The organism is Moraxella bovis (assembly GCF_025985205.1).
Lineage (GTDB): Bacteria > Pseudomonadota > Gammaproteobacteria > Pseudomonadales > Moraxellaceae > Moraxella > Moraxella bovis.
In genome coordinates this window covers 235,515-292,654 of sequence record NZ_CP087840.1, presented here as the reverse complement: position 1 = coordinate 292,654, position 57,140 = coordinate 235,515, and the positions used below count along the sequence as shown (strand labels likewise).

Genomic DNA, 57,140 nt, shown 5'->3' with positions numbered 1-57,140 from the left:
ATGCTTGCAATTTTACTGGGCTTTATGCCTTGTGCAAGCATTAATATTATCTTTTCTCGTTCATTTATGCTAAGATGTTTGTAGGTGTTCATGGTTGCTTTTTTATTTGTATGGTAACAATGTTATGAGTAATGATGAATATCTTTTCATTGGTTGTGATTGGACTGTATGTTTAAGGCTCAAAAACTGCAAAAGAAGATCTCAGGTTACCTTTGTTCAAAGAATTAGGTAGGGTCTGGGGGTGTATTAACCTTCACCATAGTGCAAACTTGCATAATTTGTCAGGCAAGATTACAAAAAGAGAAAACCATATACCAACTATTTGAAAACCATCATACCCAAGCCAATATTAAATGCAGTTTTGGTAAATTTATTGATTGATAAATCATCATTCAACCAGCTGTATGGAAATTATATTTGATGAAATCTACTAAACACTTATCCGTCTTGGTATTATTTTCACGCTTATGGGCAACACCCCAGTCAAGCATGGCTAAAATTGCCAATTGCCCTGCCATTGATGAAAACAACATTCGTTATAGAAGTCATGGCAATTTTGTGGAAGCATCTTACTCCACGCACAATCAAACAAACACAATATACCCAAAGCCAATTGAAAATAAGCAAATACTTTGGCATACTAAGTTATTGGAAAATGACAAAGTGCTAGACCCGCATTTAGAAGCCGATGTTTAGTTTAATATCACTTGCATTCAATACACCACTGATAAACATATTATCGCAACTGATAAACGCAACAGACGATTTATTTTGGATAAACAAACAGGCAAACTTTTACAAACCCAAACATGCGAATTATTATACAATCTAAGGGTTAATGAAATCCCTATTTATCATCAAAACGACATCGCAAAATTAGAGCATTTGGGGGATTATTTATTTGCCCTAAAACGCATTGATTATATCAATCAATCATCATTAGCCATTGATAAAAATGATATGCCTGACAATTATGATGTTGTATTAAATATGCCAAATAACGCTTTTTATTTATTGACAAAGCAAACACTCAAAGACACCCTAAATCTTTTAAAAGATTTTGAAAAAGACAAAATCACTAACACCGAGCATTGGGTCAAAATGACAGCCGAGCAAATGACCGACTGGCATCACAAAACCTATGTCCAACCCAAATTATTACAACGAGCCAACTAATATGTGCCAACTACTTGGAATGAACTGCAACACCCCCACCGACATCGGATTTAGCTTTACAGGCTTTCGCCAGCGTGGGGGCTTGACCGACCACCATGAGGACGGTTTTGGCATTGCGTTTTTTGAAAAAAGCGAATCGGGCAACATCGGGCTTCGCCAATTTCACGACAACAAGCCAAGCTACCTATCGCCCGTGGCGGATTTGATAAACCATTACCCCATAAAAGCCATGAACGTCATCGCCCACATCAGACGGGCGACCACAGGAGAAAAAAGCAACCTATCCAACCTACACCCCTTTGTGCGTGAAGTGTGGGGTGAGCAGTGGGTATTTGCCCACAACGGGCAGATGACAGCGAGCTTTATCAGTCGCACCGAACGCCTACACACCAACGGCAATGCCGAGCATTATACGCCCGTAGGCACGACCGACAGCGAGCTTGCGTTTTGTTACCTGCTAAACCGTCTAAAAGCCACCTTTAAGTCCCGTCCGTCCGATGAGGCGTTATTTGCCTTTTTGACCGCACAATGCCGTTATCTGTCCGCCAATGGGCTTTTTAACTGCTTGATTTCTAATGGTAATTGGCAATTTGCCTACGCAGGCAGTCTGCTTTTTTATCTGACTCGCAAAGCCCCTTTTGGCGAGGCTAATTTGTCAGACGGCGAGATGAGTGTCAATTTTGGCGATTTGACCACCGCCAAAGACAAAGTTACCGTCATCGTTACCATACCGCTCACCAACAACGAAAAATGGCAACAGATTGCCGTGGACGAATGTGTGGTATTTAAGGATGGCGACGTGGTATTTAAGGATACACCCAGCAAAAAAACCTATCTGTCTATCGAAGACGGCATTGCCTTGGCAAGAAGTGTGGGGGCAAGTGTTTAGTTTTGGTATTTTAGATGGTATTAAAAAACCAATCCCAAAAATCAGGCATTTTGTCTATAAATCCTCAATTGATGGATGAAATTTTATCAAAAGTGTGTTAAAGTACACCTATCTTGTAACTGATTATCAAATGATAATCAAAAGAGCTGTGATGATTGACAAAATCAATAATCAGCGACCAAGTCCACGATTTAAAAGGTGATGAACATGGCTTTTACCAACAAAGATTTACGCAAGGCAGGTCTAAAAGTAACCTTGCCCCGCATGAAGATTTTAGAGCTATTAGAGAACGCAGAACACCACCACATGAGTGCCGAAGACGTGTATAAGGCACTTGCCGAGCAAGGTGAAGATGTTGGTTTGGCGACGGTGTACCGTGTGCTGACTCAGTTTGAGCAGGCAGGTATCATTGAACGTCATAATTTTGAAAATAACCTATCGGTGTTTGAGATTGCCCAAGAAGAACACCACGACCATTTGGTGTGTGATGTTTGTGGCAAGATTGAAGAGTTTCATAATGCCATCATCGAAGATGAGCAAGAGAAAATCGCCGAGAAGTATAATTTCAAGCTGTCAGGGCATTCGTTGGTCTTGCATGGCGTGTGCGACAACGAAGAGTGTCAAAAGACCCTTGACCCTGCTAACAAAAGCTAAATCAAGCGTTATAAAAAGACTGGTCATGCCAGTCTTTTTTGTGGGTGTGTCAATTATAATCGCCCATGTCAATAGAGAGTTTGGCAGACTCTTCTTCGACCACAGCATTTTTGCTTTCGAGTTTGATTTGTAGACGTAGGTCGTTCGGGCTATCAGCGTGTTTGAGTGCGTCTTGATAGGTGATTTGTCCTGATTCATACAGGTCGAACAACGCTTGGTCAAAGGTCTGCATACCGATGTCACGAGAGCGTTTCATCACAGGTTTAATCTCGTGAATCTCGCCCTTGCGAATGTAGTCAGCGATGAGCTGTGTACCCAATAAAATCTCAATGGCGGCACGGCGACCTTTGCCATCAGGGGTTGGGATAAGCTGTTGGGCGATGATGGCACGCAAGTTAAGTGACAAGTCCATGAATAACTGTCCGTGTCTGTCCGCTTCAAAGAAGTGAATGATACGGTCGATGGCTTGGTTGGCGTTGTTGGCGTGGAGCGTGGCAAACACCAAGTGACCCGTCTCAGCGTACTGGATGGCATAGCTCATGACTTCACGGTTACGAATCTCACCGATAAGGATGACATCAGGGGCTTGACGTAGAGTGTTTTTTAGACCTTCTTCAAACGAGAGCGTGTCAATACCCACCTCACGCTGAGTGACGATACAGCCTTTGTGCTGATGAACGTATTCAATCGGGTCTTCGATAGTGATGATATGACCACGAGAGTTCTCGTTACGATGGCCAATCATGGCAGCCAGCGTGGTGGATTTACCCGTACCTGTCGCACCCACAAGTAGGATAATGCCACGCTTTTTCATGGCAAGCTCTTTTAGGATGGGTGGTAGGTTCAAATCTTCGGTGGTGGGGATTTGTGTCTCAATCTTACGCAGTACCATCGCTGCCTTGTTGCGCTGAATCATCGCCGACACACGAAAACGAGCTGCTTCGGCTTTGTCAGAGATGGCAAATTGGCACTCGTTGGTCTCATGAAACTCTTTTTTCTGAGCTTCGGTCATGATGCTGGTTACCAGTGCCATGGTCTGCTCGGCGGTTAGTGGCGTTCTGGTCATGGGCAAAATGGTGCCATTGACTTTGAGTGATGGGGGAACGCCTTCGGTGATAAAAAGGTCAGAGCCGTTTTTGGCAATCATCACTTGTAGTAGTTTATCAAAATCCATGTTGCTTCCTTATAAGAACGCTTCTGGCTGTTTGGCATAGACACGTGCCGTCTCTTTGGTAATGGTGCGAGATGCGACCAAGTTCTTTAGGGTCTGGTCAAGGGTAATCATGCCTTCGCCTGCCCCTGTTTGGATGGCAGAGTACATTTGGGCGATTTTGTTTTCACGGATAAGGTTACGAATGGCAGGCGTACCAAGCATAATCTCGTGAGCTGCCACACGACCGCCCCCGACTTTTTTGAGTAGGGCTTGCGAGATAACCGCCTGCAAGGACTCGGATAACATCGCACGAATCATGTCTTTTTCGGCGGCAGGGAATACGTCAATCACACGGTCAATGGTCTTGGCAGCAGAGTTGGTGTGGAGTGTCCCAAACACCAAGTGCCCTGTCTCGGCAGCGGTTAGGGCAAGACGGATGGTCTCTAAGTCACGCATCTCACCGACCAAAATGATGTCAGGGTCTTCACGCAGTGCCGAACGCAAGGCAGCATCAAAGCCTAGGGTATCACGGTGTACTTCACGTTGGTTGACGAGCGATTTTTTGGACTCGTGGACAAACTCGATGGGGTCTTCGATGGTTAGGATATGCTCTTTACGGGTCTCATTAATGTAGTTAATCATCGCAGCGAGCGTGGTCGATTTACCCGAACCTGTCGGACCTGTAACCAGTACCACACCACGTTTAAAGTCGGAGACCTTTTTAAAGACAGGACCCATGCCCAAATCTTCCATGGTCAGAACCTTGGATGGAATGGTACGAAATACCGCACCAGCACCACGGTTTTGGTTAAAGGCGTTCACACGAAAACGAGCCAGACCTGGGATTTCAAACGAGAAGTCAGTTTCTAAAAACTCTTCGTAGTCGGCACGTTGTTTATCATTCATGATGTCATAAATGAGCTTATGCACAGTAGAGTGATCCATCTCGGGGGTGTTGATACGCACCACTTCACCGTCCACACGAATCATGGGCGGTAGTCCTGCCGATAAGTGCAAGTCGGACGCTTTATTTTTTACCACAAAACGCAGTAGGTCTTCAATACTAGGAGCTGACATGGGATTGCCTTAAAATGAATAAACCAGATAAATTATGGGCTTATTATACAATATTTTGCGTTGCCATTAAAGCACGTCCCGTCAGATATTACAATCAGTTTATGCCATTTGTGGGGATTTTCTGCTAAAATACAAAGATTTAAGGAAAAACCATGACACAAGCTCCCCACCATCCATCATCCAACGCACTCATCGAAAGGCATACGGCAGTCAAAGAACGCTTAGACGCCATCAATGACACCTATCAGGCCGACTCCAAAGCGGTGCTACTTGCCGTCTCAAAAACCAAGCCATCATCAGACATTGCCACGCTGTATCAGGCAGGACAAAGCCAATTTGGTGAAAATTACTTACAAGAAGCCTTGATAAAAATGAGCGAACTGGCACATCTGCCGATAACATGGCACTACATCGGGCATATTCAGCGGAACAAGACCCGTGACATCGCCATGCATTTTGACTGGGTGCAGACGGTGGAGCGAGCCATCATCGCCGAACGGCTAAACGGTCAACGCCCAGATGACCGCCCACCCCTAAACGTGCTTATCCAAATCAACATCGACGATGAAGCGAGTAAATCAGGCTGTCGCATTGATGAGTTGGATGGGTTGGTACAAACCGTGATGAGCCTGCCAAAGCTGACCTTGCGTGGGCTGATGATTATCCCAAGCAAAGACGGTACGGACGCATTTGTCCGCACCAAAGCGATATTCGATGACATCAAAGGGCGTTTTGATTTGTCCGACTTTGATACGCTATCCATGGGCATGAGTGGCGACATGGAGCAGGCAGTTGCTCACGGCTCAACCATGGTGCGAGTGGGGACGGCGATATTTGGCGAGCGGGATTATGGTTGATTTAAAAGGTTATTTAAAAAGTCTTTAAAAGGTTTTTAAATTTATAAAAAACAAAATGGCGTTTTAACACGCCATTTTTTAATATCATTTTATAAGGATTTTACAACACCGAACGGGCGTCTTTGGTAATTTTCTCAATCAGGGCTTTGGCACGTTCGCTGTCTAGCAGTTGATTTTTGCGGTCGTTTTTTAGGGTTTGGCATTGGTCGTACAGCTCCAAGCAAGTCAGTACCAACAGCTCTTCGTTACTGGGGTTTTTTCCTTTGACGGCACGGCGAAGCTCACGGATTTTGTCATTGATGTATGCTCCTGCTTGCTCCAACTGTGCCACTTCATCGACAGGGCAGGTAATGCGGTGCGACGACCCTGCAATGCTCAAATCAACCGCCTTAAAGCTCGGCTTGTCCGCCTTATCGGCAGGTTTGGTCAGGGCTTTGGGTGTGGTGTTGCCAATATTGTCAAGCGTGCTGTCGCTTGCTTTTAGAGCAGGCGTGGACGTGGTAGATTTGGCAAAGGCTGGATTTTCTGTATTTTGGTTGTTTTGGTTTTGGCTTGGATTTTGGTTTGAGCTTAAACTTGGGTTTGAACTTTGGCTTGAATTTAGGTTTGGGTTTTGTTGTGTTTTTTGCTCGGCGGTCTTGCTCGGCTCGCTTGGGGCAAATGTCTCATGCGATGGGCTGACTTTGATGTTATTTTTGGCACCGAATTTGATGGCAGAATGAATGTTCATGAGTGTGTCCTTGTTGATTTTTATTGGTGATTTTGGTTGTCAATTTTGCTAAGCCATGTTTGGATGACTTCGGCACGGCTGATGGCAAGGGCGTTTTTCTCGGCAAGATCCTTGTTTTGTTTGGCCAGGCGTTCGTTGTCTTGACTTAGCTCATCTAGGCGTTTGTCCAGCTCATCTTGGGCGGACAGTAACTCTTTGATACGGGCGTGCAAGGCGCTATTTTCATCTTTGCTTTGGCTGATTTCAAGCTGTAACTGGCTGATTTGACGGGGGCTGTCATCATGTGCCAATTTGTGTTTGAGATTGGCAAGTTCGGTGGCGGTGATGTTATAGCGCGCTTTTAGCTCGGTGATGGTCTGCTCTAAGAGTTGTAATTGGGTTAGCATGGGTGTTCCTAGGATAATGGGCGATAAGCGATTGTTAGCGATGATTGGTGTGTTATTGTAGCATGAGATTTTAAAAACACAAAACGCCCTTGACTTTTGCCAAAATGACGGCATTTATAGGGCAATTTAACCAACAGCGAGAGCCTTATGAGTGACGATTTATCGGGATTTAATGACTGGACAGAAGCATTTAGCACATGGACAGATGTCTCTATCAGCGAGCTACATGGTCTCATGAGTGCTTTGATGACCGCCTGTCATCCCACGGACGTGGCAGGATGGTCGGCGATATTGACCGAGCTTAGCTTTGCCCTGCCCGATGAGAGGGCGTTGGAGCTGTTGGCGGAGTATGGCGAAGACGTGAGTTTTGCCCTAAAAGACAAAGATGACGCCTATGGCTATGAGCCACTGGTGCCTGATGATGAGCATGAGCTGTCTGAGCGGTTTTTGGCACTAAAAGACTGGGCGGGGGGCTTTATCACAGGACTTGGCGTGGCAGAAGTGGCTCTGACGGCGGATGAGCGTGAGCAGGTGGCTGACCTTGCCAAAATCGCCAGTATCCGCCCTGATGAAGAAGATGAGTTTGATGGCGATGAAGAAGAGTATTTGTACTTATTTGAATTTGCCCGTATGGTGCCAGTGAGCCTATCTAACCGCAAACGCAAAAACGTGACGGATTTGTCCATCATCAAAGGCTTATCCCCCGACCGTCTTACCGCCAGCGAAATCCAAAAAGAACACGAAGCCCAAAAGGAGCTGCCCCCTGTGTTTAATGCGATGGATAAAAAGCAATGATATTTCTCTTAAATTTTTAACGCAAAAATCATTCAAGGCGAGTTTGCTAAAAAATAACAGTTTTGTATTGTTTTGTGATAATTTAGCATGATAAAAAGATTGGCTTTGCAAAAATTTGATAAATGCTTTTAGAAGGGTAGTAATACCCTTTTTTATTGTCTTAATAATTATCATATAAATAATTCATCATAAAAATATCTTATCAAAAAATAAAAATTTAAATAAAAAAATTTTTATTAAAAATCAATTATTTATTTATAAAAATTTAATTCTACTTTTAAAATAAAATATTATAACATATCAATTAATTCGCCAATCAATGCTAATCAATTTTTTATTGGGATTAATTTGGAAATTTGTCATTAAAATTTTATTAGCAATCGGCGTTATTTTCTGTTATATTAAATAAAAGCCCACTCATTTGTTCATCAGGAGTATATCATGACCACCATGAAAGCAATGACCTACTATGGCGAAAACGACATTCGTTTTGAAGACCGTCCAAAGCCTACCATCATTGACCCAACCGATGCCATCATCAAAATGACCAAAACCACCATCTGTGGTACTGACCTTGGCATTTGGAAAGGCAAAAACCCAGAAATCGAAGCCACTGCTCGTGAAAAAACGGGCGAGTGGAACGGGCGAATCCTAGGACACGAAGGCATTGGTATCGTTGAAGAAGTCGGTTCTGCCGTCAAAAACTTCAAAAAAGGCGACCGTGTCATTGTATCGTGCATTAGCCGTTGCGGTTCGTGCGAAAACTGCCAAAAACAGCTGTACTCTCATTGCCAACAAAATGGCGGTTGGATTATGGGTTATATGATTGACGGCACGCAAGCTGAATATGTGCGTACGCCTTTTGCCGACAACTCGCTATACATTTTGCCCGACAACCTAAACACCGATGTGGCGGTATTCTTGTCTGACGCACTGCCAACAGGTCACGAAATCGGCGTACAATACGGAGATGTCAAACCAGGCGACACCGTTGCCATCGTAGGGGCGGGTCCTGTGGGTATGGGCTGTCTATTGACAGGTCAGCTGTACTCACCATCTACCATCATCGTGATTGACATGGATGAAAACCGCCTAGCCATGGCAAAAGAAATGGGTGCGACCCACACCATCAACCCAAATAAAGAAGATGCAGTTGCCCGTGTGCTTGAAATCACTGGTGGTCGTGGCGTGGACTGTGCGATGGAAGCCGTTGGTTATCCAGCGACTTGGGATATTTGCCAAAAAATCGTCAAAGAAGGCGGTAACATCGCCAACGTGGGCGTACACGGCCAGCCTGTGAGCTTTGAGCTGAACAAACTGTGGATTAAAAACCTAAAAATCACCACAGGGCTAGTCAACGCCAACACCACAGGCATGCTACTTAAAGCTTGCGAGTGCAGTAAATTGCCAATGGAAAAGCTTGCCACGCACCACTTTAAGTTTAGCGACATCGAAAAAGCCTACGATGTGTTCAAACACGCCAGTGAGACTAAGGCAATGAAAGTGATTATTGAATATTGATTAGTATCTTGCATCAAAAAACCACAAGCTTTAAAGTTTGTGGTTTTTTGATGGATGGGTTAAGACTTTAGTTGATGTTAGCCTGCAAGTTGGGCTTTTGTGCCAAACCCAACGGTTGAGATTTTTACATCCAAAATAGCATAAAACGAGTGCCAGCAACCAGCTTACTGACCCTTTTGACTGTTTTGTACTTGGCGAATAAATACAACCGCTTAGGCGATAATACCCCAAACTTTGCAGACATTCATCGTCATTTATGACAAGCCCACGCTGTTTGAGTAAATGTTATTTAAATAAAGCGTGTCGATCCATATTTTGGGTTTTGCTGACATTACACTCGTCTCCAATGAAAACTCGCCAACCGTTTCATCAAATCAGGATTTTTGACCATAATGTCATCGCCCGTACGACCCTGTTCACGGTTATAATAAATCACGTTTAGGCGTAGTAGCCAAAAGATGGTGGCGGAGTAGGCAAGCATGACAGGCAGGGCGGTTTTTTCGTTAGCGGTCAATGGGCGAACGCTTTCATAGCCGTCTATAAAGGCACTCATTTTGTCGGTGTTAAAATTCACGCTCTCGCCGTCTCTTGCATTGCCCCAAGTGGTACAAAAATCGTTAATGGTAATGGCAATGTCCATCAAATAATGCTCCACCGATACTTCGGTAAAGTCAAGAAGTCCCGTAAGTGTGGCCGTATCGCCTGCAAAATCCCACAAGGTATTGTCAGTAAACATATCCAAATGACACAAACCCTTAGGCAAATCGGCGGGCAGATTGGCGTAAGCCTCCCAAATGTCGTTCATCAGGCGAGCTTCATCGGTCGGCATATAGGCGGTTTCACGCTCTTTGACCCTTGTCCAGTCGTACAGTGGCACGCCATAGTTTTCGGCAGGCTCTAAGGTTTGTAGGGTATTGTGCAAGGTGGCAAGTGCTTTGCCCATCTCAAAGCACATTGGCTCATCGGTGGTTTTTGGGTGTGAACCTGAGAGTTTTGGCACAACTAGGATTGCTTTGTTTTCGTATCGCATGACGCAGTCGGTGCCGATGTCATCGCCTTTGGCGGTGAGCTTGACAAGCGGTGGAGCGATTGGTAATTTGTCTTTTAGGGCGTGCATGACGGTTGCCATTTTGATAATATCAGCAGGCACACGCTCTTCAAATAGGGTAAATACATAGCTAAACTCATCGCCCACGTCGCTGTCGGTTTGGATAAACCAGTTGGAATTTTTGATGCCTTGGGTGATTGGAATGGCTTTTTTAAATTTTACGCCAAACAAACCACAAAACGCAAAAAATTCATCATCAGATAGGTGGGTATAGACGGACATGGGTTGGCCTTTTTTGTCAAATAAAAAACTTTATTTTAAAACTTTTTGCAAAAATTTACGACTACTTTTTGACTTTTTAAGCATTGGACTTATTGTAAACTTAAAATTAAAGAAAACTGTTCATGGTGAGCTGTGCCTGCCTATAATGGTTTTCCGACCCGCAAGCATGGCTCGGGACGAAAGCAAAGCCTAGTATCGCAAGAAGTTATTATTGATTTCACAAAAGCCAGTCTCAACTTCACCAAATTAATCTTACAAATTTAGTATGAATTTGAAGGGCGAATTTTGATATAATAACAAGTTTAACAAATTTAGCCAAAACGAGCCAAACCATGACAACCGATACGCTAAACACAACAAAGCCAAGCCAAAAACAAGCCGAACTTCTCTGCCCTGCTGGCACTTTTAAAAATATGCAATACGCCTTTGCTTATGGGGCGGATGCGGTGTATGCAGGGCAAGCCCGTTATTCTCTACGAGTGCGTAATAATGATTTTGATGAAGAAAACCTTGCCAAGGGCATTGCCTACGCCCATTCGCTTGGCAAAAAGTTTTATGTGGTGGTCAATATTCAAGCCCACAACGCCAAATTAAAAACCTTTATTGAAGACATTCGCCCCGTCATTGAAATGAAACCCGATGCCTTAATTATGTCGGACGCTGGCATGATTATGATGGTGCGTGAGCATTTTCCGCACCAAGACATTCATCTATCGGTGCAAGCCAATGCCGTCAACTGGGCAACGGTAAAATTTTGGAAACAAATGGGCGTGTCTCGTGTCATTGTCAGCCGTGAGCTGTCCTTAAAAGAAATTAACGAGATTATCAAAGAAGTGCCTGATATGGAGATTGAAGTCTTTGTGCACGGTGCATTGTGTATGGCGTATTCTGGGCGTTGTTTGTTATCAGGCTATATCAATAAACGAGATGCCAATCAAGGCACTTGCACGAATGCCTGCCGATGGAGTTATAATACTTATAAAGCCACAGAAAACGAAACAGGCGATATTGTCCCTGCCAGTCCAGAAGTATTTATCCCCAGTCAAGGCGAGATCAAAAACGTCAATCTAAATGGCGATGTCGTCATGGGTGATGATTATGTAGAAAAGCCGTCCGATGAGGTTGTACTCATTGAAGAACAAGGTCGTAAAGGCGAGCTTATGGCGATGTACGAAGACGAGCACGGCACTTATATTATGAATTCCAAAGATTTGCGTGCAGTGGAATTGGTGCCTGATTTGGTAAACATGGGGGTGTATTCACTCAAAATTGAAGGGCGTACCAAATCGCATTATTATGTGGCACGCACCACCCAAGTGTATCGCCGTGCCATTGATGATGCTTATGACGGCAAGCCATTTGATGTAAGTTTGATTACCGCTTTGGACGGTCTTGCCAATCGTGGCTATACCGAAGGGTTTTTAAGGCGGCACATTCATTCGAATTATCAAAATTATGAACACGGCTCATCAAAAACCGACCACCAGCAATTTGTGGCGGAAGTTTTGGATATTAATGACGAGAAATTAACTTTGACCGTCAAAAATAAATTAAGCAGGGGCGATGAAATTGAGATTATGACCCCACAAGGCAATTTGATTTATACCCTTGATAAACTGTGGGATAAAAAAGGCAATGAAATAGGCTCCGCCTTAGGCTCTGGTTGGGTATGCCAAATCATTAATCCTTTTAAAGACATGGATAAAGAAATCTTAAAATTTGCGTTGGTGATGAAAAAGGTAGATGAGCCAATTTTTACTTGATTAATTTTTTAATATTTAAATGAGAGAGACTCCACGATGAATAACAGTAAAGTTTTATTAAAAGTAGAAGATTTTCGTGCCATTGGCAAAGCTGAAATTAAATTGGACGGCATTACTGTTGTCGCAGGTGTGAATGGCTGTGGCAAAAGCACTTTATCCAAACTTTTGTATTGGGTTTATCGTGGGGCAACTGATTTTAAGGTTTTGGCTGACTCATATCTAAAAAACAATTTGCAGATAATTAATAGGCTAATTGTATTTTTCATACAATCTATACACTATGAACTTGCGGATGATGATGCCAATGAGGGTATGGATATTAGGCTAATAAAATTAAAAAATATATCAGAAGTTCATACCACAATGATTCAATGGTCGGAAATATTTAATCAAAAAAATATTGACCGTCAAGAAATTATCGAATTTCTTAATAAAATAAAAAAACAATTCCAATCAATAAAAAAATTAAGTAAAAACGACAGGGAAATCTTTATTGATGTAATCAAAGACGCTCTTAGTGATTATCCAGATTTGGAAAGAGATGTATTGGATTTAACCGAAAGTGGATATTTCTCCGAATATAATATATTAGATTTTTTGATTGGTTTTTCCAATTATATCTTTGATAGTTATAAAAAAGATATAATCTCTAAACCTAGAATTTACTTAGATTCCCAAATAATGGATATTTTTCACACTAAATATCCGCCAACCTTACTAGAAATATCAGAAAATGAACTACCGATATTTAAAACTGATTACGAATTTTTATCAGAACCTTATTGGATAGATAATGTGATTTATATTGATACGCCAATGTTTTTTCAAAACTCTGGTACCGAACATTGGAATGATGTCAATGAAAAACTTAAAAAACGCCCTGAATACTACAACGATAAGGTCAATACAAAAGAAATTGACACTTTGATTAAAAGTGAGATTTTGACAGGGCAAGCAGAGATTAAGTTTAATGAATTAAATAGCAGTTTTACCTTTATTACACCAACAGGGGCAGAAATTGATTTAAGTGATAGTGCTACAGGTATAAAAGCCTTTGCAGTATTGGATTTATTATTAAAAAATAAATCTATCAATGATAAAACTTTGTTGATTTTGGATGAACCAGAAGCTCATTTACACCCACAATGGGTAATTGAGTTTGGGCATTTATTGACCTTAATTCATAAATACATTGGAGCAAAAGTATTTGTGGCAACCCACAGCCCTGATATGGTGCAAGCCTTACGCTACATTCCGAACAAAGAAGGTATCGGCGAGCGTGTAAATTTTTATTTAGCCAAAGCTGATGATGGCAAAAATGGTCAGTTTATCTACCAAGATTTAAAGGGTGAAATAGATGATATTTTTTCATCATTTAATATCTCTTTAGACAAATTGGCAAAATATGGAGAGGATTGATGAAATATTGTCAAGATTACCCATATTATGATTTGCAAGATAACTTTTCTGGAAATTTTTATATTATAAAATCCATTCACGAGTTAATTTGTAAAGATGACGATAGTGGCAAAGAAGCCTATATTGATGATGATACACCCATATTTAGTGATGAATGGCTCGCTTTGGATTTGGACGCATTGGAAAGGGAGCTATCTCAAAAACGAACTGATAAAAATATCAAGAACTCTATGGATATGGGATTTGTAGTTTCTGATGGTAACAATAAGGCATTTGTTTTGGTTGAGATGCGGTATAATTTCTTGAAATTCAACAACATTACAAGAGATGATTTAAACAATAAAGTATATTATTCTACTATTTGTGTAAAAAATACTTTAAATATAAAAATTTATACAAAAAAATATTTTTTATTTGCTAAAAACAAAGTAGAACAAGGCAGAAATAGATTAAATCGTATGAATCCAGAATGTTCGCCAGATTATGAGACGTTAGGAACTCGTGATTTGTACGAGTTGTTTTTTCAATAATTTTTTAAATAAGGCGTTAAAATGAATTTAAATCCCAACATCAACATCAATGCAGGGCGGTTATATACCGCTTTGCAGGACAATAGTGTTTTTGTTAAAAATAAAACTGATGATGACATTATAAAAGTTGCCTTAGAATTAGATTATTCTACTTTTGTGCAACTACAAGAATTATTGTCTGATTTATCGCCAAAAAAACCAACAAAACCAAAAACCTTATATGATGTGTGTATGGAATATAAGGCGATTGGTGATATGGATTTTGATATTCCTGAATTTAAAGATTTACCACCAGATTTTAGCGAATTGGAAACTTTATTTGATGATTGAGAAAGCATAATGATTTTACTTGATGCCAATGTGATTTCCGAAATCAGAAAAATAGAACAAAATAAAGCCAACGCTAATGTAGTGGCTTGGGCAAACACTTTGGATTTTTCAAAAGTCTATTTAAGTGCGATTGTGATTGGGGAATTAAAACTTGGGGTTTTACTAAAACGCCATAATCACGATTTTGTGCAAGCAGATGTTTTGGAAGATTGGCTAAATAACTGGGTTTTGGCAAAATTTGCCAATAGAATTTTGCCAGTTGATGAACAAGTGGCTCAAATTTATGCCAGTTTAAATGTTCCAAGCCCCAAAAGTACCAATGACGCTTATATCGCTTCAACCGCCATCGTCCATAATTTAACCATTGCCACTCGCAATGTTAAAGATTTTGATGGTATGCCCGTTAAGTTAATCAATCCTTTTGAATTTCTAGCATAACCACTTAGGAGACCTTATGAACATCAAATACCCTGCTTTGATACTGTGTGCCATTCTAGCCCAAAGTCCTTTGACCGCTACCGCCTTTACTCACACACCCACCCACAGCACCACATCGGGACTCACCTATCGCATCATCCAAGATGGTCATGGCAAAAAACCCGCCTTGCACGATGAGGTAGAAATTCGTTTTACTTCCTACAATGCCAAAGGTGAAGTCTTAGAAGGCACATTAAACGGCGTGCCTGTGATTTTGCACGTCAGCGAAATGTTTGTAGGATTGCAAGAAAGCCTGCTTTTAATGCCCGTGGGTGCAACTTATGAATTTGACATTCCCGCTCATTTAGGCTACCAAGAAGAAGGCAAAAGCGGTAGGCAAGCCGCCAAATACCGCATTGAGCTTTTGCGTATCAATCCTTAATTTTAGTACATAAACATTATGTGCGATAATGCCTATTATTTTTTAAAAGGAACAGCTATGACCACTCAAACCCGCATTAACGAAATCCAAGCCATTTATAAAGAATGGCTTGCCGTCCACGAACGCCTACAAAGTGCCAAACAAGATTTGGCAAAAAGTGCCGATCTGATGGGCAAATTGGAGCATTTTTATTTTGATGGCGAGTATCGTGAGTTTTTTGAGCAGATTGAAAACGGCTTGGCAGTGGATTTGACGACCGATGGTGAGTACAGCGTGATGAGCGAAGATGCGATTTGGAATGCCATTGCCGACCATGACAGCACGCTGTGGGATTTTATGCGATTTGCCGTGAAACACTTGGACAAAGCTGGCGAATAATGGCACTAAAAATCACCGCCGAGTGCATCAACTGCGACATTTGCGAGCCAGAATGCCCCAACGATGCAATCAGCTACGACCAAAAAGGACAAAAAACCTATGTCATCAACCCCGACCTATGCACCGAGTGCGTGGGTTTTTATGATGAGCCAACTTGCGATAAAGTTTGCCCGATTGACTGTATCATCAAAGACCCCGACCGCCCTGAATCGCCTGACGATTTGATGGCAAAATATAAACGGATTTGGGGGAGGTGACCCCCATTTTACCTTTACCGTTTTAGCTCTCCATGCCCTTTTTGGCGTCCTTAACCGCTTTTTTGCCCCGACCATACCAATGCCAGCCTTTTTTGGCAAGTCTGACCGCTTTGGTGATGTTGCTCTCGGTAAAACTCGCCTCCCCCATTGGCACGACCACACTATTGCCATGCTCATCCACCACTGTTTTGGCATCAGCATTAAAGCCGTCTGTGTCGCTGTTGTGGTCGGCATTTTGGGCAGTCATCCGCACCACAGACTCTTTGGCTCGTAGCGGGGCGGTCTTAAACAGCTCTACCAAACTCATGTCCAGCTCATCTTTGGCAATACCCTCAATCCGCTCCAAGTTACGATACAGCTCCACGCACCATGGGTCATATTCCGCTTTATTTAAGGCACTCATCTCATCTTTGATGGGCAGAGGATAAGGCATGATTTTATAAAACTGCCACAAGCTCACGGTGTTCAAGTCCGTGCGTAGGGTGTATTCATCATTTTCAGTGCGAGTGATGAGTTCGTTGGTCGCCAACTCATCGATGTACAGATTCCATTTTGGCGTCTCTTTACGTCCCAGCACGCCCCGCAGTTCAGCTTCGCTTGCTGTCTCGCCCACTTGATATTTTTTATAAATCAAATTAAGCATGTCAAGCAGGCTAAGCAGTGGATGACGTACCGCCACTTCTTTGCTGTCAAAGATGGTAAGCGTGTAGCTCATCTCCACCCCGAGCAATATCAAGTTCCACGACAGATACAGCCACATCAAAAACACAGGAATGGCAGCGAACGCCCCATAGATGGCTTCATAACTGGTGAAGTTGGTCATGACTGTCCCAAAGACCGTCTTTAAGGTCTCAAAGAGTATCGCCACGACCACGCCTGCAATGGCGGCATTTTTTAGGGGAACTTTAACCTTGGGGATGAACCAGTACATGGCGATAAAGCCACCGACCGTGAACAAGAATGAGATGATTTTTGCCCATATCCCCCAATCAATGCCATAGCCTGCCACTTGCTGATTTAAAAACGATAGCCCCGAGATGGTACTGGACGCACCAAATGCCACGCCCAAAATGATGGGGGCGACCGTAATCATCGTCCAATAACGGACAATGCTTGCCATGCCCCCTGTGCGTTCTGAGACTCGCCAAATTTGGTTAAACGCCGTCTCAATGGTGATGAGCGTCATGATGGTCGTCACAAAAACACCCGCCACCCCGACAATCCCTAGATTGCTGGATTTTTCGGCAAAGTTGTCCATGTGCTGAGAAATCGCCGCCCCCGATGACGGTATAAGATTGCTATAAATGGCTTGCTGTACCTGCCCACGCACTTCCTCTAAGGCAGGCACGCTTGAAAAAACCACGAGTATCACCGTCAGAATCGGCACAAGCGACAACAGCGTGGTATAAGTCAAGCTGGCAGCTTTTTGGGTGCAGTTATCATCCAAAAAGTGACGCACCAGCAGGCGAATATACATAAACCAAGAATGATGGGCAAACGGCAGTTTGTTAAGAAGTTGAATCATGAGCTTTGGGGTGGTTTTCGGTATAAATCAATATTAAAATTTAACGTAGTTTAACAAATATTACCACAAAATTGCTTTATGTTTGTGTAATTTTTTAAAAAAACATCAATGATAACTTTGGCTAAATTTTGGGTATAATAGGATAATTTATCACGCCATCATTATCATGACAAAGCCCACATCAGACAAAGCACCCAAGCCCATTATTCCCATACAGTCCACCCTTCGCCGAGCATGGGTGGTGTGGCTGTTGTATTGCCTTATCATTTATCCTGTGCTTGCCAGCCTAGCGTTTGGTAGTACAGGTCGTGCCAATCTGGGCATGAATGGGGGCGTGGGGACTGGCATGGTGTTTGGCGTGATATGGCAATTTGCCAAACTCATCCCCGCCCTACTACTCACCCCCACCATCAAGCGGGCGGACGCCCCTTATGGGCTGATTGTAGCAAGTTTGGTCATGCTTATTTATTTGGGCTTTGTGGGCGTATATTGGTTTATTCATGTCTTTGAGCATTCGCCCATGTATATCAGCGTGGGGTTTGGCTTTGAGACGTTATTACTGCTTATCATCAATGTCTTATTGTTTATCCTGTTAAGACGCCTACCGCCCATGCACAAAAACAAAATAAGAAAATAGTTGAAAATAGTTGAAAATAGTTGAAAATAGTTGAAAATAGTTGAAAATAATCAGGCAAAATCATGATAACTTATAAAAAATACCTACCCCTACTCATCGGCTTATCACTTATCCCAACCGCCTTTGCCCATGACACACCGCCCGAGAGCAGCACTCGCACATCGCTCATCTATGATAGGCACGCCGAGCAGTTGGGGTATCATGGCACCAGCATGGGGCAGTTTGGCACGTCAGGGCATGACAGACCACGCTCACAGCCCCTAGCTCCGAACATCGTTACTGGCACTCGCTTTAACGAGCAGTACATCAATCGCCAAATCGCCCTGTGGTCATTACGCCAAATCAACAGCTCCATGCCACTCATTGACGACCCATGGACAAATCAAGTCATCAATGACATGACTGCCCAAATGAACGCCATAGTTCGCACCCAGTCGCTCATCGCCACGCCCATCATCAATGACAGCAGTATCAACGCCTTTGCCGTACCAGGGGGCGTCATCGGCATGAACACAGGCACGATACTATCGGCAGGCGAGCTTGATGAAGTGGCAAGCGTCATCGCTCACGAAATCGCCCATTTATCCCAACGCCACTACGAACACAGCCAAGACAACAACAAAAAACTCATCGCCCTACAAATCGGCGGACTACTGGCAGCCCTAGCCGCAAGCTCGGTCAGTGGCGACATGGCAGCAGCTGCCATGATAGGTTCACAAACCGCCACCGCAGAGACGGCAGCCAATCACAGTCGTGAGCATGAGCGAGAAGCGGACAGAATGGGTCAGCAGATTTTGGTGCAGGCAGGCTATGACGCTGCCGCCATGCCCCGCTTTTTTGAACGCCTATATAAACAGCTCTCTCTAACCACCTACAAAAACGCCTTTGTACCGAGCTTTATCCAGTCGCACCCCTTTACTGCCGAACGCCTGAGCGAATCGATAAGCCGTGCCAAAGGCTATCCTGTACCAAGTATGGTCGCCCGTGAACAGCAAGCCCGCCTCTTTGACAAGCTGACATGGCGACTTCGCTATCTGACCAAACAGTCAGGTCTGGATGAGCTGACCATTCACGCCAAACGCAGTGACGGGGCAAGGCTTACTCTTATCATGTATCTGGCGGACAACGCACGCACTGATGAAGCCCTACGCCTATTCACCAACGCTTCTTTTGACCCGTCTGACCCACTTGTCTGCCTAACCCACGCCCATGCACTCACCAAGATGAACGACCACGCCCAAGCCGTGTCGGTGCTGTCATCTTGCCAAGCGATATACCCCGAACGCCGAGATTTACGCCTACATTTGGCGGACGCATATGTCAGTACAGGCGAGACTGCCAAAGCATTGGCACTGCTAAACCCCTTGACCGAGCGTACACCCCACGATAGGCAGGCGTGGCAAGGGATACAGCACGCCTACGAAAAATCACGCATGGACAAAAACATCGCCACCATACACGCCCTACACGCCCGCTCGCAGGTAGAGCTGTGGGGTGGTAAATATGACGGAGCCTTGCAATCCAACGCCCAAGCCACCAAAGTCGCCAAAGCCTACCACCCAAATCTACTACCCATGTTGGAGCAAAGCAAGGTAATGATGATACAGGCTAAGGACTATAAGCCTTGATTTGCGTTGTAATTTGGGTTATGATTGATGTTTTTAAAAATAAGGACTGATAAAAGAGTATGATTTATTAAAGGTGATAAAAAAGCATTGCCAATATAGCAATGCTTTTTGATAGATAAATTAACCTTATAAATACGCCTTAATCTTCTCCACAAGCTCATCCACTTGCTCTTTGGTGGTGTCAAAACTCATCATCAGACGTATCTCCCCCGTTTCATCATTCCAATCATAAAAATGAAAGTCATCGTGTAGTTTTGTAACCACATCGGGTGGCAATATGGCAAATACAGCATTGCTCTGGACTTTTTGGGTGATGACAACGCCGTCTAAGTCTTTGATTTGGCTGTATAAATAGCTTGCCATGTCGTTACTATGTTTAGCAAGCGACAGCCACAGTTCTTGTTCAAACCACGCCACAAATTGAGCTGAGATGAACCGCATTTTTGATGCCAGTTGCATGCTGGATTTGCGTAAGTGCAAAATATCCTTGTCCAGTTTGGGATTTAAAAACACCAAACATTCGCCCATCATCATGCCATTTTTGGTACCACCAAGCGAGAGTACATCAGCAAACTGGGCAATGTCCACCAAACGACAACCTAAGTGGGCAGCCGCATTGGACAGCCTTGCCCCGTCAATGTAGAGATACAGCCCAAACTCATCACAAGCTTGGCGGATATTGGCAAGCTCATCAAGACTATAACAAGTACCAAGCTCAGTGCTTTGACTAACATAGACCGCACGAGCCTGTGGGTGGTGCTCGGATGGGCGAATAAAGTGGCGGATTTTTTGGGGATCTAGCTTGCCATCATCACTATCAATCACCAACAGCTTAATCCCTGCAACATACTGCGGAGCGATACTTTCATCATTGTTGATGTGGGCGTGATTGGTGCAGATAACCGCACCAAATCGTGGTAATATCGCCGACAATCCCAAAACATTCGCCCCTGTGCCGTTAAAAACAGGATAGCCAACTGCCTGCTCGCCAAAGGTTTGTTTGATATGCTCTGCCAGAGCTTGGCTGTGGCTATCGTAACCGTATGCCTTGTCATGTCCGTTATTGGCACTAATAAGTGCGTCCATGATGGCAGGATGTACGCCTGAATAGTTGTCGGAGGCAAAAGCAAAATTATGTTGGGCGTTCGTACTCATGCGGTCAATGCCTTTTTGACAAGTACTGAGATGACAGCAGGGTCAGCTTGCCCTGCGGTCTTGTCTTTGACAGTGTTCATCACACGCCCCATGTCTTTCATGCCAGACGCGCCAAGCTCGCCAATGGTCTCATTGATGATGGCGATGAGCTTGTCATCGGACAACTGCTCGGGCAAAAAGGCAGAGATGACGTCAATCTCAAACTGCTCTTTTTGTGCCAAATCATCACGCCCATTGGCGGTATAAATACCCAAAGACTCTTGACGCTGTTTGATTTGTTTTTGTAAAATCGCCAATACATCTTTGTCGTCAAGCTCGGTTTGTCCATCAATCTCTACTTGTTTGATGACGGCTTGCACGTTACGCAAAACCTTGACTTGCTCCATGTTTTTAGCTTTCATGGCGGTTTTGATGGTGTCGGTTAAGGTAGTTTTTAGGGTCATGAGTGTCTCCTGTTAAATGGTATATTTTAGCAAATTTGGGTTAGATTTGCGATAAAATTAATCATGATTTGGCAACTTGCAAAACAAATATTCATATTATATAATCAAAAACCCCAAAATTTATCATATCATTTAGGAGAAAATGATGAGTATGTTGTCAAAAATCTATGATAAAAGTTTATGTAAAGTTCGTACGGTTACCGCTTTTATTTGTTTGTCTGATGATAAAAATGATTGGGAAAATATTTTAAATGTCGCCAAATTCAATTGCCAGAAAGTCGCCAATCAATTAATGGAGCATGGCTATATTGTACAATCCCTTCGTTTGGTTACAAACCCATTTGGTGAATACATCAATACGGATAATTTTGATTTTGCCAAACAAGATTTGTCTGATTTGACAAATATTTTAAATAAACTCAATCAAGACAATCCTTTACGCCTAAGATTTGCCATCGGTGAGGCTAAAACCGCCAAAGAAATCGCTTTATTACCAGAGCTGATTAAAGATTATGGCGATTTATGCAATGCTTGTGTGAATATTGATATTGATGAGCATGGGTTTTTGGACAATGAAAAAATCAGGAACAGCGTTCACGCCATTAACCACATCGCCAACATTACCCCAAATGGACAAGGTAATTTTAATTTTACTGTCAATTTTAATTGCAATTCTTTCATTCCTTATTTTCCTGCCAGTTATCATCGTAACGAATTAGGCAATGTGTTAGTAGTGGGACTTGAAACGCCTGATTTATTAGTTTCTGCCTTAAATGACATTCAACACGAAAAATCACAATTAAGCCACGCTGATTTTATGCAATTGGCATATCAAACCATGCACCAAGCCCTAAGTCAACATATTTTACCAATCAACGACATTGTCAATAACACCACATTAACGGATAATTATCGTTTTATTGGCATTGACACTTCTGCTGCCCCATCAAAAAATTGCTCATCAATGACAAAACTTTATGAATTATTGGGCGTGCCATTTTTTGGGGCATCTGGTACGGTTGAGATTTCAGCATTATTAACTAAAGTATTTAAAAGTATTGCGGTTACACAGGTGGGATTTAGCGGACTTATGCTTGCTGTTACCGAGGATACAGGATTGGCGATTGGCACACAAAGGGGTGATTTTGATATTCATGGATTGCTGACATTTAGTAGCGTTTGTGGTATTGGACTTGATACTGTGCCAATTGAAGGTAATACGCCATTTGATACAATCGTACATATCATGCGTGATACAGGCACAATGGCATATCGTCTCAATAAACCTTTGACGGTGCGTTTATTTCCCGTGCCCAATCTCACACAAGGACAAATGACAACATTTGATAGTGATGATTTGTGTAATTGTGCGGTGATGGCATTGCCTTAATTTAAAACCCAATAAAAATCACTTTTATTGGGTTTTATTTTGTCTTAATTATTTGGTAGTAGTCCAAAAAGTATGCCAAACTAGGTTTTCCGTTCGCCCTGAGCCTGCCTGCGGGTAGGAAAACCGTTAGGCTTCCCAAGCTTACCACGAACGGTTTTCTTTGTATCATACTTTTTGAACCAGAGCCAATTATTTTTGTGTTAATATGAGTAATCTGTCATAAACCTCACTTTTTTTAATGCCTAATACATCCGCCACGATTGCACTTGCTTTTTTTGGTGGTAATTCTTTGGCAATGGCAAGTAGCCAGTCATCATAATCCGCCTTTTGTTCTTTTTGGGTATTACCTGCCACGACCAGCACAATCTCGCCACGTTGTTGGTTGGAGTCATTTTTTACAAATTCTAATAAATCAGCAAGCGGTAATTTTTTTATCGTCTCAAAGGTTTTGCTAATCTCACGGCACAGCGTGGCTTCTCGCTCACCGCCAAACACGTCCGCCATGTCGGATAGGCAATCTGTAATGCGGTGCGGTGCTTCATAAAAAATAAGCGTCTCAGTATGAGCTTGATATGCCTTTAAAGTCTCTATCCGCCCATGTTGTTTGGCGGGCAAAAACCCCACAAAACTAAACTTATCAGACGGCAAACCCGCCACAGACAACGCCCCGATGACCGCACACGCCCCGACAATCGGCACAACGGTGATGCTCTCATCATGGCACGCCTTCACCAGTCGATAACCAGGGTCAGAGATAAGCGGTGTGCCAGCGTCCGAGATAAGAGCAACCGATTGACCGCTTTGCAATCGCTCTATCAGCCGTGCCGTCTGTGTGTCGGCATTATGCTCATGATAGGCGGTGGTGGGCGTGGATATGTTAAAAAAACTTAATAATTTGGAACTTGTGCGAGTGTCTTCGCAGGCTATCACGTTCACGGATTTTAGGATGTCAATCGCCCTTGCCGTCATGTCGTTTAGATTGCCAATGGGGGTGGCAACGATATATAAAATGCCTGTCATTTTTTGCCTTTTTAATTTAAATAATGAGTGTTAATTTTATTTGGGCGAATGTGATTTTCCCCTACAATAATTCACAAATTTTTAATTATCATTATTTAATTCTGTATTATCCAATTTATCATTTGCCAAATTTTCATTATCAAAATCCGCATTTTCTAAATTTAAGGTTTCGCCCAAATGTAGCCAATTGCCCAATACGTCCGCCAACTCATCAAGCCCTTCTTTATTTAATGCCGAAAACAGCTGAATGGAAAATGGCAAGTCTAAGGCTTGCAGTTGTTTTTTGGTTTGTAGTAGAGCGGTTTTTTGAGCCCCACGTTTTAATTTATCCGCTTTGGTGAGTAACACATGAACGGGCAAGTCGCCGTCCTTTGCCCAATGGAGCATTTGCTCATCAAAATACTTCAACGGGTGGCGAATGTCGGTCAGCAAAATTAAGCCCGTCAAACTTTCACGATGAACAAGGTAATTTTCAAGCTCTTTTTGCCATTTGATTTTCATCGCTTCTGGCACTTGGGCGTAACCATAGCCTGGCAAATCCACGATACGACTATCAGGCGAGCCGACATTAAAAAAGTTAATCATCTGCGTCCGCCCTGGGGTTTTGGACGAGCGGGCGAGCTGTTTTTGGTGGGTGATGGTGTTAATGGCGGACGACTTGCCTGCATTAGACCGCCCTGCAAACGCCACTTCAAAGCCTGTATCAGGCGGACAAAGTTTTAGGGTGGGGGCGGAGAGTGAAAAGGCGGTTTGGCGGATGATTTTCTGGTAGTCGGTGGTGGTCATGATGTCAAATATAACTGCTAAAATGATAAAATAGTGTATCATGAAAGCCATAAAATAGCGATAAAAAACCCAAAGGGTAAATAAGTCGCATTCGGCATAGTTACCAAATATCTCTTGCAACTTGGCAAAAAACTTGCATAATAAAAGCATAAAGAGAAACAACCATTCTCACATTTATCCCAAATTACCCTTAGTGAGAGTTATTATGTCAAAATTATTACAAATCGCCATTGCCAGTCTTACCCTAGTCACCACAGGTGTAAGCCATGCCGATGTCGCCACCACTTACCAGAAAACCTGTGCCACCTGCCACGATAGCGGTGCCTTAAACGCCCCCAAAAAAGGCGACAAAGCCACATGGGATAGGCTAAAAGCCCAAAAAGGCATGGACACCTTAGTCAAAAACACCAAAAAAGGCATGCCCCAAATGCCCGCCAAGGGCTTGTGCCAAACATGTAGCGATGATGAGTTTCGGGCATTGATTGACTACATGGCAAAATAAAAAAACTGGGGCATGTTTACCCAAACAGCAACATCATCTTTGGGTACATGCCCCAGTTTTATGGCTTTTGTCAATCATAAGTTGATGATGGCTTGATTTGATAATTTTTTGTTAAAATCTCATCTTTTTGCAAAAAAATGTTGCCAAAACCACAATTTTTGTAGGAAAATTTAGCGAAGTCTTGCTATAATAAGCAAGATTTACCCATTTGACTTTTAAAAGCCAAATAAAAAGATACAAAACCCAAGACACGGGGATTGCCCCGAAGTTAGTAGGAAATTGTTATGAAAGCCATGAATTTGTCAGCCAAAGCCATGCTAACCAAAACGTTGCTCGCCACAGGTTTTGGTTTTGTCGCCTTGACCGCCACTGCCGCTCCAACTGTTCCTGCCTTTGACATCGAAGCAGGTAAAGCCATCGTAGATGCCAACTGTGCCGCTTGCCACGGTGCCAATGGTGTCTCGGTTGCCCCAGCTCAGCCAAATTTGGGCGGTCAAAACATCAAATACCTATACAAACAACTGGTCGATTTTAAAACAGGTGCCAGAAAAAATGGCATCATGCAGGCACAACTTGCAGGACTTACCCAGCAAGACCTTGCTAACGTAGCAGGATACTATGCCAGTCAAGCCCCGTGGCTACCAGGTTATGGCAACAAAGCCACGAACGCCGCCGCCCAAAAACTCTACCTAGGTGGCGACAAGAGTCGTGGTATCATCCCTTGTGCAGGGTGCCATGACCCCAAAGGAGCAGGCAATGGCTGGGCGGCGTTCCCACGCATTGGCGGTCAGCATGCTACCTATATCTCAACTCAGCTAAAACTGTTCCGTGCCGCAGGTCGTGAAGATGAAGGTCTCATGGCAGAACAGGTTCGTACCAACGACTCTGCCAAAAAAGACGAAAAAGGCATGATGCAAATCGTGGCAGCCAAACTGTCTGATAAAGACATCAAGATGCTTTCTGAATTTATCAGTGCCGTTCACTGATTTGTCAGACTTAGACTTGTGTGTGATAAAACCCCTTGATTGGGGTTTTGTCGTTGCTTGATTTTGCCCCTATTTAGTTTTTGCTTACCCTTATCCATCCTAATCGCCCAACCAGAGCTTGCTATGTTATCTCGTTATACCGTGTTTTTTGTGGCATGTGCCTTACCACTCTTATTTGCCCATCAGATTGCCCCGAGCATGGCTCATGAGCTAGATTTTTGGCTGTTGTGGATGATTGCCATGCTCGTGGTGGGTCTGCCCGTGTTATTTGCCGAGCTTGCCCTATCTGCTCGCAGTGGCGATGGTGTGTGGCTTGGCATGCAAAAGCTTACCCGTGAAGCCGATGCCAAGATGACATGGCGAGCTTTTGCAGGGCTGTCGGTGTTGGTCTCACTACTCATTAGTGCGACCATGACCGCACGCATTGGAACAGGACTTCATCAGCACCTACCCCAGCTCAACCTTAGTGTGCCAAGCGTTGGGCTTAGTGCAGGGGCGATGATAGTAGCACTCATCCTAAGCCTGCTCAAAACTCGCCTACTTGGGGTCGGGGTCATCATCGTCATCATCGGTGGGCTTATCTCGCTCTTTGATGGCGGTCTAGCTAGCGGTGTGAGTGTGCCAACCATCACGTCTGTATCGCTTAGCGAGTGGGCAAAGGCGGTCTCTTTGGCACTACTCTCGGTGGGCGTGGGTACAGGTCTGTACTGGTTCTTGGGCGTGGACATGACCCGACAAGTCATGGATAAGAACAACAAAAAGCCCTTATCGGGATTGATATTGCCCATCTGGCTCACTCAGCTTGTGTTTGGGGCGTTTGCTCTGATGGTCGGCAGTGCCTTTGTCACGCCAACATCCTTTGCTGTGACGAGTGTGGGCATGCTGTTCATCGCCAGTTTCTTGGTTTACTATGCCATCAGTCAGCTCAAAATCCGCTTTGGACTCATCAAGGGCGTATCTGCTGGTATCGTGCTTGCCATGCTGTTATCCACCCTACCTGCCAACATCGCCCTAATGGCACTGGTCGTCATCAGTCTCTTGACGGTCGTTATCTTGGCGGTGTTCTCTGGCTTTGTGATGAAAATCAGCCATTTACGCAAAAATTTTAACTTTAAAAGCGAAGGGCGTTATAACATCTGGCGAGTGCTGGTGCGTATTGGCGTGCCACTTGCCATCATCATCGCACTCATCGGCTGGGTCGGGCAATGGCTACAATAAACATCGCTTTGGCGTATGCAGACGGGGACAGGCACTACTATCAAGAACTTATCCTGCCCCACGGAACAACCCTATACCAAGCCCTAGTTCATGCAGGCTGGCTGAGTCTGCCGACTTTTATCGACTTTGGGGCATGGTGCGACACGCACATGACTGCCGACCCTAGCCACAAGGCGTGGTATGTCGGCATATACAGCCAAAAAAAACGCTTAGACACGGTGCTGTCAAATGGCGATAGGGTGGAGATTTATCGCCCCTTATCCTACGACCCGATGGCACGACGCAAATGCAAATCCAAAGTTCGCCTAAAAAAGCTTGGCTATCGCCCGTTATAGCTTTTACAGATAATAATTCTAAAAACCACATAAAAAATCAGGCAAAGCATCCCACTTTGCCTGATTTTTTATCTAGCTTACTAGGGCGTACTTGCCCTTTGTATTTGCAATGAAAAATGCCTGTTTAAAAAAGCAGGGGAATCGCACGTTTTTCAAGGAAAAAACAAAGGCTGTGAGTTTTCTATCAATCAAGTTTTTGGCGATGAAAAACAAGATTTGGCCATTTTTCATGCAAAAACGGTTGATTTATTTGTAAAATATTTAAATTACAAATTGTGTTATAAAGGGCAGGCACGCCCTAATTACTGATTTCTTCTTGGCAGTGATTCACGCCCTGCGATACGCACCACACGCCCATTTTCAAAAAAGATAGACAGATACTGACTGGCGTTTTTGATGTCTTTTTTGCCCGCTCGCTTGCCGTCTGTGCCTGCGGTGTAGTCGTACAGATAGTCAAAGCGGTTCGGGTTTAGCGTATCTTTCATGGCAGGGCTACCAAGCAGATAAGTCACTTGGTCGGCGGTCATGCCTACTTGCACCTGCGATGCCTGAGCGAACGTGATGGGCGTGCCTTGGGGCAAATCAATGGTATACACACGAAACACCGAACAGCCTGACAATGCCAATGTGCCGACCAGTGCCAACGCCATGAATTTAGGGGCAAATGTTTGCGATAGGGTCATCATATACTCTCATCTTTATAAATAATCGCCATATTAAACGCAAGTGCGAAAATATGCAAGTTTTTTATGACGCCCTACTCCCAAAAGCCGACTACCCAAAGCTTACAAAATATGCTATGCTCACGATGATTCTACCGCCTGTTAATATCATCATGTCCGATTTTTCACACGACTTTTTGCACGACTTTGCCACCATTGACCCGTCCGCCCCTTGGCTTGCCCCGTATTTGCCCATTCATCAAGCATATGCCAACCGCCCTGCCCTGCCACTGTTTGAGTGGTTAAATGGCTATTTTGCTGACAATGATATTGCCCTAAAAAATCACCAAAACTGCCCACTTGCCTTTACCCATCAAAACGACCTAGAACACGGCACAGCGTACGAAACCCACATCGGACAACACCACAAAATCCCAACCCGTGATAATCTGCACGACTGGTTTGGGGCGTGCGTGTGGTCGGTTTTTCCCCATACCAAATCGCTACTTAATACCAAACATCTCGCCCACATGGGCGACAACCACACCGCCAACGGACGTAACCGTGTGCGAGATACCATTACCGTATTTGATGAAAATGGGGCGATACTTGTTGTCGCCGATGATGAGATTGGCACTACCATTAGGCAAGCCTTGGTGGGTTTTGATTGGCAAACGTGCTTGGTGGATAACCGTGAATATTGGGCAGATTATCATCATGACAACAACAAAAAAGCCAAAGTCTTTATCTTCGGTCATGCGTTATTGGAGCAACTCATCAGCCCCTACAAATCCTTATGTAGCCATACCGTGATTATCAAAGTTCATTCGTCATTTTTTGCCAAATCACTCAACGAGCAATTAGCCATGTTGGACAATCAATTATCAGAACATTTAAATAACTTTTTAAAAGATGATATTACACCACGCCAATTAAATCCTCTGCCGATATTGGGTGCACCGTATTTTTGGGATAATGCCAACCCTGATTTTTATGATGACCCTTTTGTATTTAGAGCAGGTCGGAGAAAATAGTTTTTAAAATAAATTTAAAATAAAACCACTCAAAAAACCCAATCATTTATCACACTCATATAACCAAGTTGGAAAAAACCATGTATAAAATTGCCTTGATTGTACATTTATTTGGAGCCAGCATTTGGGTGGGTGGGCATTTATACCTGCTTATCCGCCTAATGCCTAATTTTATCCGCCACAATGACGTGGCAGGATTTTTAGCCTTTGAAAAAAGCTATGAACCCTTGGGCATGACCGCCCTTGCCGTGCAAGTGATAACAGGCTTTTATATGCTAACAACCCTACTACCCCCATCACTTTGGGGGCAAAACATGGGCATGCTGACCGCCCTTGTGCATGGTAAATTAACATGGCTTATCTTGACGATACTCACCGCCTTGCACGCCCGTTTTCGGGTAGTTAAAAAGCTAGAAAATGGCACGCATACCGCCAATACATTAAAAGTCATGGGATTTCACGTGCTACTTATCTGCGTGTGGAGCGTGGCATTTGTCATCAATGGGGCGTTTTTCCGTTTTGGGTGATATTTTTATAAACAATTATCATTTGTAAAATTACGCCCCATCTTGTCTCATATCTTTTTGACATAATCATGACAATCAACCATTTACACTTAATATTTCTCAAAAATTTCTGTAAATTTATCAAAGTTTAGCGTATAATAGATAGAATCTTCATGCCTAATTTGGGCAAGAGAACGATTGTTAGGACGTGTTAAACGTGATGAGTTACGGTCATGGACAGAGATTTGTCAAGTCTTATTCATCTAAATTTTAATTAACACGCCCTAAACGTTCATCAAAACAGGTAGCCAGTCGCCACTGTAACTACAAGCATTAACGTGTTGTTAAGGAGTTTAAGGTCAGCGTTAAAGCTCTCGTGTGTACCAACAGGAGTCTGGCATGGTCATTTCACTCAGAGTGAGTATCCGCTTATGATTACCATAAAAAAGGGGTTGGATTTGCCTATCACAGGCGAGCCAACCAAAGAAATTAGCGAACACACACCTACTCATGTCGCCCTTATCGGTTATGATTATATCGGTATGCGTCCGACCATGCACGTCAAGGAAGGCGATACGGTCGCCAAAGGACAGGTGGTGTTTGAAGACAAAAAGCGTCTGGGGGTCAAATACACCGCCCCCGTCTCAGGTAAGGTCATCGCCATCAACCGTGGCGAGCGACGTGTGTTTGAGAGCCTCGTCATTGAAGTTGCCCAAGGCGATGAGATTGGCTTTAAAACCCACGCCAAAGACAGCCTTGCCAAGCTATCTCGTGAAGAAGTGATATCACAGCTCAATGACGCTGGCGAATGGACAGCGTTTCGTACCCGTCCTTTTAGCCGTACCCCTGAACTTGACAGCACGCCGTCAGCGATTTTTGTTACCGCAACCGACACTAACCCCTTAAGTGCTGACCCTGCCGATATCATCAATGCCAATATTGATGATTTTAACAGTGGTCTTGCCGTCATCTCTACCCTATCGCCAAAAACGCTTGTTTGTCATGGCAAAACCGCCCCAACCAAAGCCACCAATATTGCAGGCAGTGTTGAATATCACGGTTTTGACGGCGTTCACCCTGCTGGCAACGCAGGCACGCACATTCACTTTTTGCACCCCTTAGCTCGTGGCGTAACCGTGTGGACAATCGGTTATCAAGACGTGATTGCCATTGGTAAGCTCTTTACCACAGGTAAGATTCACACCGAACGCACCATTAGCCTAGCTGGTACGGTCGTCAAAAACCCACGCCTTATCAAAACCACTCGTGGGGCGGATTTGAACGCCTTAACCCATGGCGAGCTAAATGGCGATGACAACCGTATCATCTCAGGGTCGGTGCTGTCAGGTCGTAAGGCAAGCGGTGCGGTGGCGTATCTTGGACGTTTTCACAATCAAGTCTCGGTGCTGGTCGAAGGTCGTGAACGCCCTGCCATGCACTTTTTTACCTTAGGTGCCAACCGTTTTTCAACGCTACCGATTTATATTTCTCAATTTTTTAAAGGCAAAAAATACGCCTTTACCACAAGTACCAACGGCTCACCCCGTGCCATGGTGCCAATCGGTTCGTTTGAAACCGTCATGCCCCAAGACTACCTACCCACTCAGCTACTTCGCTCGCTCATCGTAGGCGACATCGTCGAAGCGGTGGAGCTTGGTGCACTAGAGCTTGACGAAGAAGACTTGGCGCTTTGCACCTTTGTATCGCCTGGTAAATATGAGTTTGGCGATATTTTGCGTGATAACTTGACCCGTATTGAGCAGGAAGGCTAAACGATGAAATTTATTCACAATATCTTTGACCGTATGGAGCCGTCCTTTGCCAAAGGCGGTAAATACGAAAAATACTATGCTGTTTTTGAGATGTTTGACACATTTTTTCGTCAGCCAAGCTCACAAACATACAGCGCCTCCCACGTCCGTGATGGTATCGACCTAAAACGGATGATGATTACCGTGTGGCTCTGTACTTTCCCTGCCATGTTTTGGGGGATGTACAATGTCGGCTTTCAGGCCTTGAGTGCCATACAGCATTTTGGCATTGTCCCAACAGGCTGGCGTACTGCCATTACAGGCATGGTCGGCTATGACCCAAATAGCATCCTTGCTTGTGTGGTTTATGGGGCGATGCAGTTTTTGCCCATTTATATCGTCACCTTTGCGGTCGGTATCTTGTGGGAGATTATCTTTGCCGTGGTGCGTGGACACGAAGTAAACGAAGGCTTTTTCGTTACGTCTGTCCTATTTGCCCTATCGCTACCGCCTGACATTCCGCTTTGGCAAGTTGCCCTAGGCATCAGCTTTGGTGTGGTCGTGGCAAAAGAAGTCTTTGGTGGTACGGGCAAGAACTTTCTTAACCCCGCCTTGGCAGGTCGTGCGTTCTTGTACTTTGCCTACCCTGCCTATATGTCAGGCGATGCGGTGTGGACGGCTGTTAAAGGCTTAAACAACGTGGACGGTTATAGCGGTGCAACTCCCCTAGGTCAAGCTGCCGCAGGTGTGCCGTCTAATGCTTTTGCAGACGCTTATGGTCAGACCATCTCTTGGGGTCAAGCCTTTTTGGGCAACATGCAAGGCTCTATCGGCGAAGTCTCAACCCTTGCCATTCTTATCGGTGGTGCGGTACTCATGTACACCAAAATTGCCAGCTGGCGTGTGATTGCAGGGGCGGTCATCGGTCTTGTGGTAACTGCCTTTATCTTTAATATGATTGGTTCTGAGACCAACCCAATGATGAGCCTTGCCCCCCATTGGCATTTGGTCATAGGTGGCTTTATGTTTGGTGCAGTCTTTATGGCAACAGACCCAGTATCAGCCGCCCACACCAACACAGGTCGCTGGTGCTATGGCTTGCTCATCGGCTTTATGACGGTTGCCATTCGTGTGGTAAACCCTGCTTTCCCAGAAGGTATCATGCTTGCCATTTTGTTTGCCAACCTATTTGCACCGCTATTTGACTACTTTGTCAAACAAGCCAACATCAAACGTCAAACAGCACGGAGACTAGCTCATGTCAGCCAAAAATAGTAACGTTACAACCCTTGTAACCGCTTTGGTGCTGTGCCTTGTCTGTTCGGTCATGGTGTCAGCCGTTGCGGTGGGTCTAAAACCCAAGCAAACTGCCAACAGCACCCTAGATTTTAACAAAAACGTCCTTATCGCCGCAGGTAAATTTGACCCAAATACTGAGTCAAATGCGGTGGTGGCAGAACGCTTTAAAGAGTTTGAAGTTCATCTTGTCAATCTAGAAACCGGCAAATTTGCCACCGAAGAAGAAGCCCAAAGTGCAGGCATCACAGACGTGGCAAACTATGACATTGCCAAAGCGGCTCGCACCCCAAGCCTTAGCACACCACTTGAAAACGACATTGCTGCCATTGGTGGCAAGCCAAAATTCGGTAAAGCCTATGTCGCCAAAAACGCCAGTGGTGAGATTGAGACGCTCGTTCTGCCTTTTCATGGGGCGGGTCTATGGGGTCAAATCTATGGACTGCTTACCCTTGATAAGGACTTTAACACCATTAAAGGCGTAAACTTCTACCAGCACAAAGAAACCCCCGGTCTGGGTTCTCGTATCACCGAAGAGCCTTGGCGTGCCCAATGGTTGGACAAAAAAGTTCACAACGATAACGGTGAGGTCATCATGGGTGTTGCCAAAGCAGGCACTGCCAAACCTACCGAAGTAGATGGCATTAGTGGTGCCACCCTAACAGGTCGTGGCGTGCATAACATGATTCAGTTTTGGCTGGGCAAAGACGGTTATCAGCCGTTTTTAGACAACCTAAAAGCTGGCACAGCTGGCGGTAAAGGAGCATAATCATGGCGGATACCAAAAAGATTTTAACCACGCCGATTTTTAATAACAACCCCATTGCCCTGCAAATCCTTGGTATTTGTTCGGCATTGGCGGTTACCACGAGCGTGCAAAACGCCCTTGTCATGTGTATTGCACTCACGCTCGTTACGGCATTTTCTAGCTTTTTTATCTCAATCATTCGTAACAATATCCCGTCATCGATTCGTATTATCGTACAAATGGTCGTGATTGCGTCATTAGTTATTGTGGTTGAGCAAATCCTAAAAGCAGTCGCCTATGACACCGCCAAATCGTTAGGTGCGTTCATCGGTCTTATCATCACCAACTGTATCGTTATGGGTCGTGCCGAAGCCTACGCCATGAGCAACCCACCAATCCCAAGTTTTATTGACGGTATTGGCAACGGCTTGGGCTACTCAACCGTACTGATTTTTGTGGCAAGTATCCGTGAAATCATCGGTAACGGTAGCTGGTTTGGCATTCAGCTTTTAGAAAAAGCCACAGACGGCGGTTGGTATATCCCAAATGGCTTGCTGTTGTTGCCACCGTCATCGTTCTTTGTCATCGCTCTGTTCATCGCCATTGTGCGTTACTGGAAACCTGAGCAACAAGAACCTGCGGAGTTTGTCATCGCACCAAATTCTAAGGGAGGGGCACACTAATGGGACACTATATCAGTTTATTCATCACGTCCGTATTCATTGAAAACATGGCTCTTGCCTTTTTCTTGGGTATGTGTACGTTCATCGCTGTCTCCAAAAAGGTCTCAACCGCCATCGGTCTGGGCGTTGCGGTCGTTGTGGTTATGGCGGTTACTGTTCCGCTAAACAACCTGCTTTACCAATTCCTACTAAAAGACGGGGCATTGGCGTGGGCAGGCATGCCAAATACCGATCTGTCTTTCTTGGGACTACTTAGCTACATCGCTCTGATTGCGGCAACCGTCCAAATCTTAGAGATGTTTTTGGACAAATTCATGCCAGCACTCTACAACGCCCTAGGCGTATTCTTGCCACTTATCACGGTAAACTGTGCGATCATGGGTGGCGTGCTATTTATGGTAGAACGTGATTACAACTTTGGTGAATCTATCGTCTATGGCGTGGGTTCTGGCTTTGGTTGGGCATTGGCGATTACGGCATTGGCAGGACTTCGTGAGAAGCTCAAATACTCAGACGTACCCGCCCCCCTTCGTGGTCTTGGCATTACCTTCATCACTGTCGGACTGATGTCGCTTGGCTTTATGTCATTCGGCGGTATGAGCTTATAAGGAGAAACCATGTTTGGTACAGCAATCAGTGGTGTCATCATGTTTACCGCCATCATCATGGGTTTGGTGGTGGTCATCTTGGTGGCACGCTCACGCCTTGTCAGCTCAGGCAAGGTAACAATTAACATTAACGACAATCCCGACAACAACGTAACAACCGCCGCAGGTGGCAAGCTCTTGCAGACCCTTGCAGGCGAAGGCATTTTCTTGTCGTCAGCCTGTGGCGGCGGTGGTACTTGCGGTCAATGTCGTTGTAAAGTATTGGACGGTGGCGGTTCTATCCTACCTACCGAAGAAGGTCATTTTACCCAAGGCGAGATTCGTGAGGGTATGCGTTTGGCGTGTCAAGTTGCCGTCAAGCAAGACATGAAAATCGAGATTGACCCTGAATTTTTTGATGTTAAAAAATGGGAATGTGAGGTTATCTCTAATGATAACGTGGCAACATTCATTAAAGAGCTTACCCTGAAAATCCCAGAGGGCGAAGTCGTACCTTTCCGTGCAGGTGGCTATGTACAGCTAGAAGCCCCACCGCACGAAGTGCATTATAAGGACTTTGACATTGCCAAAGAATACCACGAAGACTGGGACAACTTTAACCTATGGCGTTATACGTCCAAGGTTGATGAGCCTGTGATTCGTGCCTACTCTATGGCAAACTATCCCGAAGAAAAAGGCATCATCAAGTTTAACATTCGTATCGCAAGCCCACCGCCACGAGGTCCAGAAGGCATTCCTCCCGGTAAAATGTCATCGTATGTGTTTAGCCTAAAACCAGGGGATAAAATTACCGTATCTGGCCCTTATGGTGAGTTCTTTGCCAAAGACACCGAGGCCGAAATGGTATTCATTGGGGGCGGTGCAGGTATGGCACCGATGCGTTCGCACATTTTTGACCAACTAAAACGCCTAAAATCCGACCGCAAAATCAGCTTTTGGTACGGTGCCAGAAGTAAGCGTGAAATGTTCTATGTTGAAGATTATGACGGTCTGGCCGCTGAGTTTGACAACTTTGAATGGCATGTCGCCCTATCCGACCCACAACCTGAGGATAACTGGGAAGGCTATACAGGCTTTATTCACAACGTTCTGTATGAAAACTACCTAAAAGACCACCCTGCCCCAGAAGACTGTGAATTCTACATGTGTGGGCCTCCTGTCATGAACGCCGCCGTCATCAAAATGCTCAAAGACTTGGGTGTAGAAGATGAAAACATCTTGCTTGATGACTTTGGTGGTTAATCACCAACCTTGGCAAAAAATCCGCTCTGCATGGGGCGGATTTTTTGGTAAATGATAAATAATAATGACAACTCATTAAGGCTGTAAGAAACTCAAGAGTTATTTACGCTTTGTCTAAAATAAATTTCTACTCATAAGGCGTAAAAGTCAAAGTTTTTCCTGTAATCTCATCTTTCTGACTTAAAGATAAATGGAGTTTAGTCGTATTATAGAAATTAAGAATCTTGTTTTCTTGCTTTGTGTGGTCACTGCTTGCAAATTCACCTTTGTCATGCTACATTTGCATGAGTACACTCAACCCCTTGCAAATAAAGCCTTACAACCCAATTTTAACTACAAAAAAGGCTTAGCCCTATTATACAGACTAAGCCTTTGATTTTTAAAGGAATATTTGGTGCGAACGGAGGGACTTGAACCCTCACGCCGTGAAGCACTACCCCCTCAAGATAGCGTGTCTACCAATTCCACCACGTTCGCAAGTGGTGTGCATTATAGCCGAAGCCATCGCCATTTTCAAGCATTTTTTGCAAAAGATAGAGGTATATTTCGCCCAAAATGCACTTCGACGGTAAGTTTTGGCACGTCCCCTAACACGTCTTGGCACACGTTCATGATATGCTCGGCGGTGAGCCATTCTACCGTACTGCCCTCTTGGGCGGTGGCGTTCTTGACAAGCAGAGCCGACCCCAGTATCGCCACACGCCTTAGCCCTTTATATCGCATGAGTTCATAAACGTGTGGTTTTAGGGCAGTCAGGGAGTGTTTGAGCATTCGCACGCTGATGGGCTGTTCGGGGAATTTTTGGATAACAAGACTACCGACATACTCCGCCCCACCCATCTGCACGCCAAGCCCCGTGGTCTGCTTAGAGATGCGAAACACCATCGCATCGCCCAGCGACAGCTCGCCCCCGATTGCCTTTTTTTGGTAATGCTCGTAGTTGTCAGCATACAAGCCTTTGCACCGTGCAATGACAGGGTGGACAATGTTACCGTCTGTACTAACGGGCATGATGAGCATCTGAGCCTTGGACTGCAAAAACGGCTCATGACTGGCAAAAATCACAACGCACCGCCTGATACAGGGTAAGCCTGCTCGCTGTCGGGATTCTCATTATCGCTTTTTTCATCAGCAGACGGCTTGGTATTGTCATGCTCATCGACTAGGGCGTCATGAATGACAAAGAGGTTGATGTTACATAACTGGCACATAATTTTCCTAATAAATGGTTTGGCATGGGCATATTTGACTTTGATGATGTTTATTTTTCAAAACATCAAAAGAATTTGATTATTATGATGCCAAACACTAAAAATACCAATGCCCACCCACAATAATGATATAATGCCCTTTTTATGATACCCAACAAAATAGGCAATCATGACCCACCATTTAACCAAATTCGAGCAAACCCAAACGCCCATCACCCTACACATCACCGCCCTAACCCATGACGGACGTGGCATCGCAACCTATGACGACACGCATGGCGACAAATCGGGCAAAAAAGTCTTCATAAGCCACGCCCTGCCCACTGAGACGGTAACGGTACATCTTACCAAATCCAAAAAAAGCTATGATGAAGCCGACTGCTCGGGCGTGCTAACCCCAAGCCCTCACCGCACCGCTCCCATTTGTCCGCATTTTGGGGTGTGTGGCGGTTGCACCCTGCAACATTTTGACGTGGACGAGCAGATTCGGCACAAACAGTCTGTCCTACAAAACCACCTTACCAAATCAGGCATTACCCCTGCCACGTGGCTACCGCCAATCGTGGGCGACAGAACGCATTATCGCACCAAAGCTCGTCTGGGCGTGCGTTATCTACCCAAGACAGGCAGGCTCATTGTGGGCTTTCGTGAGCGGGCAAGCAATTTTTTGACAGACATTGACACTTGTCCGATTTTGGATCAGCGTGTGGGCGATAAATTAGATGACTTAAAACGCCTTTTAAAAACGCTAAAAGTCAAGGAAAGTATTACCCACCTAGAAATTGCTGTGGGCGAGAATGCAGGCAAAGAAGTGGGCGATTTGCCAAGCGTGGCTCTTATCGTCCGCCACACCAAGCCAATCAACAAAGCTGACACCGCCAAACTTATCCATTTTGGCAAATTGGTAAATTGGCAAATCTATTTACAGCTCAAAGGGGTAGATAGCATTTATCGCATTGACAGCACCGACAAGGCGATACTACCCATGAGCCACACCACACCCCCGACAGGCGGACTGTTTTATCATTTGCCTGAATTTAATTTGACCTTACAAAGTAGCCCTACAGACTTTACGCAGGTTAATTTATCCGTCAATCGGCAAATGGTAAATCTCGCCTGTCGGCTCCTTGATTTAAAACAAGGCGAGCGGGTGCTGGATTTGTTTTGTGGGCTGGGTAACTTTTCGCTGACTCTTGCCAAATGCGTGGGAGATACGGGCAAAGTCATTGGCGTGGAGGGTGGTCGTGATATGGTCATGCGTGCTAAGATGAATGCCAAAGACAATGGACTTACCAACACCGAATTTTTTACCCAAAACTTGACCCAAGATTTTTCAGGCGAACCGTGGGTAGGACAGGTGGATGCCCTACTCATCGACCCGCCACGCACAGGGGCGTGGGAGGTTATGGATTATCTGGGGCGATTTAACGCCCGCCGTATCGTCTATGTCTCATGCGACCCTGCCACGCTCGCCCGAGATAGCGTCCGCCTTGCCGAGCAGGGCTATCGGGTGACTCATGCAGGGGTCATGGATATGTTTTGTCATACGGGGCATGTTGAGAGTATTGTGCGGTTTGAAAAGGAGGTCTAAACCCATTAAAATAACAAACCCATCATCTATCAGATGATGGGTTTTGGATGTGGTACATGCTAATTATTTGCTTAGCTTTTGGCTAATCTCACGCAGTAGCAATACTTCTTCTGATGGTTCGGCAGGAGCTTCTGGCTCTGCTTCGGCTTGTCTACGCATTTTGTTCATGCCTTTGATTAGCATAAATACAATGAACGCCAAAATGATAAAGTGGCTCTGGTTCAAAAAGTATGCTACAAAGAAAACCGTTCGTGGTGAGCTTGGGAAACCTAACGGTTTTCCTACCCGTAGGCATAGCTCAGGGCGAACGGAAAACCTAGTTTGACATACTTTTTAGACTACTACCAGAATATTTAAATAATGACATCATTTTTGTCAATTAAGCATCCTTTTTGCGACCAAAACGCTTACGGTCATTTTCGGTCAGATACTTTTTGCGGATACGAATAGATTTTGGCGTAACTTCCACAAGCTCATCATCTTCAATAAATTCAAGTGCCTGCTCCAAGCTGTACTCCAACGCAGGGGTCAAAATAATGGCATCGTCCGAACCTGACGCACGGATATTGGTGAGCTGTTTGGCTTTGGTTGGGTTTACCACCATGTCATCACCACGAGAGTTGATACCCACAATCATGCCTTCATAGACTTCAAGCTGTGGTTTGGCAAACAGTCGCCCACGCTCCTGCAAGCTAAACAAAGCATAACCTAGGCAAGTACCTGTTACCATAGAAATCAGCACACCATTTTGACGTTTGGCAACCGCACCCTCTTTCATCTCACCATAATGGCTAAAACTTGATGTCATGATACCTGTACCAGATGTCATGGTCAAGAACTCCGAGCGAAAACCGATAAGCCCACGAGATGGCACGGTCGCCTCGATACGGATACGACCTTTACCATCCACCTCCATGTTGGTCAGTTCGCCTTTGCGGTTGCCCATCTGTTCCATGACCGCCCCTTGATGTTGCTCTTCTACATCAAAAGTTACGTTCTCGTACGGCTCACACATCACGCCATCAATCTCTTTGATGATAACCTCCGGACGAGACACGCCAAGCTCAAAGCCCTCACGTCTCATGTTCTCAATCAAGACAGATAAATGTAGCTCACCACGACCCGACACCTTAAAGCGGTCTGGGCTGTCGGTATCCTCAACACGCAAGGCAACGTTGTGAATCAACTCACGGTCTAGGCGTTCACGAATGTTACGAGACGTGACAAATTTACCCTCACGCCCTGCAAATGGGCTGTCATTGACTTGGAACGTCATCGATACAGTCGGTTCATCTACTGACAATGCCGGCAAAGCCTCGACTTCTTTGGGGTCGCAAATGGTGTCCGAGATGTTAAGATTGTCAATACCTGTCACGCAGACGATGTCGCCAGCTTGGGCAGACTCCACGTCCACACGTTCAAGTCCATGATAACCCATGATTTTTAGGATACGACCGTTACGCTTGTTGCCGTCTTTATCCACGACCACCACAGGCGTGTTGGTCTTGATAGAGCCACGTTGAATACGCCCCACACCAATCACACCCACAAAGCTGTTATAGTCAAGGCTTGAAATTTGCATTTGGAATGCACCGTCCACGTCCACTTTTGGTGGTTCAACGATGTCCACAATGATCTCAAACAATGGTGTCATGTCAGGAGCAAGCTCATCAGGCGACAGCCCTGCAATGCCGTTAATGCCTGAGGCATAAACGATGGGAAAATCAAGCTGTTCGTCTGTACCGCCTAGATTATCAAACAAATCAAACACTTGGTCGATCACCCAATCGGCACGGGCAGCAGGTTTATCAATTTTGTTGATAATCACAATCGGCTTTAAACCACGGGCAAACGCCTTTTGGGTAACAAAGCGAGTCTGTGGCATGGGGCCTTCTTGGCTATCTACAAGCAGTAGCACACAGTCCACCATAGATAACACACGCTCCACCTCACCACCAAAGTCGGCGTGTCCGGGGGTGTCCACGATGTTAATGCGGTATTCGGTGTTGGTGCGTTTGTCCATCCATTTGATGGCGGTGTTTTTGGCAAGAATGGTAATACCACGCTCACTTTCTAGGGCGTTTGAGTCCATGACTCGTTCAATCTCGCCCGCTCGCTCGCCCAAGGCGCCTGATTGTTGTAAAAGTTTATCAACCAAGGTTGTTTTACCGTGGTCAACGTGGGCAATAATGGCAATATTGCGTAGATGTTGGATATTGTTTGACATAAAATCTCAAAATTTTAAATAAAAATAGGGGTGCAGATTAAGAACTTACACAAAAGCTGTCTATTATAGCATGGATTTGACCAATAATAATATAAAATGCCAAGTTTTAGAAAATAAAAAACCACCCAAATTACTTTGGATGGTTTTTGAATAATCAGAAGATTATTTGGTTTCTACAACGTTAGTTACCTTGTTACCTTGGATAACTGCATAAACACGGCGGTTAAGTGCTTTGTTTTCAGCAGTGTCGTTAGGTGCTACAGGACGGTCAAAGCCATAACCTACCGCAGAGATACGGTTAGGAGCGATACCGAACTCGTTAGATAGCATAGACTTCACAGCGTTTGCACGAGCTTCAGATAGGCGTTGGTTGTACTTAGCACTTGAACGCTTGCTGTCTTTAGAAGCGTGACCTTCGATGGCAGCAGTTGCGTTCGGGAACTCACGCATCTTGTCAGCAACTTTAGCAACCTCTTCACGGAACTGTGGTTTGATGTTTGACTTGTCACGGTCAAAGAATACACGAAGTTCCATGCGTAGGTCTTCTTGTACCGCAGTCTCAACTGGGCAACCATTAGCATCAACCACAACGTTGCGTGGAGTATTTGGGCATAGGTCTAGATGGTCAGCAACACCATCACCATCACTGTCGATGAACTGCTCTTCAACAACTTGTACTTGTACAGGTTGAACCACTGGCTCATGAATAGGTGCCACAGGTACGGTAGGTGCCAAACGACCACCTAGAGTCACTTCAAGACCTGCTAGGGCTTGACCTTCCCACCATGCGTTGTCAAAGTTGTGAACGGCACGAGCTTCGCCACGTAGAGCTAGAGCGTCGTTGATTAGGTAACGAGCACCTAGACCTAGGTTACCGATGGTGTCTTTTGACTCAGATACTTCTATGCCAGCTGGAGTACCATCACGAAGTTGTTCACGGCTTTCTACTTTATATTTAGCTTGACCTGCACCGATAAGCACATAAGGCTTGAACTTATTGTTAGTGTAGCCTGAGAATTGCTCAGTGCCGATTAGGAAGTTACCAGAGATGATTTCTTCTTTGGCATCAAATACGTTTCTAGGATGAGCATTGGCAGAAGCTTTTGAAGCTCTCGCATCAGTATCAGTTACGCCATATTCTACTTGGAATTGAGTAGATGGGGTAAGTTCCACACCTAGGGCTACGCCAGTATACAGGTCACTTTCAAGAGCAACACCATTTTGCTCACCTGCTTTATTAGGATTAAAGTCTACACCTTCAACCTTGAAAATCTCACGTTGCTTTTTGTGAGCTTCGTCTTGATATTGGTAACCAACTAGTGGGGTTACAGTCACGCCAGCAGATGCGACGGTAGCAGTAGCGGTAACCAATGCCAAAGCGATTTTATTAAGTTTCATAAATTCCTCCAAAGGATGGTTTTGATAAAGTCAAACACACTTAGACTATCACTGTCTATTCTAACATTAAGCGGAAATATTTTTCAATACAAATTACAAAAATAATTCAGCTTTCTGACAGATGGAGATAGCTTAACGGCAAAATAAGAATTTGACAACCTTTTTTTGATAAAAAATACAGTTTATTACATAAAAGTTGCCAACTTTTACAATAAAATAGGGGTTTTTAGCGATAAATGGCAATAACGATTAATCAGAGAATGCTTGTCTCATGTTTTTTACCGCTTTATCCAGCCCCACAAACACGCTATCAGCAATGATACTATGCCCGATGTTTAATTCATGAATGCCGTCAATTTGGGCAATGGGGGCGACATTATCCACTGTCAGTCCATGTCCTGCGTTTACCAAAAAGCTCGGGTGTTTAGACAAAGCAAATGCTACGCCTTTTTTGACACGGTCTAGCTCATGGGCGATTTTGTCTTGGTTATTTTCAAGGCAACGCTCGGCATACGCCCCTGTGTGAATCTCAATGGCATCTGCCCCAAGCTCTATCGCTCTGTCAATCTGGGCGGTATCAGGGTCTATAAAAAGCGATACTTTGATACCGACATTTTGTAAGTCTTTGATAAAGCTAGGTAATTTGTCATTATTCATGACATCAAGCCCGCCTTCGGTCGTCACCTCTTGGCGTTTTTCGGGGACAAGACACACCCACTGGGGGCGAACATCGCAGGCAATGGCAAGCATCTCGTCCGTTACCGCCATTTCTAGGTTCATCGGAATACCAATCGCTTTTTTCATGGCATAGACGTCAGCGTCCTTGATATGACGGCGGTCTTCACGCAAATGCAGGGTAATGCCGTCCGCCCCTGCTTGCTCACACACCACCGCCCCTTTGACAGGACACGGATAATCCACGCCACGAGCGTTACGGAGTGTGGCAATGTGGTCAATATTGACACCAAGTCGGGGAGTTTTCATGGTTTTTCCTTAATATGTCGCATGTATTAGGGCTTGCTATTGTTAAGGTTTGCCATCTACTGGCATGGTCGGCTCTTGGCTGTTGTCAAAAAGCGTTTGCTCAAGCTCGGGCAGTGCCGTTTTCATGAGACTACCGACATACATCTGTGGCTGTGATGGCGTAAAACCCATGAGTGCTTCTAGCTCGCCCACCCGCTTTTTGGTGTAGGCGTAGGCATTATCAAAAGTGTTTTTATCGCCACGCAAGCCTTCGGCAAAAAACGCCCGCCCAAAATAACTCAAATCGGCGTTATAACTACACCCAAAAGACGCTCTATCGGCAGCCGATGCGGTGATGATGAGCGTGGTCGGTGATGCCAAACTCTCAATAAACGCACCCGAGTAGCACGATGAGACGACAATCACCCGCCAACGAATGCCCGATGCGTCAAGCGTCTCTTTGAGCCACACAGGGTCAATGTCGTCCAAATCCAGTGGCGGATTATCCAGCACCAAATCCCCCAAAATCTGACCGCTCTCATCCACCGCCCCGTGTGAGCTTAACGTTAAAAACAGCACGTCTTCATCGGCATTCATCTGTTTGCCGATGGTTTGGAGCGTCTCGTGAATACTGGTCTTAGTGGCGATGGGGTCAGACTGCCATGTGTTTGGGTTATTGATGAGTGCAATTGATTTGCCCTTTGTGCCAAAACGCACATCAAACAGCTGTTTTGCCTGCTCTATCTCATTGGTAAAGACATCCAACTCGCTATATCCTGCCACACCCATAAAGTACCAGTCGGTCTCGCCCGTCTCAGACTTTTCAATGTTCGCCAAATGGTCTGCCAAAATCATCGGCTGGGCATAAAAGGCAGTCTCGCTGATGGTCGGGTTTTGGTTTTTTACCTTAAAAATGGGTTGGTCTGCCACGTTTTTTTGCCACACCACCAACAGGGCAATCGCCCCTATCATCATGATGACTCGCTCCCACCACTGCCAGTGCAAACGCTTGGCGAAAATCAACAGTAGTGCCGCCGTCTGCCACACAAACAGTGCCACGAACAAATCGGGCAAAATGCGATACATCCAATTTGGTAGCCAGTTTTGCAAGCTCAAAAACTGCATGCCACTTTGCACCAAAATCAGTAGCGTATCTGCCACTAGCCACAAAATCACAGGCACAAACAGCAGTGAGTAGTTAAGCGTACGCTTGGCAAGCAAAATCCCTGCAATGAGCATGATGGTCGGCCAAATCAAGTAGCTAATCAGCCCCTGCTCGTTAAAGTCGCTACCAAAATTTGCCGTCAGCCACGCCAATAAGATATTGACCGCCAACGCCAACAGAGCAAACAGAGCAAACTGCCCAAACGTGGGCTTGACCCAATTAAAGGCACGCACCGACCCCACCAACATCCACAAGGCAGCGACGATGTTGGCGGCAAAGTTTAGAGAAAATCTTGGTAGGGATTGGATTTTTAGGGATTCTAGTGACAAATGGCGACTCTTTATCAGGTGTAAAACAAAAGGTTAAATTGGCTTATTTTCGCAAAAATTTACGGTTGTGGCAAGTGGTTTTATAAAAATTTGGTGCATGGCTGTTTGTAAATACTAAGATTATTGATGTCTACTTATTAAATTAACTTCATCTATTTTTAAGAAAAAGTGATGTTTATCTAGGGCGTGCCTGCCATTGATAACATTTTTATAAAATAAGATGAAAGTTTGACAATTTCAATTGATTTTTGCATGAAAAATGGCTAAATCTACCCCACTCTCAACTAACACACCACAACAAGCAGGGTGCTTGAAATAAAAACAACATAGCCCAATCCAATGTTTCACCACAAAACAGTCGAGGAGTAGGCTATGTCGTATGATGATTTTATCATTGTTGTCTATCTTTTGGTAGAGGCTTTGTATCAAAATATTGTAACCAAACCTCTAAGAAGCAAAGGCTTTTTGCCTGCCTTGTCTGACACAGAAATCATCACCATGGAGCTTGTGGGTGAAAGTTTAGGTTTTGACACTGACAAGGAGATTTGGGCTTACTTTAAAAACTGCTATCAACACTATTTCCCCAAATTAGGCTCATACCCAAACTTTGCCAAACACTGTGCCAACTTGGTTTGGGTTAAAGACAAAATGATGAAGGTACTTGGCTCTTTGTGTATTCTTGACAATCAAGACAGCCGTCCCACTAAGCCTTATTTGATTGACAGCTTTCCTTTGCCTGTCTGTGTCTATCAAAGAGCAAAAAGACACAAATCTTTTAAGGGGGTTGGGAGCTTTGGTTATTGTGCCAGTAAGAGCGAACACTACTTTGGGTTTAAAGCCCATTTACTCACAAACCAAGACGGTCAAGTGATTGCTTACACATTAACACCTGCCAATACAGATGACAGACAGGTAGTGTTTGAGTTGACACAGTCCTTGCAAGGAGGGCAAGCCAGTTTGGTCTTTGGGGATAAGGGTTATTTATCCAAAGCATTACAAGAGGAACTTGCTAAGTTGGGGGTTGATCTACAAACACCTCTTAGGGATAATATGAAAGAGGATAGAGGTCAAGGTTTTGTGTCTTATCTTAAACGAACAAGAAAAACCATTGAAACCGTCATCTCTCAATTATCACAAAGATTTAATGTTCAAACCACCAAGGCAAGAGACTTGTGGCATCTGTCCAACCGTTTTATTAGAAAACTCTTAGCTCACAGTCTTTGTGTACAAATCAACAAACAACTTGGCAATCCACCCTTAAGGTTTGAGATGATTTTAAGTTGAGAGTGGGGTTAAATCTTGTTTTTCATCGTAAATACCAAAGGCAGGCACGCCCTAAAACCATAAATTTTTTGTGGATTTTTAAAAAACTTAACCGCCAAAGCGGATAAATATGTTAGAATATTACCCCTATTTTGGTTTGTGTTGATTGGTTGGCACTGGGGCATTTTCCCTTTGTCCAAATTTATCAATAAATACGCCATTAACCAAGAGTGGATTTACACCTTTCTACCTTTAACACCTTTTATAAAAGAGATGACATGGTCAGTATCTACCTGCTCATTCCACTAAGTCTTATGTTGTTCGTTGTGGCGATTTGGGCGATTGTGTATGCGGTCAAATCCAACCAGTTTGAAGACTTGGACAACGCCCCCGACCAAATCATCTTAGACGACCGTCAAGCCCGACGTGACACCCTAAATCACGCTCGCCAGGCAAACCAAAATAACCAACACCACAAGGATAACGCATGAGTATCGCTCTATTAGTACCCGCCCTTGCCATGGGCTTTTTGGGGTCGCCACACTGCATGGGCATGTGTGGGGGCATTGTGACTGCTTTTGGCATTTCGATGAAAAACCTAAGCCCCCAAAAGCGTGGAATGCTTATCGCAACCTATCATACAGGACGTTTGATGAGCTATATGGCTCTTGGGCTCATTGCCACTCTCATTGGCGAGAGCGTGCTTGCTCCGCTCATGACCGATAACGCCCTGCCCCGTATCGTGCTGGGTCTGGCGATTGTGTTTGCCGCCCTACTCATGCTTGGCGTGCCATTTTTAAATCGCCTTGAAAAAGTGGGACTGGGTCTGTGGAATCGCCTTGCCCCTGTCCGCCAGAAGGTACTGCCCATGGACAGCTTGCCTAAGGCTTTGGGAGCGGGTCTGCTGTGGGGGCTACTTCCCTGCGGTCTGGTCTATGGGGCACTGGTCATGGCGATGAGTGTGGCGGCGGCAGGGCATGAACCCATCATGGGCGTGCTGTTCATGCTCGCCTTTGGGGTTGGTACGTTGCCCATGCTTATCATGACGGGGGCGGCACTGTCATGGCTACAACAGAAGGTTAAAGCCTTTAACCTGCGTAAATTTAGTGGAGCTGTTATGCTCATCTCGGGACTGTCTGTCATGCTCTCGCCCACCATCATGCATCTCATGCACGGTCATCATCATGGCGGGCATGGCAATCATGGTCATGCACACGGTGAACACCACCACGAACACAATCATCAAATGAGCCAAGACACTCATGCAGGGCATAAACATCATCATGACCATGGGCATCAGCACAGCCATGACCATCATCATTAAATACCATCATCAAAGCCCCGTCATGGGGCTTTGATATGATTGGGCGGATGTTTCTATGGACACGCAAAGCCAACCCCCAAAACCTATGGCAAATATCAAATTCATTGGGCGTACAACAAACCACATCCCATTATCAATCACTACTTATTCTCATTACCAACCTTTTTAACCTGAAAAATTTTTGATTTTATGATAAAATAATGAAAAATTTTAACCCAAAACCGCCATGCTAGAAATCCGCCATTTGCAAATGCTCTCTGCCCTTGACCGTCTCGGTTCGCTTGCCATGACTGCCGATGAGCTTAATTTGACCGCATCCGCCATTTCTCATCAATTAAAAGAACTAGAAAGCTATTATGACATTACGCTGGTCAATCGCCGTACTCGCCCTGTAACCTTTACGCCAGCAGGTCGCTTGGTTTTGCAGCTTGCCGATAATGTCCTACCGCAAGTCGCTCGCACCAAAGCCGACATAAGGCGTTTGGCACACGGACAAGCAGGGCAACTAAGACTGGCAAGCGAGTGCCATAGCTGTTTTGATTGGCTCATGCCGATTTTAAATGTCTATCGTAACGAGTATAGCGATGTGGAGTTGGATTTTGCCTCTGGCTTTGAACCCGAACCACACCAAATGCTCCTAGACGGCGACATTGACCTACTCATCACGGCAAGCGATTTGCCGATAGACGGTATCCATTATGAGCCACTGTTTACCTACGAAAGTCGCCTTGTGATGTCACCCACGCACCGCTTGGCAAGCCATAGCGTGATAACTCCTACCGACCTAGCGGACGAGACACTCATCACCTATCCTGTGGAGCAGACTCGCCTTGATGTCATTGCCAAATTTTTAGAGCCAAATAGCGTTACCCCCAAACATATTCGCACGACCGAGCTTACCGCCATGCTCATTCAGCTGGTGGCAAGCGAGCGGGGTGTATCGGCACTGCCCGACTGGGTGGCGAGCGAATATGAGAAAAAAGGCTGGGTGGTAACACGTCCGCTCGGGGCGGGGGTGCATTGTCAGCTGTATGCAGGGGTGCGTGCAAGTAGTATGGATATGGCGTATGTGAAGGGGTTTTTGGGGTTACTTGAAGGGATTAAAAAGCAGTAATCGGACAGTAAAACCTTGCAGTCACGCTTTGGGCGTGTTATGCTAATCTTACTGACCCCTAGGCGACCATTAGGAGCTGTCATGACCATCACTAGCCTGTCCGAGCTTAATCTTAATCATCGCTATACTTATGCCGATTATTTGACATGGCAACTAAAAGAAAAAATTGAACTCATCAAAGGCAAAATCATCGCCATGAGTCTTGCCCCTACTCGCTTTCATCAAGACATTGCATGGAATCTAAGCCGTGTGCTTGGTGATTATTTTGACAAACAGCCGTGTCGGGTTTATTTTGCCCCTTTTGATGTACGGCTAACAGGCGATAGCCCCGAGATTGAGACGGTGGTTCAGCCTGATTTGTGTGTGGTGTGTGATTTGTCAAAACTGGATGATAAAAGGGTGTGTGGGAGCCCCTGATTTGGTTGTGGAAATTCTATCGCCAAGCAACTCAAAAAAAGAGATGAGCATAAAATTTGATCTATATCAAGAAGCAGGTGTGCGTGAATATTGGATAGTGGACAGCAAAGCACGCACGATTTTGATTTATGTGTTAAAAGATGGCAGTTATGTGGGCGAACGTCTTTATGTACAAGGCGAGAACCAAGTCGCCCATTCGGTTATTTTTGATGGATTGGCGTTTAATGTGGATAAGGTATTTGATTTATCCTAGGCAGTTTTTATTTTATTTTGCCTTGTCAAATAAAATCTTTCTATTTTAATCTTGCCACATTTAGCCCCATCAAACTTAACCCTGTCAAACCACGCCTAAAAATAGGACAACCATCATTTACCCTATTTACCCCACCCCACCCACAACAAATTTTTATTGCAAAATCCTACCCATTTCACTTAAAATAATCAATTTGCCTTTATAAAATGGGGATTGCCCCCATAAACATAAATTCATCACATCTTTACCGAGCGTTAAATTTTTATGAGCGTATTTGCCATTGGTCAGCGTTATTTGTCCGATTCTGAGAGTAATTTGGGATTGGGCGTGGTCATCGAAGTGGACGACCGCTGTGTTCACATCTTATTCCCCCAAAGCGAAGAAAAACGAGTGTATGCCAAAGCGTCCGCTCAACTGTCACGGGTGGTCTTTGGCAGTGGCGACACCATTTTTGACCAAGACGGGCAAGAGTTCGTGGTGGCAAGCTGTGAAGAGATAGCCGATGTCATGCGTTATCATCTGACCTGTGGCAAAAGTCTCATGGAGACTCGCCTGTCGGCAAACATCACGCTCGCCAAGCCCTTGGAGCGACTGCTGGCAGGACGCATTGAGCATAATGAGCATTATGAAGTCCGTCAAGACGCCCTGAAACTCAACGCCATGCTCACCCGTCATCCGCTTCGTGGACTCATCGGGGCAAGAGTGGACATCATTAACCATCAGCTCTACATCGCCCACGAAGTCGGCAAACGCCTAGCCCCCCGAGTACTACTGGCAGATGAAGTGGGGCTGGGCAAGACGATAGAAGCAGGGCTTATCGTTCATCAACAGCTCATCACAGGGCGAGCCAATCGGGTGCTTATCCTTGTCCCTGACAGCTTACAGTATCAGTGGATGATAGAGTTAAAACGCCGATTTAACTTAGATTTTGCCATTTTTGACCTAGTACGGACAGCATCCATCAAAGAACATAACCCTGATGAAAACGTGTTTGGCACCGAACAGCTCATCATCGCCAGCATTGATTTGTTGCTTGACCATCACGACCTATATGAGCAGGCGTATGCATCGGGCTTTGATTTGCTTGTGGTGGATGAAGCCCATCATCTGCATTGGGACAGCGAACAAGGCGGTAATGACAAATACGAGTTGGTGGCAGATTTTGCCCAGCACATCGCAGGGGTGTTACTACTGACCGCCACGCCAGAACAGCTTGGCGTGGAGAGTCATTTTGCCCGCCTGCGACTGCTTGACCCGCACCGCTTTGATGATTTGGATGATTTTATTGCCTCCCAAGACGCCTTTGCGGACGTGGCAATGGTGGCAACTTTGCTGATAGACGGCAAAGATCTGACCGATAAGCAAATCACGGCAGTGGCAGGACTGCTCGGCTTTGATGTCAGCGAGATTGCCGACATCAATACCAATGACAAACTCCGCCAGCACATCATCAACGAACTGCTAGACCGCCACGGCACAGGACGTGTACTATTTAGAAACACCCGAGACAGCGTGCAGGGTTTTTATGGACGTACAAGTATCGCCTACCCACTACCCCTGCCGACAGCGTGGCAAAACACCCCTTACACCCATGGCAAACTGCGTGAACAGCTGTGGGGCGAAGAAAGCTTTCCCGACGGCTCATGGCTAGAAGCTGACCCCCGAGTGCCGTGGCTCATTGAGCTGTTAAAAAACGACTTAAAACACAACAAAGTCCTGTTCATCGCTCGCTCTGGGGCGACCATTGAGAGTTTAGAAGCGGTGTTACGTCTGCACGCTGGCATTAAGACCGCCATCTTTACCGAGCAGATGAGCCTGTTGGAGCGTGACCAAGCATCTGCCTACTTTGCTGACACGAGTGGGGCTCAGATACTGCTGTGTAGCGAGATTGGCTCGGAGGGGCGTAATTTTCAATTTGCCCAAGATTTGGTGTTGTTTGATTTGCCTGCCAACCCTGACACCTTGGAGCAACGTATCGGACGACTTGACCGCATCGGACAAATCGCCCAAATCCGCCTGCATGTCCCTTTTGTCGTTGGCACCGCCCAAGAACGCCTATATCATTGGTATGACCATGCTCTAAACATCTTTAACCACATCAGTCCCACCGCCCAAACAGTGCAAGAGCATTTCATCGCTGACCTAAAACCACTACTAGAAGGGCAAGGCACGCCCAATGACTTTGCCGAACTGGTGGCGGACGCAACCGCCCTGCGTATACAGCTCGAAGAAGAGCTACAAGCAGGGCGAGACCGTCTGCTAGAACATAACTCATGCCGTCCTAGCGTGGCAGGACGTATCGTGCAAGCCATGCATGAGCTGGACAACACGCAGATACTGCCAGTATTTCTTGACCGCTATCTGGACGCACTCAACGTCGATTATAGTATTAGCCGTGATGATTCGTGGGTCATTCATCCCATTGACAGCACCGAAGTGCAGGACATCTCGGGACTGCCCCTTGACGAAGACGGTATGGCCCTAACTTTTGACCGCACCCAAGCCCTGACCCGTGAAGACATGGCGTACATGACCCTAGAACACCCGCTCATGACGGGCGTGTTAGAGTCCATCAAGTCAGGCACGTTTGGCAACACCAGCGTGGTGCTATTAAAATCATCCGCCATGCCACAGGGTCTCATGCTCATCGAAAACCACTTTCGAGTCGAAGCCATCGCTCCCAAACACCTAAATCTATCTGCCTATCTTTCAGGGCAAATCATCCGTGTGCTACTTGCCGAAAATGGCAATGACCTAACCAAAGTGGCAACCCCCGACAAACTTCTGCCCATCATTGACAGACTAGACAAAGCCAAAGCCCGTCAAGTCATCAAGGCAAGACATGAAGTCATCGGCAACATCACCGCCCTAGCCAAGACTAAGGCAACCGATGAGCTGTCCGCCATCAGTGCGTCCGCCCAAAGCCAATTTGCCGACCATCTGGATAAAGAGATAGGACGACTGCAACGCCTACAAGCCATCAATCCAAACGTGCGAGATGATGAAATAAAGACTCTCATTGAGATGAAAGAGCAGGGACTGTCGGCATTGGCAAATCTATCGCTCGTACCTGACAGCATTCGTGTACTGATTTGTGTCAAACCTGATTAATCCAAAAGGAAGTTTTATGCCCCATCTTACCCTAGAATTATCCAAAAACCTAAAAATCGCCGATGAAGCTGATTTGTTATTAAAGCTAAATACTGCCCTATTTGAAAGCGGTCAATTTGCCCAGTCCAAAGACATCAAAAGTCGTGTATATCATGCCACAGACAGCCTTATCGGACTGGCGTTTGATGACGGCGAGCATTTTGTGGTGGCACATTTCGCGATTATGGCAGGTCGCAGTGATGAGATAAAGGCGGATTTGGTCGGGCGTGTGATGAGCGTATTACAAAGCGAGATTGGTAAGGCTTACCAAAACGTGCAATATGCGGTGAATTTGACTGAATTGTCCAGCGTTTATCAAAAGGCGATTGTATAACCCATGTCCTTCGCCCAAATCCACACCCGTTCTGTCATCGGTCTGACCGCACCGCCTGTTACGGTGGAAGTCCATATCTCCCAAGGCTTGCCTGCCCTAACCATGGTCGGCTTGCCCGAAGCGTCTGTGCGTGAAAGTAAAGACCGTGTCCGCTCGGCGATTATCAACAGTGGTTTTGATTTTCCCAATCGCCGTATCACGATTAACCTTGCCCCTGCTGACCTGCCAAAAGACGGGGCTAGGCTTGATTTGCCGATTGCCATTGGGATTTTGACGGCAAGTGGGCAGATTGATGAGACGGTGCTGGATAATTTTGAATTTGTGGGCGAGCTTGCCCTAAATGGCGATTTGCGTGGGGTAACAGGCTCACTGTCGGTGGCTCGCACCCTAAAAGGCGGTGGGCGGACGCTAATCCTGCCAAGTGCCAATGCGTCCGAAGCGGTGCAAGTGGCGGATATTTGCGTGCTGGGAGCGGAGAATCTCGCCCAAGTCTGCCGTCATCTAAATGCTATCAATGGCGGTCATGCAGACGACAAACTTACCCCAACCGCCATACCGACCGCCAAAACAGTGGCGACTTATCCGCTTGATTTGTCCGATGTCAAAGGGCAACACCACGCCCGTAGAGCGCTGGAGATTTGTGCCACAGGTGGGCATTCTATGCTGTTTAAAGGCTCGCCCGGTTCGGGCAAAACACTCATGGCAAGCCGTCTGCCGAGCATTTTACCGCCCTTGACTGACGATGAAGCCCTAGAAGTGGCAAGCATTTATTCAGTGGCAGGCGTGCCTTATGAATTTGGTATACGTCCGTTTCGCTCTTGTCATCATACCATGAGTGCGGTGGCGTTGTCGGGCGGTGGATCACGCCCCAAACCAGGGGAGATTAGCCTTGCTCATCAAGGCGTGCTTTTTCTTGATGAATTGCCCGAGTTTGACCGCAAAACGCTCGAAGTCATGCGACAGCCGTTAGAATCCAAAACCATCACGATAAGTCGTGCCAACTCACAGGTGGATTATCCTGCCAATTTTCAGCTCATCGGGGCGATGAATCCGTGTCCGTGTGGCTATCATGGCGATCCGTCTAACCGTTGTCGCTGTACGCCTGAGCAAATCCGCCGTTATCAGGACAAAATCTCAGGTCCCTTGCTTGACCGTATTGACCTGCATATCCACGTCCCTGCCATGCCGATAGACGACCTACAAAACGCCCCACAAGGCGAACCGTCTGCTGTGGTGCGTGAACGTGTGGCAAAGGCTCGCCAAATTGCCCTAGACCGTCAAGGCAAAGCCAACAGCGAGCTGACCCCAAGCGAGATTGATACCTACATACCGCTTGGCACGGCAGAAAAACAGCTCCTAGCCACCGCCCAATCACGGCTCAATCTCTCCGCTCGTAGCTATCATCGGGTGCTAAGAGTGGCTCGCACCATTGCTGATCTGGCAGGGGCGGATAGGGTGGGCATGGCTCATTTGGCGGAAGCACTTAGTTATCGCTAACTTCTTTTTATATCAAGCGACCCATCATGAAAAACGAGCCACTGACCGGCTATCTACTACATGCCCGAGCCTATCAAGAAAAACGGGCGATTTATCAGTTTTTTAGTGCCGAACATGGCGTGGTGCATGGCGTAGGCGTGCGTGGCATGCCGTCCTTTGCAGTCATTGAGCTGTTTGCCAGTGGACAAAACACCCTAAAAAACTTCACCCAAATTCACATCACGACCACATCGCCCCCACGCCCTTTGGGGCAAAATCAGTACGCCCTACTCTATCTTAATGAACTCATCTGCCGACTCATCGCCCCCGAAAACCCCTGCCCCGCCCTATGGCAACACTACCATGACAGCGTGACACAACTCCAAGCTGTCAGTCATGACATGGGCAATGATAAAAATAATCAAACGGGCAACAGTACCGCTCATAAGATGAGCAACATGAACAAGATGAAACGGACACTACGGCAGTTTGAGAGAGCGTTGTTTGATGAGCTGGGCGTAGGCATTGACTGGGGTACAGATGAGACAGGGCAGGCGATTGATGTGCAGTCATATTATGACTTTATCCCCACACGGGGCTTTGTCAGCACCGACGACACTGGCACATCAGGGGCAGTGATTAGGGCGGTCAGCAAGACAGACCATCATCAGCCAAGCCCCACCGCCTTGGCACTGCTCGGACAGATACATCGGGCGATGATAGACTACCTACTTGACTACAAGCCCTTAAACAGTCGTAAGTTATGGGCAGAACAGGTCAGATATCGCCAGTTGTCTTGACCGCCTGCCCTGCGTTTGTTACAACTCACCATCCGCCACAAGCGTGCGAATCACCTTTTTGTCATGCTTGCCCACGCTGGTTTTGGGAATATCGGCAACAAAACGTAGCTCGCTCGGCATGCTGTATTTGGGGATAATCTCCCGTTCATAGGCTTGGTGTGCCAGTGCCAAAATGTCATCAGGCGTAATGTTCTCATGATTTGGCTTTTTGACCACCAACGCCAAAGGTCGCTCGCCCCATTTGTCATCAGGAATACCGATGACGGCAATGTCCGCTACAGACGGGTGCAACGACAAAATCGTCTCAATCTCCAATGATGACACCCACTCGCCCCCTGACTTGATGACGTCTTTTAGGCGGTCGGTAACTCGCACCACGCCTTTATCATCCATGTGGGCGATGTCTTGGGTGTGTAGATAACCGCCCGTCCAAAGCTCATCGCCTGCGTCTTGGTTTTTAAAATAACTCTGAGTCAGCCACGGCGTACGCACCACCACTTCGCCTGCGGTTTTGCCGTCTTGGGGTAGGCTTTGCCCGTGCTCATTCCAAATTTGCAAGTCCACGAGTGGCACAGGCACGCCCGTACTTACCCGAATGGCAAGTGAGTTCTCGGGCGTTAAAGGCTCTTTTTTGTCAAAAGTTGCCACCGTAATCACAGGGCAGGTCTCACTCATGCCATAGGCGGTATAGACCTGTATGCCACGGGCTAGGGCGGATTTGGCAAGCCCTTCGGTCAGGCGTGAGCCGCCGATAATCATCTTTAAGCCGTCAAAGGTAATATCACGCTCGCCTGCTTCTTTTAGCATCATTTGTAAAATAGTCGGTACGCAGTGGGTAAAGCTTACCTTGTGTTTGATTGCCAAATCTACCAGTAGGCTTGGCACATAACGGCTTGGGTAGATTTGTTTTAACCCAATCATGGTCGCCACATAGGGAATGCCCCAGCCATTAACATGAAACATTGGCGTAATCGGCATATACACGTCCGAGTATCTAAGCCCAACTTCATCGGGGTTTAGACTTGCCCCCATTGCCACCGCCATGGCGTGCAGGACGATTTGACGATGACTAAAAAACACGCCCTTGGGGTCGCCTGTCGTGCCTGACGTATAAAAAGTCGTGGCAATGGTGTTTTCGTCAAAATCTTCAAATTCAAATACATCATCGGCACGGCTTAACAGCTCTTCGTACTCGCCCACCACAAAATCAGGGGCAGGCGTGGTGTGGTCATCAAGCCAGATGATTTTCTCAACGCTTGGCACGTCATGGACATGATTGCCAATCATCGGCATAAATTCAGAGTTAAGGAGCAACGCCTTGGGCTTGGCGTGGTTTAGGGTGTATAGGATTTTTTCAGGGGACAGGCGGATATTAACCGTTTGCAAAATCAGCCCGAGCATGGGAATGGCAAAATACGCTTCTAAATAGCGATGACTATCCCAGTCCATGACTGCCACAACGTCGCCTCGTTTTAGCCCCAAATCGGTCAAAACATTGGCAAAACGCTGTATCCGCCCCAAAAACTCCCGATAAGTAAATCGGGCTTTGTCGGCATAAAAAATCTCTTGGTCAAGCGAGACGGTTTTGGCTCGGTTTAACAGCTGTTTGATAATGAGTGGAAAAGGATAGGCGTGAAGGCTGGCTTCATAGCCGTGAATGTGGTCGTGCATGATGTGTCCTTACAAATAGATAAAAATCAAAAGTCATCAATCCTAAAACAATCCTAAAATTATCCATCCTAAGACTGATGGCTTAGCATAACTCATTTAAAAACACTTGTAAAGAATTTTTGTACATAAAAAACACCCTAAAACACAGCTGATTTTAGGGCATCCATCACAAAGATTTGTAATATCAAAGACCAA

At 45.5% G+C, this 57,140-nt stretch carries 59 protein-coding genes, 1 tRNA gene and 2 pseudogenes (1 of these 62 only partly in view); 41 read left to right on the top strand and 21 right to left on the bottom strand.

Translation table 11 applies throughout. The annotated features are described in order from the left end of the window. Positions 1–92: pseudogene (locus LP107_RS01435) on the bottom strand (helix-turn-helix domain-containing protein); its annotated part reaches 34 nt to the left of the window's first position; the annotation flags it as partial. A gap of 325 nt (positions 93–417) precedes the next feature. On the opposite strand from LP107_RS01435, the gene LP107_RS01430 reads away from it, so the two are divergent. From LP107_RS01430 to fur, 4 genes are all read left to right on the top strand, one after another. Continuing rightward, entirely contained in the window at positions 418–696 is a 279-nt protein-coding gene (locus LP107_RS01430; protein ID WP_158079665.1) for a hypothetical protein, read from the top strand. A 75-nt stretch (positions 697–771) separates the two neighbouring features. Then, on the top strand, positions 772–1,176 hold the full coding sequence (locus tag LP107_RS01425) for a hypothetical protein (protein ID WP_078274514.1): 405 nt from the start codon (positions 772–774) through the stop codon (positions 1,174–1,176). Position 1,177: 1 nt separating this feature from the next. Then, on the top strand, positions 1,178–2,065 hold the full coding sequence (locus LP107_RS01420; protein ID WP_078274515.1) for a class II glutamine amidotransferase: 888 nt from the start codon (positions 1,178–1,180) through the stop codon (positions 2,063–2,065). A 207-nt stretch (positions 2,066–2,272) separates the two neighbouring features. Next, a complete protein-coding gene (fur, locus tag LP107_RS01415) occupies positions 2,273–2,719 on the top strand; it encodes a ferric iron uptake transcriptional regulator (protein ID WP_029102984.1) in 447 nt (148 codons plus the stop codon). Between the two features lie 49 nt (positions 2,720–2,768). Here fur and LP107_RS01410 read toward each other — a convergent pair whose 3' ends face one another. Both LP107_RS01410 and LP107_RS01405 read right to left on the bottom strand, forming a co-directional pair. Next, positions 2,769–3,893 (bottom strand): PilT/PilU family type 4a pilus ATPase, encoded by a 1,125-nt coding sequence (locus LP107_RS01410; protein ID WP_078274516.1) that lies wholly within the window; start codon positions 3,891–3,893, stop codon positions 2,769–2,771. 9 nt (positions 3,894–3,902) lie between these two features. Then, on the bottom strand, positions 3,903–4,949 hold the full coding sequence (locus LP107_RS01405) for a type IV pilus twitching motility protein PilT (protein WP_078274517.1): 1,047 nt from the start codon (positions 4,947–4,949) through the stop codon (positions 3,903–3,905). Between the two features lie 152 nt (positions 4,950–5,101). On the opposite strand from LP107_RS01405, the gene LP107_RS01400 reads away from it, so the two are divergent. After that, entirely contained in the window at positions 5,102–5,806 is a 705-nt protein-coding gene (locus LP107_RS01400) for a YggS family pyridoxal phosphate-dependent enzyme (protein WP_112741749.1), read from the top strand. Positions 5,807–5,906: 100 nt separating this feature from the next. On the opposite strand, the gene LP107_RS01395 is transcribed toward LP107_RS01400, so the two are convergent. Continuing rightward, positions 5,907–6,536 (bottom strand): cell division protein ZapA, encoded by a 630-nt coding sequence (locus LP107_RS01395; protein ID WP_078274519.1) that lies wholly within the window; start codon positions 6,534–6,536, stop codon positions 5,907–5,909. Between the two features lie 20 nt (positions 6,537–6,556). Beyond that, positions 6,557–6,922, bottom strand: a complete 366-nt coding sequence (locus tag LP107_RS01390) for a hypothetical protein (RefSeq protein ID WP_078274520.1) — start codon at positions 6,920–6,922, stop codon at positions 6,557–6,559. Between the two features lie 147 nt (positions 6,923–7,069). Between LP107_RS01390 and LP107_RS01385 the strand changes: the two genes are divergently transcribed. Both LP107_RS01385 and LP107_RS01380 read left to right on the top strand, forming a co-directional pair. Continuing rightward, the gene (locus tag LP107_RS01385; RefSeq protein ID WP_112741748.1) at positions 7,070–7,717 is read left to right on the top strand and encodes a UPF0149 family protein; all 648 of its coding nucleotides are present in this window, start codon (positions 7,070–7,072) and stop codon (positions 7,715–7,717) included. A gap of 441 nt (positions 7,718–8,158) precedes the next feature. Further along, on the top strand, positions 8,159–9,238 hold the full coding sequence (locus LP107_RS01380) for a zinc-dependent alcohol dehydrogenase family protein (protein WP_115368990.1): 1,080 nt from the start codon (positions 8,159–8,161) through the stop codon (positions 9,236–9,238). A gap of 331 nt (positions 9,239–9,569) precedes the next feature. Here LP107_RS01380 and LP107_RS01375 read toward each other — a convergent pair whose 3' ends face one another. Further along, the gene (locus LP107_RS01375; RefSeq protein ID WP_115368989.1) at positions 9,570–10,568 is read right to left on the bottom strand and encodes a homoserine kinase; all 999 of its coding nucleotides are present in this window, start codon (positions 10,566–10,568) and stop codon (positions 9,570–9,572) included. A 332-nt stretch (positions 10,569–10,900) separates the two neighbouring features. Here LP107_RS01375 and trhP point away from each other — a divergent pair, with 332 nt between their 5' ends. Genes trhP through LP107_RS01335 form a run of 8 tightly spaced genes read left to right on the top strand, consistent with a single transcriptional unit; the run spans position 10,901 to position 16,104 of the window. Further along, positions 10,901–12,331: a prephenate-dependent tRNA uridine(34) hydroxylase TrhP gene (trhP, locus tag LP107_RS01370; RefSeq protein WP_078274525.1), complete on the top strand. Its 1,431-nt coding sequence runs from the start codon at positions 10,901–10,903 to the stop codon at positions 12,329–12,331. 36 nt (positions 12,332–12,367) lie between these two features. Further along, complete coding sequence (locus LP107_RS01365) at positions 12,368–13,750, top strand: AAA family ATPase (protein ID WP_078274526.1); 1,383 nt, start codon at positions 12,368–12,370, stop codon at positions 13,748–13,750. Beyond that, on the top strand, positions 13,750–14,280 hold the full coding sequence (locus LP107_RS01360; RefSeq protein ID WP_078274527.1) for a hypothetical protein: 531 nt from the start codon (positions 13,750–13,752) through the stop codon (positions 14,278–14,280). The genes LP107_RS01365 and LP107_RS01360 overlap by 1 nt, the downstream gene beginning before the upstream one ends. A 21-nt stretch (positions 14,281–14,301) precedes the next feature. Then, a complete protein-coding gene (locus LP107_RS01355; RefSeq protein ID WP_078274528.1) occupies positions 14,302–14,610 on the top strand; it encodes a hypothetical protein in 309 nt (102 codons plus the stop codon). A 9-nt stretch (positions 14,611–14,619) separates the two neighbouring features. Beyond that, positions 14,620–15,048, top strand: a complete 429-nt coding sequence (locus LP107_RS01350) for a type II toxin-antitoxin system VapC family toxin (RefSeq protein ID WP_078274529.1) — start codon at positions 14,620–14,622, stop codon at positions 15,046–15,048. Positions 15,049–15,064: 16 nt separating this feature from the next. Beyond that, the gene (locus LP107_RS01345) at positions 15,065–15,469 is read left to right on the top strand and encodes an FKBP-type peptidyl-prolyl cis-trans isomerase (protein ID WP_078274530.1); all 405 of its coding nucleotides are present in this window, start codon (positions 15,065–15,067) and stop codon (positions 15,467–15,469) included. Positions 15,470–15,526: 57 nt separating this feature from the next. Next, on the top strand, positions 15,527–15,847 hold the full coding sequence (locus LP107_RS01340) for a DUF4298 domain-containing protein (RefSeq protein ID WP_158079666.1): 321 nt from the start codon (positions 15,527–15,529) through the stop codon (positions 15,845–15,847). Then, positions 15,847–16,104, top strand: coding sequence for a YfhL family 4Fe-4S dicluster ferredoxin (locus LP107_RS01335; protein ID WP_078274532.1), 258 nt, complete (start codon positions 15,847–15,849; stop codon positions 16,102–16,104). The genes LP107_RS01340 and LP107_RS01335 overlap by 1 nt, the downstream gene beginning before the upstream one ends. Before the next feature lie 22 nt (positions 16,105–16,126). On the opposite strand, the gene LP107_RS01330 is transcribed toward LP107_RS01335, so the two are convergent. After that, positions 16,127–17,629 (bottom strand): YihY family inner membrane protein, encoded by a 1,503-nt coding sequence (locus tag LP107_RS01330; protein WP_078274533.1) that lies wholly within the window; start codon positions 17,627–17,629, stop codon positions 16,127–16,129. Between the two features lie 166 nt (positions 17,630–17,795). On the opposite strand from LP107_RS01330, the gene LP107_RS01325 reads away from it, so the two are divergent. Together LP107_RS01325 and LP107_RS01320 are read left to right on the top strand one after the other, a co-directional pair. Continuing rightward, the gene (locus tag LP107_RS01325; RefSeq protein ID WP_078274534.1) at positions 17,796–18,266 is read left to right on the top strand and encodes a hypothetical protein; all 471 of its coding nucleotides are present in this window, start codon (positions 17,796–17,798) and stop codon (positions 18,264–18,266) included. A 62-nt stretch (positions 18,267–18,328) separates the two neighbouring features. Beyond that, positions 18,329–19,894 carry a M48 family metalloprotease gene (locus tag LP107_RS01320; protein WP_078274535.1) on the top strand — a complete coding sequence of 522 codons (1,566 nt, stop codon included), beginning with the start codon at positions 18,329–18,331 and terminating at the stop codon, positions 19,892–19,894. Positions 19,895–20,020: 126 nt separating this feature from the next. Here LP107_RS01320 and LP107_RS01315 read toward each other — a convergent pair whose 3' ends face one another. Continuing rightward, the gene (locus LP107_RS01315; protein ID WP_264676001.1) at positions 20,021–21,049 is read right to left on the bottom strand and encodes a threonine aldolase family protein; all 1,029 of its coding nucleotides are present in this window, start codon (positions 21,047–21,049) and stop codon (positions 20,021–20,023) included. Next, a complete protein-coding gene (locus tag LP107_RS01310; RefSeq protein WP_078274537.1) occupies positions 21,046–21,492 on the bottom strand; it encodes a GatB/YqeY domain-containing protein in 447 nt (148 codons plus the stop codon). Before LP107_RS01310 ends, LP107_RS01315 begins: the two co-directional genes overlap by 4 nt. Before the next feature lie 145 nt (positions 21,493–21,637). Between LP107_RS01310 and LP107_RS01305 the strand changes: the two genes are divergently transcribed. After that, entirely contained in the window at positions 21,638–22,882 is a 1,245-nt protein-coding gene (locus LP107_RS01305; protein ID WP_112741746.1) for a DUF711 family protein, read from the top strand. A gap of 189 nt (positions 22,883–23,071) precedes the next feature. Here LP107_RS01305 and rsmI read toward each other — a convergent pair whose 3' ends face one another. After that, positions 23,072–23,902: a 16S rRNA (cytidine(1402)-2'-O)-methyltransferase gene (gene rsmI, locus LP107_RS01300; RefSeq protein ID WP_112741745.1), complete on the bottom strand. Its 831-nt coding sequence runs from the start codon at positions 23,900–23,902 to the stop codon at positions 23,072–23,074. 81 nt (positions 23,903–23,983) lie between these two features. After that, positions 23,984–24,688, bottom strand: a complete 705-nt coding sequence (gene yihA, locus LP107_RS01295; protein ID WP_228157752.1) for a ribosome biogenesis GTP-binding protein YihA/YsxC — start codon at positions 24,686–24,688, stop codon at positions 23,984–23,986. A gap of 205 nt (positions 24,689–24,893) precedes the next feature. Here yihA and LP107_RS01290 point away from each other — a divergent pair, with 205 nt between their 5' ends. From LP107_RS01290 to LP107_RS01275, 4 genes are all read left to right on the top strand, one after another. Then, positions 24,894–25,190: a c-type cytochrome gene (locus LP107_RS01290; RefSeq protein WP_078274539.1), complete on the top strand. Its 297-nt coding sequence runs from the start codon at positions 24,894–24,896 to the stop codon at positions 25,188–25,190. A gap of 293 nt (positions 25,191–25,483) precedes the next feature. Continuing rightward, positions 25,484–26,176, top strand: a complete 693-nt coding sequence (locus LP107_RS01285) for a c-type cytochrome (RefSeq protein WP_078274545.1) — start codon at positions 25,484–25,486, stop codon at positions 26,174–26,176. A gap of 123 nt (positions 26,177–26,299) precedes the next feature. Further along, positions 26,300–27,394, top strand: a complete 1,095-nt coding sequence (locus LP107_RS01280; RefSeq protein WP_264676002.1) for a hypothetical protein — start codon at positions 26,300–26,302, stop codon at positions 27,392–27,394. Continuing rightward, complete coding sequence (locus LP107_RS01275) at positions 27,382–27,729, top strand: RnfH family protein (RefSeq protein WP_264676003.1); 348 nt, start codon at positions 27,382–27,384, stop codon at positions 27,727–27,729. The genes LP107_RS01280 and LP107_RS01275 overlap by 13 nt, the downstream gene beginning before the upstream one ends. Positions 27,730–28,031: 302 nt before the next feature. Here LP107_RS01275 and LP107_RS01270 read toward each other — a convergent pair whose 3' ends face one another. Further along, on the bottom strand, positions 28,032–28,379 hold the full coding sequence (locus LP107_RS01270) for an outer membrane protein assembly factor BamE (protein WP_420832149.1): 348 nt from the start codon (positions 28,377–28,379) through the stop codon (positions 28,032–28,034). Positions 28,380–28,465: 86 nt separating this feature from the next. Here LP107_RS01270 and LP107_RS01265 point away from each other — a divergent pair, with 86 nt between their 5' ends. The 8 genes from LP107_RS01265 to nqrF all read left to right on the top strand — a co-directional run bounded on the left by LP107_RS01265 (position 28,466) and on the right by nqrF (position 36,259). Next, complete coding sequence (locus tag LP107_RS01265; protein WP_264676005.1) at positions 28,466–29,425, top strand: DUF3025 domain-containing protein; 960 nt, start codon at positions 28,466–28,468, stop codon at positions 29,423–29,425. An 80-nt stretch (positions 29,426–29,505) separates the two neighbouring features. Continuing rightward, a complete protein-coding gene (locus LP107_RS01260) occupies positions 29,506–29,952 on the top strand; it encodes a hypothetical protein (protein ID WP_078273017.1) in 447 nt (148 codons plus the stop codon). 410 nt (positions 29,953–30,362) lie between these two features. After that, positions 30,363–31,703: a Na(+)-translocating NADH-quinone reductase subunit A gene (locus LP107_RS01255; protein ID WP_078273016.1), complete on the top strand. Its 1,341-nt coding sequence runs from the start codon at positions 30,363–30,365 to the stop codon at positions 31,701–31,703. Between the two features lie 3 nt (positions 31,704–31,706). Next, positions 31,707–32,957 (top strand): NADH:ubiquinone reductase (Na(+)-transporting) subunit B, encoded by a 1,251-nt coding sequence (locus LP107_RS01250; protein ID WP_078273015.1) that lies wholly within the window; start codon positions 31,707–31,709, stop codon positions 32,955–32,957. After that, a complete protein-coding gene (locus LP107_RS01245) occupies positions 32,941–33,747 on the top strand; it encodes a Na(+)-translocating NADH-quinone reductase subunit C (RefSeq protein ID WP_078273014.1) in 807 nt (268 codons plus the stop codon). The genes LP107_RS01250 and LP107_RS01245 overlap by 17 nt, the downstream gene beginning before the upstream one ends. A gap of 2 nt (positions 33,748–33,749) precedes the next feature. Continuing rightward, entirely contained in the window at positions 33,750–34,409 is a 660-nt protein-coding gene (locus LP107_RS01240; RefSeq protein WP_029103012.1) for an NADH:ubiquinone reductase (Na(+)-transporting) subunit D, read from the top strand. Beyond that, complete coding sequence (gene nqrE / locus LP107_RS01235; protein WP_029103013.1) at positions 34,409–35,017, top strand: NADH:ubiquinone reductase (Na(+)-transporting) subunit E; 609 nt, start codon at positions 34,409–34,411, stop codon at positions 35,015–35,017. The genes LP107_RS01240 and nqrE overlap by 1 nt, the downstream gene beginning before the upstream one ends. Positions 35,018–35,026: 9 nt before the next feature. Then, positions 35,027–36,259 carry an NADH:ubiquinone reductase (Na(+)-transporting) subunit F gene (gene nqrF / locus LP107_RS01230; protein WP_112741744.1) on the top strand — a complete coding sequence of 411 codons (1,233 nt, stop codon included), beginning with the start codon at positions 35,027–35,029 and terminating at the stop codon, positions 36,257–36,259. Between the two features lie 392 nt (positions 36,260–36,651). On the opposite strand, the gene LP107_RS01225 is transcribed toward nqrF, so the two are convergent. From LP107_RS01225 to LP107_RS01215, 3 genes are all read right to left on the bottom strand, one after another. Next, positions 36,652–36,736 (bottom strand) — tRNA-Leu (locus tag LP107_RS01225). Between the two features lie 36 nt (positions 36,737–36,772). After that, positions 36,773–37,324 carry a hypothetical protein gene (locus LP107_RS01220; RefSeq protein ID WP_112741743.1) on the bottom strand — a complete coding sequence of 184 codons (552 nt, stop codon included), beginning with the start codon at positions 37,322–37,324 and terminating at the stop codon, positions 36,773–36,775. Continuing rightward, entirely contained in the window at positions 37,321–37,470 is a 150-nt protein-coding gene (locus tag LP107_RS01215) for a hypothetical protein (RefSeq protein ID WP_162860334.1), read from the bottom strand. Before LP107_RS01215 ends, LP107_RS01220 begins: the two co-directional genes overlap by 4 nt. A 169-nt stretch (positions 37,471–37,639) precedes the next feature. Here LP107_RS01215 and rlmD point away from each other — a divergent pair, with 169 nt between their 5' ends. Next, positions 37,640–39,061 carry a 23S rRNA (uracil(1939)-C(5))-methyltransferase RlmD gene (gene rlmD, locus LP107_RS01210; RefSeq protein ID WP_078273011.1) on the top strand — a complete coding sequence of 474 codons (1,422 nt, stop codon included), beginning with the start codon at positions 37,640–37,642 and terminating at the stop codon, positions 39,059–39,061. 63 nt (positions 39,062–39,124) lie between these two features. Here rlmD and LP107_RS01205 read toward each other — a convergent pair. From LP107_RS01205 to LP107_RS01185, 5 genes and pseudogenes are all read right to left on the bottom strand, one after another. Continuing rightward, a pseudogene (locus LP107_RS01205) lies at positions 39,125–39,301 on the bottom strand (MscL family protein); the annotation flags it as partial. Between the two features lie 139 nt (positions 39,302–39,440). Continuing rightward, on the bottom strand, positions 39,441–41,288 hold the full coding sequence (gene typA, locus LP107_RS01200) for a translational GTPase TypA (protein WP_112741741.1): 1,848 nt from the start codon (positions 41,286–41,288) through the stop codon (positions 39,441–39,443). Between the two features lie 162 nt (positions 41,289–41,450). Further along, positions 41,451–42,686, bottom strand: a complete 1,236-nt coding sequence (locus LP107_RS01195) for an OmpA family protein (protein WP_264676007.1) — start codon at positions 42,684–42,686, stop codon at positions 41,451–41,453. Positions 42,687–42,935: 249 nt separating this feature from the next. Continuing rightward, entirely contained in the window at positions 42,936–43,670 is a 735-nt protein-coding gene (locus tag LP107_RS01190; protein WP_264676008.1) for a pyridoxine 5'-phosphate synthase, read from the bottom strand. Between the two features lie 42 nt (positions 43,671–43,712). Beyond that, positions 43,713–45,143, bottom strand: a complete 1,431-nt coding sequence (locus LP107_RS01185) for a C13 family peptidase (RefSeq protein WP_264676009.1) — start codon at positions 45,141–45,143, stop codon at positions 43,713–43,715. A gap of 372 nt (positions 45,144–45,515) precedes the next feature. Here LP107_RS01185 and LP107_RS01180 point away from each other — a divergent pair, with 372 nt between their 5' ends. The 10 genes from LP107_RS01180 (at position 45,516) to recO (ending at position 55,274) form a co-directional block, all read left to right on the top strand. Further along, on the top strand, positions 45,516–46,427 hold the full coding sequence (locus LP107_RS01180) for an IS982 family transposase (protein ID WP_078275357.1): 912 nt from the start codon (positions 45,516–45,518) through the stop codon (positions 46,425–46,427). Positions 46,428–46,684: 257 nt separating this feature from the next. Next, positions 46,685–46,897, top strand: coding sequence for a cbb3-type cytochrome oxidase assembly protein CcoS (gene ccoS, locus LP107_RS01175; RefSeq protein WP_036387736.1), 213 nt, complete (start codon positions 46,685–46,687; stop codon positions 46,895–46,897). Then, a complete protein-coding gene (locus LP107_RS01170) occupies positions 46,894–47,730 on the top strand; it encodes a sulfite exporter TauE/SafE family protein (protein WP_078273005.1) in 837 nt (278 codons plus the stop codon). The genes ccoS and LP107_RS01170 overlap by 4 nt, the downstream gene beginning before the upstream one ends. Positions 47,731–47,956: 226 nt before the next feature. After that, the gene (locus LP107_RS01165) at positions 47,957–48,844 is read left to right on the top strand and encodes a LysR family transcriptional regulator (RefSeq protein ID WP_078273004.1); all 888 of its coding nucleotides are present in this window, start codon (positions 47,957–47,959) and stop codon (positions 48,842–48,844) included. An 81-nt stretch (positions 48,845–48,925) separates the two neighbouring features. After that, positions 48,926–49,261, top strand: a complete 336-nt coding sequence (locus LP107_RS01160; protein WP_208624060.1) for a Uma2 family endonuclease — start codon at positions 48,926–48,928, stop codon at positions 49,259–49,261. Next, positions 49,248–49,514 (top strand): Uma2 family endonuclease, encoded by a 267-nt coding sequence (locus tag LP107_RS01155; protein ID WP_208624059.1) that lies wholly within the window; start codon positions 49,248–49,250, stop codon positions 49,512–49,514. The genes LP107_RS01160 and LP107_RS01155 overlap by 14 nt, the downstream gene beginning before the upstream one ends. A 264-nt stretch (positions 49,515–49,778) precedes the next feature. After that, complete coding sequence (gene rapA, locus LP107_RS01150; RefSeq protein ID WP_078273003.1) at positions 49,779–52,625, top strand: RNA polymerase-associated protein RapA; 2,847 nt, start codon at positions 49,779–49,781, stop codon at positions 52,623–52,625. Between the two features lie 16 nt (positions 52,626–52,641). Next, on the top strand, positions 52,642–52,998 hold the full coding sequence (locus tag LP107_RS01145) for a 5-carboxymethyl-2-hydroxymuconate Delta-isomerase (protein WP_078273002.1): 357 nt from the start codon (positions 52,642–52,644) through the stop codon (positions 52,996–52,998). A 3-nt stretch (positions 52,999–53,001) separates the two neighbouring features. Then, on the top strand, positions 53,002–54,495 hold the full coding sequence (locus LP107_RS01140; protein ID WP_078273001.1) for a YifB family Mg chelatase-like AAA ATPase: 1,494 nt from the start codon (positions 53,002–53,004) through the stop codon (positions 54,493–54,495). A 26-nt stretch (positions 54,496–54,521) separates the two neighbouring features. Beyond that, a complete protein-coding gene (gene recO, locus LP107_RS01135; RefSeq protein ID WP_078273000.1) occupies positions 54,522–55,274 on the top strand; it encodes a DNA repair protein RecO in 753 nt (250 codons plus the stop codon). 18 nt (positions 55,275–55,292) lie between these two features. Here recO and LP107_RS01130 read toward each other — a convergent pair whose 3' ends face one another. Continuing rightward, entirely contained in the window at positions 55,293–56,945 is a 1,653-nt protein-coding gene (locus LP107_RS01130; protein ID WP_078272999.1) for a fatty acid--CoA ligase, read from the bottom strand. Between the last annotated feature and the right edge of the window lie 195 nt (positions 56,946–57,140).

What these genes read in the sequence shown, in the direction of transcription:
- LP107_RS01420 (WP_078274515.1), top strand. Translation starts at nt 1,178, where the DNA reads ATGTGCCAACTACTTGGAATGAACTGCAACACCCCCACCGACATCGGA.
- fur (WP_029102984.1), top strand. Translation starts at nt 2,273, where the DNA reads ATGGCTTTTACCAACAAAGATTTACGCAAGGCAGGTCTAAAAGTAACC.
- LP107_RS01410 (WP_078274516.1), bottom strand. Translation starts at nt 3,893, where the DNA reads ATGGATTTTGATAAACTACTACAAGTGATGATTGCCAAAAACGGCTCT.
- LP107_RS01405 (WP_078274517.1), bottom strand. Translation starts at nt 4,949, where the DNA reads ATGTCAGCTCCTAGTATTGAAGACCTACTGCGTTTTGTGGTAAAAAAT.
- LP107_RS01400 (WP_112741749.1), top strand. Translation starts at nt 5,102, where the DNA reads ATGACACAAGCTCCCCACCATCCATCATCCAACGCACTCATCGAAAGG.
- LP107_RS01395 (WP_078274519.1), bottom strand. Translation starts at nt 6,536, where the DNA reads ATGAACATTCATTCTGCCATCAAATTCGGTGCCAAAAATAACATCAAA.
- LP107_RS01390 (WP_078274520.1), bottom strand. Translation starts at nt 6,922, where the DNA reads ATGCTAACCCAATTACAACTCTTAGAGCAGACCATCACCGAGCTAAAA.
- LP107_RS01385 (WP_112741748.1), top strand. Translation starts at nt 7,070, where the DNA reads ATGAGTGACGATTTATCGGGATTTAATGACTGGACAGAAGCATTTAGC.
- LP107_RS01380 (WP_115368990.1), top strand. Translation starts at nt 8,159, where the DNA reads ATGACCACCATGAAAGCAATGACCTACTATGGCGAAAACGACATTCGT.
- LP107_RS01375 (WP_115368989.1), bottom strand. Translation starts at nt 10,568, where the DNA reads ATGTCCGTCTATACCCACCTATCTGATGATGAATTTTTTGCGTTTTGT.
- trhP (WP_078274525.1), top strand. Translation starts at nt 10,901, where the DNA reads ATGACAACCGATACGCTAAACACAACAAAGCCAAGCCAAAAACAAGCC.
- LP107_RS01365 (WP_078274526.1), top strand. Translation starts at nt 12,368, where the DNA reads ATGAATAACAGTAAAGTTTTATTAAAAGTAGAAGATTTTCGTGCCATT.
- LP107_RS01360 (WP_078274527.1), top strand. Translation starts at nt 13,750, where the DNA reads ATGAAATATTGTCAAGATTACCCATATTATGATTTGCAAGATAACTTT.
- LP107_RS01355 (WP_078274528.1), top strand. Translation starts at nt 14,302, where the DNA reads ATGAATTTAAATCCCAACATCAACATCAATGCAGGGCGGTTATATACC.
- LP107_RS01350 (WP_078274529.1), top strand. Translation starts at nt 14,620, where the DNA reads ATGATTTTACTTGATGCCAATGTGATTTCCGAAATCAGAAAAATAGAA.
- LP107_RS01345 (WP_078274530.1), top strand. Translation starts at nt 15,065, where the DNA reads ATGAACATCAAATACCCTGCTTTGATACTGTGTGCCATTCTAGCCCAA.
- LP107_RS01340 (WP_158079666.1), top strand. Translation starts at nt 15,527, where the DNA reads ATGACCACTCAAACCCGCATTAACGAAATCCAAGCCATTTATAAAGAA.
- LP107_RS01335 (WP_078274532.1), top strand. Translation starts at nt 15,847, where the DNA reads ATGGCACTAAAAATCACCGCCGAGTGCATCAACTGCGACATTTGCGAG.
- LP107_RS01330 (WP_078274533.1), bottom strand. Translation starts at nt 17,629, where the DNA reads ATGATTCAACTTCTTAACAAACTGCCGTTTGCCCATCATTCTTGGTTT.
- LP107_RS01325 (WP_078274534.1), top strand. Translation starts at nt 17,796, where the DNA reads ATGACAAAGCCCACATCAGACAAAGCACCCAAGCCCATTATTCCCATA.
- LP107_RS01320 (WP_078274535.1), top strand. Translation starts at nt 18,329, where the DNA reads ATGATAACTTATAAAAAATACCTACCCCTACTCATCGGCTTATCACTT.
- LP107_RS01315 (WP_264676001.1), bottom strand. Translation starts at nt 21,049, where the DNA reads ATGAGTACGAACGCCCAACATAATTTTGCTTTTGCCTCCGACAACTAT.
- LP107_RS01310 (WP_078274537.1), bottom strand. Translation starts at nt 21,492, where the DNA reads ATGACCCTAAAAACTACCTTAACCGACACCATCAAAACCGCCATGAAA.
- LP107_RS01305 (WP_112741746.1), top strand. Translation starts at nt 21,638, where the DNA reads ATGAGTATGTTGTCAAAAATCTATGATAAAAGTTTATGTAAAGTTCGT.
- rsmI (WP_112741745.1), bottom strand. Translation starts at nt 23,902, where the DNA reads ATGACAGGCATTTTATATATCGTTGCCACCCCCATTGGCAATCTAAAC.
- yihA (WP_228157752.1), bottom strand. Translation starts at nt 24,688, where the DNA reads ATGACCACCACCGACTACCAGAAAATCATCCGCCAAACCGCCTTTTCA.
- LP107_RS01290 (WP_078274539.1), top strand. Translation starts at nt 24,894, where the DNA reads ATGTCAAAATTATTACAAATCGCCATTGCCAGTCTTACCCTAGTCACC.
- LP107_RS01285 (WP_078274545.1), top strand. Translation starts at nt 25,484, where the DNA reads ATGAATTTGTCAGCCAAAGCCATGCTAACCAAAACGTTGCTCGCCACA.
- LP107_RS01280 (WP_264676002.1), top strand. Translation starts at nt 26,300, where the DNA reads ATGTTATCTCGTTATACCGTGTTTTTTGTGGCATGTGCCTTACCACTC.
- LP107_RS01275 (WP_264676003.1), top strand. Translation starts at nt 27,382, where the DNA reads ATGGCTACAATAAACATCGCTTTGGCGTATGCAGACGGGGACAGGCAC.
- LP107_RS01270 (WP_420832149.1), bottom strand. Translation starts at nt 28,379, where the DNA reads ATGGCGTTGGCACTGGTCGGCACATTGGCATTGTCAGGCTGTTCGGTG.
- LP107_RS01265 (WP_264676005.1), top strand. Translation starts at nt 28,466, where the DNA reads ATGCAAGTTTTTTATGACGCCCTACTCCCAAAAGCCGACTACCCAAAG.
- LP107_RS01260 (WP_078273017.1), top strand. Translation starts at nt 29,506, where the DNA reads ATGTATAAAATTGCCTTGATTGTACATTTATTTGGAGCCAGCATTTGG.
- LP107_RS01255 (WP_078273016.1), top strand. Translation starts at nt 30,363, where the DNA reads ATGATTACCATAAAAAAGGGGTTGGATTTGCCTATCACAGGCGAGCCA.
- LP107_RS01250 (WP_078273015.1), top strand. Translation starts at nt 31,707, where the DNA reads ATGAAATTTATTCACAATATCTTTGACCGTATGGAGCCGTCCTTTGCC.
- LP107_RS01245 (WP_078273014.1), top strand. Translation starts at nt 32,941, where the DNA reads ATGTCAGCCAAAAATAGTAACGTTACAACCCTTGTAACCGCTTTGGTG.
- LP107_RS01240 (WP_029103012.1), top strand. Translation starts at nt 33,750, where the DNA reads ATGGCGGATACCAAAAAGATTTTAACCACGCCGATTTTTAATAACAAC.
- nqrE (WP_029103013.1), top strand. Translation starts at nt 34,409, where the DNA reads ATGGGACACTATATCAGTTTATTCATCACGTCCGTATTCATTGAAAAC.
- nqrF (WP_112741744.1), top strand. Translation starts at nt 35,027, where the DNA reads ATGTTTGGTACAGCAATCAGTGGTGTCATCATGTTTACCGCCATCATC.
- LP107_RS01215 (WP_162860334.1), bottom strand. Translation starts at nt 37,470, where the DNA reads ATGTGCCAGTTATGTAACATCAACCTCTTTGTCATTCATGACGCCCTA.
- rlmD (WP_078273011.1), top strand. Translation starts at nt 37,640, where the DNA reads ATGACCCACCATTTAACCAAATTCGAGCAAACCCAAACGCCCATCACC.
- typA (WP_112741741.1), bottom strand. Translation starts at nt 41,288, where the DNA reads ATGTCAAACAATATCCAACATCTACGCAATATTGCCATTATTGCCCAC.
- LP107_RS01195 (WP_264676007.1), bottom strand. Translation starts at nt 42,686, where the DNA reads ATGAAACTTAATAAAATCGCTTTGGCATTGGTTACCGCTACTGCTACC.
- LP107_RS01190 (WP_264676008.1), bottom strand. Translation starts at nt 43,670, where the DNA reads ATGAAAACTCCCCGACTTGGTGTCAATATTGACCACATTGCCACACTC.
- LP107_RS01180 (WP_078275357.1), top strand. Translation starts at nt 45,516, where the DNA reads ATGTCGTATGATGATTTTATCATTGTTGTCTATCTTTTGGTAGAGGCT.
- ccoS (WP_036387736.1), top strand. Translation starts at nt 46,685, where the DNA reads ATGGTCAGTATCTACCTGCTCATTCCACTAAGTCTTATGTTGTTCGTT.
- LP107_RS01170 (WP_078273005.1), top strand. Translation starts at nt 46,894, where the DNA reads ATGAGTATCGCTCTATTAGTACCCGCCCTTGCCATGGGCTTTTTGGGG.
- LP107_RS01165 (WP_078273004.1), top strand. Translation starts at nt 47,957, where the DNA reads ATGCTAGAAATCCGCCATTTGCAAATGCTCTCTGCCCTTGACCGTCTC.
- LP107_RS01160 (WP_208624060.1), top strand. Translation starts at nt 48,926, where the DNA reads ATGACCATCACTAGCCTGTCCGAGCTTAATCTTAATCATCGCTATACT.
- rapA (WP_078273003.1), top strand. Translation starts at nt 49,779, where the DNA reads ATGAGCGTATTTGCCATTGGTCAGCGTTATTTGTCCGATTCTGAGAGT.
- LP107_RS01145 (WP_078273002.1), top strand. Translation starts at nt 52,642, where the DNA reads ATGCCCCATCTTACCCTAGAATTATCCAAAAACCTAAAAATCGCCGAT.
- LP107_RS01140 (WP_078273001.1), top strand. Translation starts at nt 53,002, where the DNA reads ATGTCCTTCGCCCAAATCCACACCCGTTCTGTCATCGGTCTGACCGCA.
- recO (WP_078273000.1), top strand. Translation starts at nt 54,522, where the DNA reads ATGAAAAACGAGCCACTGACCGGCTATCTACTACATGCCCGAGCCTAT.
- LP107_RS01130 (WP_078272999.1), bottom strand. Translation starts at nt 56,945, where the DNA reads ATGCACGACCACATTCACGGCTATGAAGCCAGCCTTCACGCCTATCCT.